Below are 57020 nucleotides of genomic sequence, written 5' to 3'. Positions count from 1 at the left end.
GTGACCGGCCGCGCCGGCACGCGGGCCGGGCCTGCCGGCGATCTGGCGCGTAATTCGCTGTAAAGAATATGTAGGCTGCTGTAACCCGCCGGACATCGCTTTTCCCTATCCTTTGCCGGATTGTCGAACCGCGCAATGCGAAGGGAACCTATGTTGAAATCGTATGGTGAAGCGCCGGGCGGACGCCTTTACAACCTGCGCGGCTGCCGCGTGTCGGAGCCGATTCGCCAGCCGTGGGGCGGCGGATGCCGGATCGTCGAATGGATCGACGACGAAGGGCGCCTCGCGCGCAAGGTCGTGTCCGAGGACGTGACGGAAGCGGAAGTCGCTGCCGCGATCCGGCGGCCGACCGAGGGGCGCCGGCACCTGATGGGCGACGACGAGCAGATGCCGCGCGATACGCTGCCGCGGCGCTGAGCCGGCGGCGCGGCGAATCGCCGGGCAGCGGCATTCCAGTCAACAGGCCGGGCCAGTGCGCCCGGCCTTGTCGTATCGGGGCAAGGACAAGGCCCGGCGGGGTGTCGATCACCCGCGGCGGCCGGCGCGCCATGCGCGCGTATCGGCCGCGGCGTTCAGCCTCAGCCGATCTGCTCGAGTTCTTCCTGCGCGGCGAGCCAGTCGGCCTCGACCGTCTCGAGGCGCGTGTTGACGTCGCCGAGCTTGCGGATCGCGTCGGTCAGCTCGGTCTTGCGCTCGGCTTCGTAGCTCGCCGGATCGGCGACGAACGCGTCGAGGCGCGCCTTCTCCGCGTGCAGCGTCTCCATTTCCTTTTCGAGCTTCGTGATCCGGTTCTGCAGCGGCTTCTTCAAGACCGACAGGCGTTGCCGTTCCTCGGCAGCCTGCCGCTTCTGGTCCTTGCGGTTGGCCGCGGCGCCGGCGCCCGACGACGCCGCGCTGTCGGCCTTCGCGGCCGCGCGTTGCTCGGCCGCGTGCTGCAGCAGCCAGTCGCGGTAGTCGTCGAGGTCGCCGTCGAACGGTTGCAGCCGGTGCTTCGCGACCAGCATGAACTGGTCGGTCGTCGCGCGCAGCAGGTGGCGGTCGTGCGACACGAGGATCAGCGTGCCTTCGAACTGCGCGAGCGCCATCGTCAGCGCGTGGCGCGTTTCGAGATCGAGGTGGTTCGTCGGTTCGTCGAGCAGCAGCAGGTTCGGCTTCTGCCAGATGATCAGCGCCAGCGCGAGGCGCGCCTTTTCGCCGCCCGAGAACGGGCCGACCGCGCTCGTCGCCATGTCGCCCGAGAAATTGAAGCCGCCGAGGAAGTCGCGCAGTTCCTGCTCGCGCGTGTCGGGTGCGAGCCGCGCCAGGTGCGCGAGCGGCGAATCGTCCTCGCGCAGCGTTTCGAGCTGGTGCTGCGCGAAATAGCCGATCGTCAGACCCTTGCCGTCGCGCACGTGGCCCGACAGCGGCGCGAGCGTGCCGGCCAGCGTCTTGATCAGCGTCGACTTGCCCTGGCCGTTCGCGCCGAGCAGGCCGATGCGCTGGCCGTTCTGGATCGACAGCGCGACGCGCTCGACGATCGGAATGTCCGTTCCGTCGTCGGCATGGTAGCCGCAGCGGACGTCTTCCATCACCATCATCGGATTCGGCGCGGCATCGGGCGTGCGGAATTCGAACGTGAACGGCGACGCGATGTGCGCGGGCGCGATCAGCTCCATCTTCTCGAGCGCCTTCATCCGGCTTTGCGCCTGCTTGGCCTTGGTCGCCTTGGCCTTGAAGCGGTCGACGAAGCTCTGCAGGTGCTCGATCGTCTTCTGCTGCTTTTCGTAGGCGCTTTGCTGCAGCGCGAGTTGTTGCGCGCGCAGCACTTCGAACTGCGAGTAGTTGCCGCCGTAGCGCTTCACCTGGCGGTTTTCCAGGTGCAACGTGACGTTGCAGATCGAGTCGAGGAATTCGCGGTCGTGCGAAATCACGACGAGCGTGCCGGGGTAGCGGTGCAGCCAGTCCTCGAGCCAGACGATCGCGTCGAGGTCGAGGTGGTTCGTCGGTTCGTCGAGCAGCAGCAGGTCGGAGCGGCACATCAGCGCCTGCGCGAGGTTCAGGCGCATGCGCCAGCCGCCGGAGAAGCTGGCCACGGATTCGCGCGTCTGCGCGAGCGTGAAGCCGAGGCCGAGCAGCAGCGCCTCGGCGCGGGCCGGTGCGGTGTAGCCGTCGGCGTCGGCGAACGCCGCGTGCGCGTCGGCCTCGGCGGCGCCGTCATGCGCGGCCGAAGCGGCGGCGATGCGCGCCTCGATCTCGCGCAGCGCGGCGTCGCCGTCGAGCGTGTAGTCGAGCGCCGAGCGCTCGACGGCGGGCGTTTCCTGCGACACATGGGCGATCCGCCACGACGGCGGCATCGAGAAATCGCCTCCGTCGGAATGCAGCTCGCCGCGCAGGACGGAAAACAGCGTCGACTTGCCGGCGCCGTTCGCGCCGATCAGGCCGGCCTTCTCGCCGGGATTGAGCACGAACGACGTCGACTCGAACAGCGGCTTGGTGCCGCGTGCAAGGCTGAACTGATTGAAACGGATCACGGCGGAAATGACTGGCCAAAACCGCTATTCTAGACTGCGCGCCGGTCGCGCCGGGCATTGGCCGCTCGGCGGATGCCGCAACGGCGCAATTTCGCCTAGACTCCACGTCGATCCGGTTTCATAAAAGGAGTGCCCGATGTCCACCCTGTATTCGTTCAGCGCAGAGACGCTCGCCGGTGCGCCGGTATCGCTCGACGCGTATCGCGGCAAGGTGCTGCTGATCGTCAATACCGCGAGCGAGTGTGGTTTCACGCCGCAGTACGCGGGCCTGCAGAAGCTGTACGACCAGTACGCGGCGCGCGGCTTCTTCGTGCTCGGTTTCCCGTGCAACCAGTTCGGCAAGCAGGAGCCGGGCGACGCCGCGCAGATCGGCGCGTTCTGCGAGCGCAACTATGGCGTCACGTTCCCGATGTTCGCGAAGATCGACGTGAAGGGCGATCATGCGCATCCGCTGTACCGCTACCTGACCGACGAGGCGCCCGGCATTCTCGGCCTCAAGGCGATCAAGTGGAATTTCACGAAATTCCTGGTCGATCGCGACGGGCGTATCGTCAAGCGCTACGCGCCGTCGACGAAGCCCGACGAAATCGCCGCGGATATCGACAAGCTGCTGTGAGGGCGGCGGGCGGCGCCAGCGCCGCCCCGGCCGTTACAGGATCGGCGCGAACAGCCGCGCGACGTGCATCGCGATGCGCCGCCACGCGGGCGACTGGCGATATTCGTTCGCATCGACCTCGTATGCCTGCGCGAAGTCGGCATCGAGCATCGTCTCGACTTCGCCGGCGAACGCGCGGTCGACGGTCAGCACCATCACCTCGAAATTGAGCCGGAACGAACGGTTGTCGAGGTTCGCGCTGCCGATCGCCGCCGCGATATCGTCGATCAGCACGACCTTCTGGTGCAGGAAGCCCGGCCGGTAGCGGAACACCTTCACGCCCGCATCGACGAGGTCGCGCGCGTACAGCTTCGACGCCTCGAACACCACGTAGTGATCGCGCCGGCTCGGGATCAGGATGCGCACGTCGACGCCGCGCATCACCGCGAGCTTCAGCGCGGAGATCACGGCTTCGTCGGGGACGAGATACGGCGTGGTGATCCAGACCCGCTCGCGCGCGGCATTGATCGATTCGACGAAGAACAGCGAGCCGGTTTCCTGCTTGTCGGCCGGCCCCATCGGCACCGCGAGGCAATGCATGCCGTCGCCGGGCTGCGCGGGCGGCGGCAGCGCGATCGGCGGCAGCTTCTGCGTGGCCCAGTGCCAGTCTTCGGCGAATACGTACTGGATGCTCGCGACCACCGGGCCGCGGATCTCGATGTGCGTGTCGCGCCAGGGTGACAGGCGCGGCTTCGCGCCGAGATACTCGACGCCGACGTTGTGACCGCCGACGAACGCGCGATTGCCGTCGACGACGACGATCTTGCGATGGTTGCGGAAGTTCAGCTGGAAGCGGTTGACGAACTTCCGGTTGGTCGCGAACGGATGGACTTCGACGCCGCCCCGGCGCAACGTGTCGACATAGCTGTGCGGCAGGTCGAAGCTGCCGATGCTGTCGTACAGCAGGCAGCAGCGCACGCCGGCCGCCGCGCGTGCGAGCAGCGAGTCGCGCAGCATCCGGCCGAGCGCGTCGTCGCGCACGATGAAGAACTGAACGAGCACGTAGTCGCGCGCCGCGTCGATCGACGACAGGATGGCGGAGAACGTCGCGTCGCCGTTCACGAGCGTGCGCACCGAGTTGCCGCCGAGGAACGGCATGCCGCCGAGTCGCGTGAGCGCGAGCACGGCAGCTTGGCCGAGCGCGTCGGCGGCCGGCCCGTCGGTCGCGTCGGTAGCGCGCCACGGCGAGCGTGGCGTGTGCGTGCGCAACATTTCCAGCTCGTGGCGCCGCGCGTCGACGTAGCCGGAGAACTTGCTGCGGCCGAGGAACAGGTACGGCACGAGCGTCAGGTACGGCATGGCCGCGAGCGAGACGGCCCACGCGATCGCGCCTTGCGACGTGCGCGTGTTCATGATCGCGTGGCATGCCGCGACGATCCCGAGCACGTGGATGGTCAGGATCAGGGTGCCGAGATGTAGCCAGTCGAGGGTCATGGGCGCGTGACGGACTCCTGAAGTCGGGCGGCCGGGCGGCCGCCTACGCGCATCTTACCCAACCGTGCGGCGCAATGGTGCGCCGCACGGCGGGCGGGCCGGAAGGGCTCAGGCCTTGCGCGGCAGGTCCGACGCCTGGATCAGGAACACGGCGTCGTCGCCCGCGCTGGTGGGCAGCCACGTGAGTTCGAGGCCGCCGAACGCGGCTTCGACGTTCTCGCGCTCGTTGCCGATCTCGACGACGAGCACGCCGTCGTCGTGCAGCCAGCGGTGCGCTTCGGCGACGATGCGTCGCACGATGTCCATGCCGTCGTCGCCGCCCGCGAGCGCCATCTCCGGCTCGTGCCGGTATTCGGGCGGCAGCGCGGCCATCGACGATGCGTTCACGTACGGCGGGTTCGTCAGGATCACGTCGTAGCGCGAGCCCGGGTCGGTGCGGAAGGCGGGCAGCGGGGCGTAGAGGTCGCCGCGGTGCAGCCCGATGCGGTCTTCGAGACCGTAGTCGCGCACGTTGATCTCGGCGACTTCGAGCGCCTTGTCCGACAGGTCGACCGCGTCGATCTCGGCGTTCGGGAACGCGCTTGCCGCCAGGATCGCGAGGCAGCCGGAACCGGTGCACAGTTCGAGCACCGCGCCGACCTGTTCGGGATCGGCGACATACGGCTGCAGCCCGTCGTCGAGCAGTTCGCCGATGAACGAGCGCGGCACGATCACGCGTTCGTCGACGTAGAAGCGGTGGCCGTGCATCCACGCTTCATGCGTGAGGTACGCGGCCGGCACGCGATCGGTCGCGCGCCGCTCGATCACCGCGAGCACGGCCGCGATCTCGTCGGGCAAGAGGCGCGCGTCGAGGAACGGCTCGAGCGTGTCGAGCGGGAGGTCGAGCGTGCGCAGCACGAGGAAGGCCGCTTCGTCGTACGCGTTGTCGGAGCCGTGGCCGAACGCGAGCTTCGCCTTCGAGAAGCGCGTGACCGCGTAGCGCAGCAGGTCGCGGACAGTGGCAAAAGGTGTCGTCATGCGGGGCTCCATCAGGCGATCAGTTGTTCGAGCACGCGGCGGTACACGTTCTTCAGCGGATCGACGAAGCGCACTTCGATGTGCTCGTCGATCTTGTGGATGCTGCCGTTCGGCGGGCCGAATTCGATCACCTGCGGGCAGATGCGCGCGATGAAGCGGCCGTCCGACGTACCGCCCGTCGTCGACAGCTCGGTCGTGATGCCGGTCTCAGTGCGGATCGCGTTTTCCAGCGCGCCCGACAGCTCGCCGCGCGGCGTGAGGAACGGCAGGCCGCTGACCGACCACTTCAGCGTGTATTCGAGGCCGTGCTTGTCGAGGATCGCGTGCACGCGTGCCTGCAGGCCCTCGACCGTGCTGGCGGTCGAGAAGCGGAAGTTGAACAGCAGGTCGGCGTGGCCGGGGATCACGTTGGTCGCACCGGTGCCTGCGTGCAGATTCGACACCTGCCAGGTGGTCGGCGGGAAGTATTCGTTGCCTTCGTCCCACTGCTCGGCGGCGAGCTCGGCGAGCGCCGGTGCGAGCAGGTGGATCGGGTTCTTCGCGAGGTGCGGATACGCGATGTGGCCCTGCACGCCCTTGACGACCAGTTCGCCCGACATCGACCCGCGGCGGCCGTTCTTGACGACGTCGCCGAGCTCGGCGGTCGACGTCGGCTCGCCGACGATGCAGTAGTCGAGGCGCTCGCCGCGTGCCTGCAGCAGTTCGACGACCTTCACGGTGCCGTCGGTGGCCGGGCCTTCCTCGTCGCTCGTGATCAGGAACGCGATCGCGCCGCGGTGGCCGGGGTGGGCCGCGACGAATTCCTCGGACGCGACGACGAACGCCGCGAGCGACGTCTTCATGTCGGCCGCGCCGCGTCCGTACAGCTTGCCGTCGCGATGGGCGGGAATGAACGGCGGCGAGGTCCACTGCTCGAGCGGGCCGGTCGGCACGACGTCGGTGTGGCCCGCGAACGCGAGCAGCTTGCCGTCGCGGCCGTCGGTGCCGCGCTTGACGGCCCACAGGTTGGTCACGCCGTGCGACGCGATGGTTTCGCATTCGAAGCCGAGCGCGGCGAGGCGCTCGGTCATGATCTGCTGGCAGTGCTGGTCGTCGGGCGTCACGGACGCGCGGGCAATCAGCTGTTCGGTAAGGGCTAGGGTGGCGGACATGGTTCGGACCACTTTCGATAAAAAATGCCGGCGCGGTGGCCGGCAGCGACAGGACGTCGGGCCAGGGCCTGTTCACGCTAATAACGGGCTTGCGAACGTGACTTTCCGCCCGCAGTGCAAGGAGTAAGGAGCGCCGTTTGGCCATGCCAAACAAGCGACGCACGACGCCGCAATGTGGGCGGAAAGACACGTTCCCCTGTTTGAAAAAATTCATTCGTGGGGCTGGCCCCCGGAAGGGCCGATCGCCGCGTCATGCTCCTCGCGAATACGTCGAGTATTCGCTTCGTCGCAATCCTTGCGCTCGGCCCTTCTGGGGGCCAGCGCAAGCCCGTTATTAGCGTGAACAGGCCCTACGCCCGCAGGCGCAGCGCGGGCGACCCTATGCGGCAAACAGCGCCGCGTATTGATCGGCCACGAAGCCGAGCGATTTCACGCGGCCGTTGACGACGAGCACGGGGCGCTTGATGACCGACGGCTTGTGGATCATCAGTGCGACCGCGCCGGTCTTCGTTTCGGCCGCGGCCTTCATCGCGTCGTCCAGGCCGCGCCACGTCGTGCCGCGCTTGTTGACGAGCGCGTCGAGCGACACGTCCTTCAGCCAGTCTTCGACCAGCGGCGCGCTGACGCCGAGCTTCTTGAAGTCGTGAAACTCGAACTCGACGCCGTGATCGTCGAGCCACACGCGGGCCTTCTTCACGGTGTCGCAGTTCGGAATGCCGTAGACGACCACGGTGCGCGGCTTGGCCATCAGTCGCCTCGCAGCAGCTCGTTCAGGCCGACCTTCGCACGCGTCTTCGCGTCGACCTTCTTGACGATCACCGCGCAGTACAGGCTGTGCGAACCGTCCTTCGACGGCAGGTTGCCGGCGACGACGACCGAGCCGGCCGGGATGCGGCCGTAGCTGACTTCGCCCGTCTCGCGGTCGTAGATCTTCGTGCTCTGGCCGAGGTACACGCCCATCGAGATCACCGAGTTTTCCTCGACGATCACGCCTTCGACGACTTCCGAGCGCGCGCCGATGAAGCAGTTGTCTTCGATGATGACCGGGTTCGCCTGCAGCGGCTCGAGCACGCCGCCGATGCCGACGCCACCCGACAGGTGCACGTTCTTGCCGATCTGCGCGCACGAGCCGACCGTCGCCCACGTGTCGACCATCGTGCCTTCGTCGACGTACGCGCCGATGTTGGTGTACGACGGCATCAGCACGACGTTCTTCGCGATGAACGAGCCGCGGCGCGCGATGGCCGGCGGCACGACGCGGAAGCCGCCCGCGGCGAAATCTTCAGCCGTGTAGTTCGCGAACTTCGACGGCACCTTGTCGTAGAACTGCGAGTAGCCGCCGGCCGGCATCGGTGCGTTGTCTTCCAGGCGGAACGACAGCAGCACGGCCTTCTTCAGCCACTGGTGCACGGTCCAGTTGCCGTCGATCTTCTCGGCAACGCGCAGCGCACCTTTGTCGAGTTGCTCGATCGCGTGAGCGACGGCCTCGCGGACGTCGGCGGGCGCGGCCTTCGGCGACAGCTCGGCGCGGTTGTCCCAGGCGGTATCGATGATTTGCTGAAGTTGTTGCGACATGTTCGTTTTCGCAGGAGATGGATGGAATTGATCGGGATGGACGATTACCGCGCGAGAGCCCGGCAGAAATCGACGATGCGTTGCGCGCCCTCGACGCATTCGGGGGTGCCCGCGACGAGCGCGATCCGGATGAAATCGCGGCCCGGATTCGACCCGTGCGCATCGCGCGCCAGGTACGAGCCGGGCAGAACCGTCACATTATAGTCGGCGTACAGGCGGCGGGCGAACTCGGTGTCCGACAGCCCGGTGCGCGACACGTTGGCCCACAGGTAGAACGCGGCATCGGGCAGTTTCACGTCGATCACGTCGGCGAGCATCGGCGTGACCGTATTGAACTTCTGCAGGTACAGCGCGCGGTTCTCGCGCACGTGCGCCTCGTCGTTCCACGCGGCGATGCTCGCGTGCTGCCAGACCGGCGACAGCGCCGCGCCGTGGTACGTGCGGTACAGCAGGAATTGCTTCAGCAGCGCCGCGTCGCCTGCGACGAAGCCCGAGCGCATGCCCGGCACGTTCGAGCGCTTCGACAGGCTCGACAGCATCACGAGGCGCTCGAAGCCGCGGCCGAGGCGGTGCGCGGCCTCGAGGCCGCCGAGCGGCGGCGCCGCTTCGTCGAAATAGATTTCCGAATAGCACTCGTCGGACGCGATCACGAAACCGTGGCGGTCGGACAGCGCGAACAGTTCGCGCCAGTCGTCGAGCGTCAGCACGGCGCCCGTCGGGTTGCCCGGCGAGCACACGTACAGCAGCTGCGTGCGCGCCCAGACTTCATCGGGCACGGCCGCGTAGTCGCACGCGAAGTTGCGGGTCGGGTCGCTGTTCGCGAAATAGGGTTCGGCACCGGCCAGCAGCGCCGCGCCTTCGTAAATTTGATAGAAAGGATTCGGACAGAGTACGATCGCCTTCTCGCCCTGCGCGGCCGGGCGCGCGTCGATCACGGTCTGCGCGAGCGAGAACAGCGCCTCGCGCGACCCCGACACGGGCAGCACCTGCGTGGCCGGATCGATCGCCGGCAGCCCGTAGCGGCGCTCGAGCCAGTGTGCGATCGACGTGCGCAGCGCATCCGAGCCGGCCGTGGCCGGGTACGACGCGAGACCGTCGAGCGCGGCCACCACGGCGTCGCGGATCAGCGCCGGCGTCGGGTGTTTGGGCTCGCCGATGCCGAAGCTGATCGGTTTGAGGTCGCCGGAAGGCGTCACGTCCTTGAACAGGGCGCGCAGCTTTTCGAAGGGATAGGGCTGGAGCGAGTCGAGTCGAGGGTTCACGGGCGAAGCGGCCATCGCGGCCGGTTGGTGCGAAAGAAGCGGCGGGCGTGCCGCGCGGCTGCGAACGGGCGCCGGTGGCGCGCGGGTCGCAGCGGACGATTATAGCGTGACGGAAGGCGGTCACGGCCTGCCGGAACGGCGGCCGGGCCGACCGAATAAAGGGTATCGAACCAAATGAATAACGCAGTACGCGGCAGCCTGCCGACGCTGGCCATCCTGATCGGCGCGTCGGTATGGGGCCTGATCTGGTATCCGTTGCGGATCCTCGCTTCGCTCGGTGTGACGGGCACGCTCGCGAGCGCGCTGACGAGCCTCGTGGCGTTCCTGTTCGTGGTCGTCGCGCGGCATCGCACCATCGCGACGCTGCGCTGGCACTGGGTGCTGCCGGGCATCGCGGTGACGGCCGGCGTGACGAACCTCGGCTTCGTCTGGGGCACGATCCACGGCGAGGTCTTGCGCGTGATGCTGCTGTTCTACCTGACCCCGGCGTGGACCGCGATCTACGCGCACTTCCTGCTGCGCGAGCGGCTGACCTGGGCCGGCGCGGGGCTCGCGGCGCTGTCGATCGGCGGCGCGATGCTGATGCTGTGGTCGCCGCAGCTCGGCCTCCCGCTGCCGGCCAATCCGGCCGAATGGGCCGGCCTCGCGGCCGGGCTGAGTTTCGCGATGAGCAACGTGCTCGTGATCAAGGCGAGCCGCGAGCTGCCGGAGATGCGCGCGGAAATGCGCACCGCGACGCTGTTCGGTGGCGCGGCCGTGTTCGGCGCGATCGCGTCGCTGTTCGAGGGGCTGCCGGCCGCGCCGGCGGGCGGCCAGCTCGGGGTGGCCGTGCTGATCATCGCGGCGATCGGCGTGACGATGGCGTCGAACAACCTGCTCGTGCAATATGGCCTCGCGCGGGTGCCGGCGAACCGGGCGTCGATCATCATGCTGTTCGAGATCGTGATCACCGCGCTGTCGGCGTGGGTGTTCGCCAGCGAGCTGCCGACCGCGCGCGAATGGGCCGGCGGCGTGTGCATCGTGCTGGCGACGCTGCTGTCGAGCCGGGTCCATCGGGCCGCGCCCGCACCGGGCAAACCCGGCGACGGTCGGGACGGCGCACGCGCGATGGTATGATGGAAGCCGTTTGCGGGGCCCAACGCTGTATGCGCGCGGCCCCGTTTTTGAATTCCGGGGCGCGTCGCGCGCATGGGCCGTCCGGCCCCGCGCAGTGCGGCCCCGTCCGTTTCACACCTTCTTCACATCCGATACCGCCGTGCGTCTGAGCTCGATCAAACTCGCTGGCTTCAAATCCTTCGTCGATCCCACGCATTTCCAGGTTCCGGGCCAGCTTGTCGGCGTGGTAGGCCCGAACGGGTGCGGCAAGTCCAACATCATCGATGCCGTGCGCTGGGTGCTCGGCGAGTCGCGCGCCTCCGAGCTGCGCGGCGAGTCGATGCAGGACGTGATCTTCAACGGCTCGACCGCACGCAAGCCCGGCAGCCGGGCCAGCGTCGAGCTGATCTTCGACAACTCCGACGGCCGTGCGGCCGGGCAGTGGGGCCAGTACGGCGAGATCGCCGTGAAGCGCGTGCTGACGCGCGACGGCACCTCGAGCTACTACATCAACAACCTGCCGGCGCGCCGCCGCGACATCCAGGACATCTTCCTCGGCACGGGCCTCGGGCCGCGTGCGTACGCGATCATCGGGCAGGGCATGATCGCGCGGATCATCGAGGCGAAGCCGGAAGAGCTGCGCGTGTTCCTCGAGGAAGCCGCCGGCGTGTCCAAGTACAAGGAACGCCGCCGCGAAACCGAGAACCGCCTGCACGACACGCGCGAGAACCTGACGCGCGTCGAGGACATCGTCCGCGAACTCGGCGCGAACCTCGAGAAGCTCGAGGCGCAGGCCGTCGTCGCGACCAAGTACAAGGAACTCGTCGCCGACGGCGAGGAGAAGCAGCGCCTCTTGTGGCTGCTGCGCAAGAACGAGGCCGCCGGCGAGCAGCAGAAGCAGCAGCGCGCGATCGAACAGGCACAGATCGACCTCGAGGCGCAGACTGCGAAGCTGCGCGAGGTCGAGGCGCAACTCGAGACGCTGCGCGTCGCGCACTACGCGGCAAGCGACGCGATGCAGGGCGCGCAGGGTTCGCTGTACGAGGCGAATGCCGAAGTGAGCCGCCTCGAGGCCGAGATCAAGTTCATCGTCGAATCGCGCAATCGCGTGCAGGCGCAGATCGCCGCGCTGAACGCGCAGCGCGAGCAATGGCGCGCGCAGGCCGAGAAGTCGCAGGACGAGCTCGAGGAAGCCGAAGAGGCGCGCGCGATGGCCGACGAGAAGGCCGCGCTCGCCGAAGACAACGCAGCCGCGAAGCACGACGCGCTGCCGGCGCTCGAAGCGAAGTGGCGCGATGCGCAGGCGCAGCTCAACGACGAGCGTGCGCGGATCGCGCAGACCGAGCAGTCGCTGAAGCTCGAGGCCGCGCACCAGCGCAACGCCGACCAGCAGCTGCAGCAGCTTCAGCAGCGCCACGAGCGCCTGAAGAGCGAGGCGGGCGGGCTCGACGCGCCGGACGAGGCGCAGCTCGAGGAGTTGCGCATGCAGCTCGCCGAGCAGGAAGAGATCCTCGCCGAAGCGCAGGCGCGCCTCGCCGACGCGCAGGAAACGGTGCCGCGTCTCGACGGCGAACGCCGTGCCGCGCAGGAGCGCGTGCAGGCCGAAGCCGCGCAGATCCACCAGCTCGAAGCGCGCCTCGCCGCGCTGAAGCAGCTGCAGGAAAACGTGCAGACCGAAGGCAAGGTCCAGCCGTGGCTCGACAAGCACGAGCTCGGCGCGCTGCCGCGTCTGTGGAAGAAGCTGCACGTCGAGGCCGGCTGGGAAGCGGCGCTCGAGGCCGTGCTGCGCGAGCGCCTCGCGGCGCTCGAAGTGTCGAATCTCGACTGGGTGAAGGCGTTCGCGACCGACGCGCCGCCCGCGAAGCTCGCGTTCTACGCGCCGCCCGCGGCCGGCGAAGCGCCCGCCGCGGTAGCCGGGCTGCGCCCGGTGCTGTCGCTCGTGCGCATCGACGACGCGGGCATCCGCGCGGTGCTGAACGACTGGCTCGGCAACGTGTACGTCGCCGACGACGTCGCCCAGGCGCTTGCCGCGCGTGCGCAGCTGCCGGCTGGCGGCGCGTTCGTCGTCAAGGCCGGTCATGTCGTCACGCGCGTCGGCGTGCAGCTGTACGCAGCCGATTCGGAGCAGGCCGGGATGCTGGCCCGCCAGCAGGAAATCGAAAACCTGACGCGCCAGGTGCGTGCGCAGGCGCTGCTCGCCGACGAGGCGCGCACGGCCGCCGTGCGTGCGGAAGCCGCGCACACGCAGGCCACGCAGGCGCTCGGCGACGTGCGCGCGCAGGCCGAACGTGCGACGCAGCGCGTGCATGCGCTCCAGATGGACGTGCTGAAGCTCGCGCAGGCGCACGAACGCTACACGCAACGCAGCACGCAGATCCGCGAGGAACTCGAGGAAATTGGCGCGCAGATCGAGGAGCAGCGCGCGCTGCGCGCGGAGTCGGAAGCGAATTTCGAGCGTTTCGACGGCGAACTCGCCGAACTGCAGGCACGCTTCGAAGACAACCAGCTCGCGTTCGAATCGCTCGACGAATCGCTGACGCAGGCGCGCCAGGAAGCGCGCGACCTCGAGCGCGGCGCGAACGATGCACGCTTCGCCGCGCGCAACGCGGTGACGCGGATCGACGAGCTCAAGCGCAGCATCCAGGTCGCGCACGAGCAGAGCGAGCGCGTCGCCGGGTCGCTGGAAGACGCACGTGCCGAACTCGAGACGATCAACGAGCAGACCGCGCATACGGGCCTGCAAGACGCACTCGAGATTCGCGCGGTAAAGGAAGAAGCGCTGCAGGCTGCGCGGATCGAGCTCGACGACCTGACCGCGAAGCTGCGCGCGTCGGACGAGCAGCGCCTCGTGGCCGAGCGCTCGCTGCAGCCGCTGCGCGACCGCATCACCGAATTGCAGCTGAAGGAGCAGGCCGCGCGCCTGTCCGTCGAGCAGTTCGCCGAGCAGCTCGTGACGGCCGAGGTCGACGAGGCCGCGCTGTCCGCGAAGCTGACGCCGGACCTGAAGCCGTCGTACCTGCAGGGCGAAGTCACGCGCTTGAACAACGCGATCAACGCGCTCGGCCCGGTGAACATGGCCGCGCTCGACGAGCTGAAGGCCGCGAGCGAGCGCAAGGTGTTCCTCGACGCGCAGTCGGCCGACCTGATCGACGCGATCACGACGCTCGAGGACGCGATCCACAAGATCGACCAGGAAACCCGCACGCTGCTGCAGGGCACCTTCGACGAGGTCAACCGCCACTTCAGCGACCTGTTCCCGCGCCTGTTCGGCGGCGGCCAGGCGAAGCTGATCATGACGGGCGACGAGATTCTCGATGCCGGCGTGCAGGTGATGGCGCAGCCGCCGGGCAAGAAGAACGCGACGATCCACCTGCTGTCGGGCGGCGAGAAGGCGCTGACCGCGACTGCGCTGGTGTTCGCGATGTTCCAGCTGAACCCGGCGCCGTTCTGTCTGCTCGACGAGGTCGACGCGCCGCTCGACGACGCGAACACCGAGCGTTTCGCGAATCTCGTGCGCGCGATGTCCGACAAGACGCAGTTCCTGTTCATCTCGCACAACAAGATCGCGATGGAAATGGCACAGCAGCTGATCGGCGTGACGATGCAGGAGCAGGGCGTGTCGCGGATCGTTGCGGTGGACATGGAAACGGCCGCAGGTTTTGCCCAGAATTGACGTTTGACGAAACCGGATCGCGTTCGCGCGGCGCATGACGCGCCCGTTCGCGGTCCCGACGAAAAAGAATTGCTGATGGAGCGTGCATGGACGAGTTGACACTCGGTTTGATCGGCGCGGGTGCTGTCGTGGTGGGCGGCGTCGTGGTCTACAACGCGTGGCAGGGCGCGAAAGTGCGGCGCAGGATGCCGCGCCCGATGCCGGAGGAAGCGGCCGAGGCGATGAACCGCCCCGAGCGCGACGAAGAGTTGCCGTTCATCGAGCCGGTACGTCAGCCGGTGCGCCGCGAGCCCGCGGCCCCGGCCGCGACGGCGGCCGCTGCGCCGGCTGAAGTCGCGCGCGTCGAGCCGACGTTCGGCGGGGCGGCGCCGGCCGACACGCCGGCCGATCTGCAGGCCGAGGCGACCGGCGTCGACACGCCGGCCGAAGTGACCGGGCCGGCTGCCGGCGAGGAAGTCGTGCCTGCGGCCGCGCACGAGGCGTCGGCCGAGGCGGCCGAGCCGTCCGAACCCGTGCTGCCGGCCGCGACGACGATCTCGTCGGCGCCGCCGGCGATCGTCGATCGCCGGATCGACTGCATCGTGCCGATCCGTCTCGCCGGGCCGCTGCCGGGCGACAAGATCCTGCCGGCCGCGCAGCGGCTGCGCCGCGCGGGCAGCAAGCCCGTGCACATCGAAGGCAAGCCGGAAGGCGGCCAGTGGGAGCTGCTGCAGAACGGCGTGCGCTATGAAGAACTCCGCGCGGCCGCGCAGCTCGCGAACCGCAGTGGCGCACTGAACGAGCTTGAATTCTCCGAATTCGTGACGGGCGTCCAGCAGTTCGCCGACACGATCGACGGCGCGCCGGAATTCCCGGACATGATGGAAACGGTCGCGATGGCGCGCGAGCTCGATGCGTTCGCCGCGCAGTGCGACGCGCAGCTGTCGATCAACGTGATGTCGGATGGCGCGCCGTGGTCGGCGAACTACGTGCAGGCGGTCGCGTCGCAGGACGGGCTGCTGCTGTCGCGCGACGGCACGCGGTTCGTGAAGCTCGACGCGAAGCAGAACCCGGTGTTCATGCTGCAGTTCGGCGATACGAACTTCCTGCGTGACGACCTCACGTACAAGGGCGGCAACATGATCACGCTGGTGCTCGACGTGCCGGTCGCCGAAGAGGACATCCTGCCGTTCCGGCTGATGTGCGATTACGCGAAGTCGCTGTCCGAACGCATTGGCGCACGCGTCGTCGACGATTCGCGCCGGCCGCTGCCGGAATCGCAGCTGCTCGCGATCGAGCAGCAGCTGATGAAGCTGTACGCGAAGCTCGAGGAAGCGGGCATCCCGGCCGGTTCGTCGGTCACGCGCCGACTCTTCAGCCAGTAACGCGAGGGTGCGGACGGCGGGCTTCGGCGCCGCCGTTCGCCGTTGCAGCGCACACTCTCCGGTGTGCACTGCAACACGCTCATCGGGCCCGCATTGCACGCCCCGCCGCGGCGTCAAACTGAGATAATCGGAAATCCGATTTTTTCAGAACGAATCAGCCGCCAGCATGGCCCGAACCCAAGCCGAACCGCCAGCCAGCCAGCCCGACGCGCGCGCCGCGTGGCTGCGCGACCAACTCGAGCGGGCGAACTACGCCTATTACGTGCTCGATCAGCCGGATCTGCCCGACGCCGAATACGACCGGCTGTTCCGTGAGCTGCAGCAGCTCGAAACCGACCATCCCGAACTCGTGACGCCCGATTCGCCGACGCAACGCGTGGGCGGCGAAGCGGCCGGCGGCTTCACGCCGGTCGTCCACGACGCGCCGATGCTGTCGCTGAACAACGGTTTCGCCGACGAGGACATCGTCGCGTTCGACAAGCGCATCGCCGATGCGCTCGACAAGACGACCGATCTCGCCGGCTCGGTGACGGAGCCCGTCGAATATGCGTGCGAACTGAAGTTCGACGGTCTCGCGATCTCGCTGCGCTACGAGCAGGGCGTGTTCGTGCAGGCGTCGACGCGCGGCGACGGGACGACGGGCGAGGACGTGACCGAGAACGTGCGCACGATCCGCTCGATCCCGCTGAAGCTGAAGGGCAAGAATGTGCCGGCCGTGCTCGACGTGCGCGGCGAGGTGCTGATGTTCAAGCGTGATTTTGCACGCCTGAACGAACGCCAGCGCGCGGCCGAGCAGCGCGAATTCGCGAACCCGCGCAACGCGGCGGCCGGCAGCCTGCGCCAGCTCGACTCGAAGATCACCGCACAGCGCCCGCTGTCGTTCTTCGCGTACGGGATCGGCGTGCTCGACGGGATGCCGATGCCCGACACGCACAGCGCGCTGCTCGACTGGTACGAGTCGCTCGGCCTGCCCGTGAACCGCGAACGCGCGGTCGTGCAGGGCGCCGAAGGCCTGCTCGACTTCTTCCGCAAGGTCGGCGAGAAGCGCGACTCGCTGCCGTACGACATCGACGGCGTCGTCTACAAGGTCAACCGGCGTGACGAGCAGGAGCGGCTCGGCTTCGTGTCGCGTGCGCCGCGCTTCGCGCTCGCACACAAGTTTCCTGCGCAGGAAGCGCTGACGAAGCTCGTCGCGATCGACGTGCAGGTCGGCCGCACCGGCGCGATCACGCCGGTCGCACGCCTCGAGCCCGTATTCGTCGGCGGCGCGACCGTCACCAATGCGACGCTGCACAACGAGGACGAGGTGCGCCGCAAGGACATCCGGATCGGCGACACCGTGATCGTGCGCCGCGCGGGCGACGTGATCCCGGAGGTGGTCGGCGCGCTGCTCGACCGGCGTCCGGCCGACGCGGCCGAATTCGTGATGCCGACCGAATGCCCGGTGTGCGGCTCGAAGGTCGAGCGCCTGCCGGACGAGGCGATCGCCCGCTGCACGGGCGGCCTGTTCTGCCCGGCGCAGCGCAAGCAGGCGCTGTGGCATTTCGCGCAGCGCCGCGCGCTCGACATCGACGGGCTCGGCGAAAAGATCATCGACCAGCTCGTCGAGCTGAATCTCGTGCGCACGCCGGCGGACCTGTTCAATCTCGGCTTCGCGACGCTGGCCGAGCTCGACCGGTTTGCCGAGAAGTCCGCGCAGAATCTGCTCGATTCGCTCGAGAAGGCGAAGCACACGACGCTCGCGCGCTTCATCTACGGGCTCGGCATCCGCCATGTCGGCGAATCGACCGCGAAGGATCTCGCGAAGCATTTCGGCTCGCTGACGCCGATCATGGATGCTTCGATCGAAGAGCTGCTCGAAGTCAACGACGTCGGGCCGATCGTCGCCGAGTCGCTTCACCAGTTCTTCGCGGAAGAGCACAACCGGACCGTGATCGAGCAGCTGCGCGCGCCGGGCAAGGTCACGTGGCCGGAAGGGCCGCCCGCGCCGAAGGCGCCGCAGGGCGTGCTGGCCGGCAAGACGGTCGTGCTGACGGGCACGCTGCCGACGCTCACGCGCGATGCGGCGAAGGAGATGCTCGAGGCGGCGGGCGCGAAGGTCGCGGGCTCGGTATCGAAGAAGACGGATTACGTGGTTGCGGGCGCCGAAGCCGGCAGCAAGCTCGCGAAGGCCGAGGAACTCGGCATCCCCGTGCTGGACGAAGACGGTCTGCACCAACTCCTGGAGGGCAATACGCCATGATTCGCGAGATCCTGAAGATGGGCGATCCGCGCCTGCTCGAAATCGCCAAGCCGGTCGAGCGGTTCGATACCCCCGAACTGCACGAGATCGTCGCGGACATGTTCGAGACGATGCACCACGCGAACGGCGCCGGGCTGGCCGCGCCGCAGATTGGCATCGGGCTGCAGATCATCATCTTCGGCTTCGGCAACAACAACCGTTACCCGGATGCGCCGCCGGTGCCCGAGACCGTGCTGATCAACCCGAAGATCGAGTACATGCCGCCGGACATGGAAGAGGGCTGGGAAGGCTGCCTGTCGGTGCCGGGCATGCGCGGCGTCGTCAGCCGCTACGCGAAGGTGCGCTACAGCGGCTTCGACCAGTTCGGCGAGAAGATCGACCGCGTCGCCGACGGGTTCCACGCACGCGTGGTCCAGCACGAATACGATCACCTGATCGGCAAGCTGTATCCGATGCGGATCACCGACTTCACGCGCTTCGGCTTCACCGAGGTACTGTTTCCGGGGCTCGATCCGACCAGCGACGACTGATCGCCCGGTCTCCGGCAAACAAGAAAAAAGCCCGCGTTCGCGGGCTTTTTCATTGCATGGCGCACATGGCGTGCCTTCGATCAGAACGTCTCGTCGGCCGACAGATAGCGCCATTGGCCCTGCGGCAGCGCGCCGAGCATCACGCGGCCCATGCGCACGCGCTTCAGGCCGATCACGTCGAGGCCGACCAGTTCGCACATGCGGCGGATCTGGCGCTTCTTGCCTTCGCGCAGCACGAAACGCAGCTGCTCGCCGTTCTGCCAGCTCACCATCGCGGGCTTCAGCGCGACGCCGTCGAGTTCGAGGCCGTGGCGCAGCTTCGCGAGCGATTCCGCCGGGAAGTGCTGGTCGATGTCGATGAGTCGTTCGCCGAAGCGCACGCGCACCAGGTACTCCTTGTCGATGTCCGACTGCTCGCCGATCAGTTGCTTCGCGATCACGCCGTTCTGCGTCAGCACGAGCAGGCCGGTGGAGTCGATGTCGAGCCGGCCTGCCGGGGCGAGTGCATGGAGGTGCTGCGGCGAGAAGCGCACCGGCGAATGGTCGCCGCTCCAGCGATTGGCGCGCGTGATCAACACGGCCGCCGGCTCGTAGCCGTCTTCCGCCTGGCCCGACACATAGCCGACCGGTTTGTGCAGCAGGATCGTCACCTGCGCGGCTTGCGCGGCGCTCGCGCGCTCGTCGATCTCGATCTTCTGGTCGGCGCGGACCTTGGTGCCGAGCGTGTCGATGCGTTCGCCGTCGACGAGCACCCAGCCCTTTTCGATCCATTCGTCGGCTTCGCGGCGCGAGCACATGCCGAGCTCGGACATCCGCTTCGACAGGCGCATCAGGCCCGTTTCATCGCCGTAGTCGACGTCGGCCGCGGCGGCGCGCTTGACCGGCTGCGCGGTCTTGACCGCGCCGAACGAGCGGCGCTCGCCGTCGCGTGCGGGGCGGGCCGGGCGGTCGCCGAAGCTGCGCTTCGCGCCTTCGCCGGCCGTCTTGTCGCGATACGACGGGCGCTTGCCTTCGTCGCTACCTGCTGCGCGGCGCGGACGTGCATCGTCATCACGGCGCGGCGGACGATCGGACGACGTACGGCGGTCGCCGAAGCTGCGTTTTGCGCCTTCGCCGGCTGCGTTGTCGCGATAGGACGGGCGCTTGCCTTCATCGGTGCCTGCGCGGCGCGGACGTGCGTCGTCGTCGCGGCGCGGCGGACGATCGGACGACGTACGGCGGTCGCCGAAGCTGCGTTTTGCGCCTTCGCCAGATGCGTTGTCGCGATAGGACGGGCGCTTGCCTTCATCGGTGCCTGCGCGGCGCGGACGTGCGTCGTCGTCGCGGCGCGGCGGACGATCGGACGACGTACGGCGGTCGCCGAAGCTGCGTTTTGCGCCTTCGCCGGCTGCGTTGTCGCGATAGGACGGGCGCTTGCCTTCATCGGTGCCTGCGCGGCGCGGACGTGCATCGTCGTCACGGCGCGGCGGACGATCCGACGACGTGCGACGGTCGCCGAAACTGCGCTTAGCGCCTTCGCCGCCTGCGTTGTTGCGATAAGGAGCACGCGTGCCGCGTTCGGCACCGCCGTCACGCGGCGCACGCTTGGCCGGTGCGCGATCCGCGCCCGGGCGCTCGGCGCCTGCGGCCCCGCGCGGCTTGAACGAGCGCTCGCCGGCCGCTGCCGGGGCAGCCTTGTTCGGGCGGGCCGGCTTGTCCCCTGCGGGCGGCGGCGCAGGACGTACCGCCTTGCGGGCGACGAGGCTGCCGGAGCGGACAGGGGCGCGGGTCGGCGACGCCGGCTTCGGATTCTTGACGGTTAGTTTGGTGCGCATAAACGCTGGGATTCATTCAGACTGCGATCGCACGCAGCAATTCGGTTTCGAGCTGGATCTGCAGGCGGTTGTCGGACAGGCCGGCACCCGCGAGCAGGAAGATGTCCTCGACGCGTTCGCCGAGCGTGTTGATCCGCGCCGCATGGACGCCGATCCGATGCTCGGCGAGTACGCGCGCGATCGAATAGAGAAGGCCCGGCCGGTCGTTGGCCGACACGGACAGGATGTAGTACTGGCCGCGCTCGTCGGCCCGCAGGTCGACGCGCGGCGTGATGGGAAACGTCCGGGACAGCCTCGACAGGCGGCCCTTGGACGGCTCCGGCAGCGGGGCGGTTTCGGCGAGCCGCGTCGCGAGCTGCTGCTCGACGAGATTCGCGATGTCGCGATACCGCACGTCGCGCTCGGTTTGCGTGACGATGAAGTTGTCGAGCGCATAGCCGTGCCGCGTCGTGCTGACGCGCGCGTCGAGCACCGACAGCCCGTTGCGGTCGAAATACGCGCAGATGCCCGCGAACAGGTCGGGGCGGTCCTTCACGTACACGAGCACCTGCAGCGCGTCGCCGATCGGCGACGGCCGCGCGCGGACGATCGCGGTTTCGGCGTTCACGTGCCGGTACAGCACGCGCGTCTGCCACGCGATGTCGGCCGCGTCGTGACGCAGGAAAAAGCCGACGTCGAGCTGATCCCACAGTGCGCGGTGGGCGTCGTCGGGCACGGTCTCGAGGCGCAGCAGCGCGAGCGCCTGCTCCTGCCGCGACTTCAGCTCCGAATGCGCGTCGGGGTTCGCGCCGCCGAGCACCGCGAGCGTGATGCGGTACAGGTCCTCGAGCAGCTTGCCCTTCCACGTGTTCCACACCTTCGGGCTCGTGCCGCGGATATCGGCGACGGTCAGCAGGTACAGCGCGGTGAGGTAGCGCTCGTTGCCGACGACTTCGGCGAAGCGCTTGATGACTTCGGGGTCGCTCGTGTCCTGCTTCTGCGCGACCTGGCTCATCGTCAGGTGATGCTGGACGAGCCATACGATCAGCGACGCGTCGTCGCCGACGATGCCGTGCTCGCGGCAGAAGCGCCGCGCATCGGCCATCCCGAGCGTCGAGTGGTCGCCGCCGCGGCCCTTCGCGATGTCGTGGAACAGCGCCGCGACATACAGCACCCACGGACGCTCGAAGTTGCCGATCAGCTGGCTGCAGAACGGATATTCGTGCGCATGCTCGGCCACCGCGAAGCGGCGGATGTTGCGCAGCACCATCAGGATGTGCTGGTCGACCGTATACACGTGGTACAGGTCGTGCTGCATCTGGCCGACGATGCGGCGGAAGTTCAGCAGATAGCGGCCGAGCACGCTCGTCTGGTTCATCAGCCGGAACGCGTGCGTGATGCCTTCGGGCTGCTGCAGGATTCGCATGAACATGGCGCGGTTCTGCGGATCGCGGCGCCACGCGTTGTTCATGATGTCGCGCGAGTTGTACAGCGCGCGCAGCGTGCGGGCGGACAGGCCCTTCACGCCGCGGGTCGTCTCGTACAGCAGGAACGCTTCGAGGATCGCGTCGGGATGGCGTTCGAACACGCCGTCGTCGACGATCTCCAGCATCCCCTGCTTCTCGACGAAGCGGTCGGGCGACAGCACGCGCGTGATGCCGCTCGTCGCGGGGAAGAGCTGCGCCTCGATGTTCTGGATCAGGATCGTCGCGAGCTGCGTGACGGCTTTCGCGGACCAGTAGTAGCGGCGCATCAGCTGCTCGCTCGCGCGCTTGGTCTGCGTCGGCTGGTAGCCGAAGCTCTCGGCGGCCTGCGTCTGCAGGTCGAACACGAGCATGTCCTGGCGGCGGCCGGCGATCACGTGCAGCCGCGCGCGCAGCGTCTTCAGGAATCCTTCGTTGCGGCGCAACTCGCGCGCTTCGCGATCGGTGATGAGCCCGCGCGTGTCGAGTTCGCGCCAGCTGCTGCCGAAGCCCGCCGCGCGTGCGATCCACAGGATCGTCTGCAGGTCGCGCAGCCCGCCGGGGCTTTCCTTCACGTTCGGTTCGAGGCTGTACGGCGTGTCCTGGAACTTCGCGTGGCGCTGGCGCATCTCGAGCACCTTCGCGGTGAAGAATGCGCGGGCGTCGAGCGCCTCGTGGTAGCGCACCGTGAAGCGCTCGAACAGCGCGGTGCTGCCGACGATGCGGCGCGCTTCCAGCAGCGAGGTCTGCACCGTGACGTCCTGCGACGCCTCCTCGATGCACTGCCCGACCGTGCGCACGCTGCTGCCGATCTCGAGGCCGAGATCCCAGGCCATCCCGATGAAGCGTTCGATGCGCGCGTCGAGCGCCGGGTCGTGCGCATCGGGCAGCAGCACGAGGATGTCGACGTCGGAATAGGGCGCGAGCTCGCCGCGCCCGTAGCCGCCGACGGCGACGAGCGCGAGCGTCGCGGGCAGCCCGCAGTCGTCCCACACGCGCCTGAGCGCGTCGTCGGTGAGTTTCGACAGCGCGTGCATCAGTGCCGCGACGTTCGACGCGCGGCGAAAGCGCTCGAGCATCTCCGTCTTGGCGGCCTTGAATTCGGCGCGCCGCGACAGCGCGTCGGGCGAGGGGGCAGCGTGAGCGCTCATGGGCAGCCGTTCAGGTGCAGGTGGGGCAGGCTGGCGCGACGGCGCTCAGACGGCGGCGGCCGGTTGTGCGAACACGGGGCGCGCGGGCGTGCCGGCCGACACGGTCAGCACGTCGTAGCCGGTTTCGGTGACGAGCACCGTGTGCTCCCACTGCGCGGACAGGCTGCGGTCGCGCGTCTTGACCGTCCACTGGTCGGGCATCGTGCGGATGTCGCGCTTGCCGGCGTTGATCATCGGCTCGATCGTGAAGATCATCCCGGCCTTCAGTTCGATCCCGGTGCCCGGCCGGCCGTAGTGGACGACCTGCGGATCTTCGTGGAACACCGTGCCGATGCCGTGGCCGCAGTATTCGCGCACGACGCTGTAGCCCTGCGCTTCCGCGTGCTTCTGGATCGCGTAGCCGATGTCGCCGAGGTGCGCGCCGGGCTTGACCTGGTCGATGCCGAGCCACATGCATTCGTAGGTGGTCTGCACGAGGCGCTTCGCGAGGATCGAACCTTCTCCGACGATGAACATCCGGCTGGTGTCGCCGAAGTAGCCGTTCTTGATCACGGTGATGTCGATGTTCAGCGCATCGCCGTTCTTGATCACCTTCTCGCCGGGAATGCCGTGGCAGATCACGTCGTTGACCGAAATGCAGGTGGCCTTCGGGTACGGCGGATAGCCGGGCGGCTGGTAGTTCAGCGGCGCGGGGATCGTGCCCTGTACGTCGAGCATGAACTCGTGGCAGAGGCGATCGAGTTCGGCGGTCGTGACGCCCGCGACGACGTGCGGCGTGATGAAGTCGAGCACTTCGCTGGCGAGACGGCAGGCGACGCGCATCTCCGCGATATCGTGTTCGTTTTTGAGCGTAATAGCCATCGAGGTATGCCTGGAATGCGGTGAATTGACGGATTATCGCACCTTATGGCGGGCCTCGCAGCCCCTGCCGGCCGCGCGGATGCGGGTTTTCGCGGATTGTCCGGCCAGCTGGCGCGCGGCAGCGAAAGTGCCGGGCGACTTGAGAGCGGACAAATCGGCGTGCTATACTCTTTGGCTAAGTCGATATCCAAATGCCGAACTTTCCCCGTTTTGGGGCGGCGTGGCGGTGAAAGGCTTGCGGCACGGGCGTTTTGCACGTGCCGAATCGCAAGCCGGCGCAACCAGGGTGCCGATCGCGCGGAATTCGTGCCCTTCGGGGCAGGTTCGCGCGGCGGTACGGCGGCCGGCTTAAGACCCAACCCTCGTGGAGAATTTACATGGCAGTTACGATGCGCCAAATGCTGGAAGCGGGTGTCCACTTCGGTCACCAGACGCGCTTCTGGAACCCGAAGATGGCTCCGTTCATTTTCGGTCACCGCAACAAGATTCACATCATCAACCTCGAAAAGACGCTGCCGATGTTCACGGACGCACAGAAGTACGTGCGCCAGCTGGCAGCGAACCGCGGCACGATCCTGTTCGTCGGCACGAAGCGTCAATCGCGTGACACGATCGCCCAGGAAGCGCAGCGCGCAGGCATGCCGTTCGTCAACGCACGCTGGCTCGGCGGCATGATGACCAACTTCAAGACGCTGAAGGTATCGATCAAGCGCCTGAAGGACATGGAAGCGGCAGTCGAGGCAGGCGAGCTCGAGAAGATGAGCAAGAAGGAAGCGCTGCTGTTCGAACGCGAAATCGCCAAGCTGCAGAAGTCGATCGGCGGCGTGAAGGACATGGGCGGCATTCCGGACGCAATCTTCGTCGTCGACGTCGGTTACCACAAGATTGCCGTCACGGAAGCGAACAAGCTGGGCGTGCCGGTCATCGCCGTGGTCGATACGAACCACTCGCCGGAAGGTGTGGATTACGTGATCCCGGGTAACGACGACTCGAGCAAGGCAGTCGCGCTGTACGCCGAAGGCGTGGCCGACGCGATCCTCGAAGGCCGTGCGAACGCGGTCAACGAAGTGGTCCAGGCTGCACGCGGCGACGACGAGTACGTCGAGGAAAACGCGTAACTGGCCCCGAGCCGGCGCAAAAAGGGGGCTCTCAACAGGCCCCCTTTTTTTAAGCTTGTGCGCCGGACCTGATCGCGCCGAATCGGCGCGGGTCCGGAAACGAATCTCGGCCGTTCGCGTCCAAGCGGGCGGCGTTGTGAATACAGACTCAAGGAGCGAATGATGGCGGCAATTACCGCAAGCATGGTGGCAGAACTGCGCGCAAAGACCGACGCACCGATGATGGAGTGCAAGAAGGCGCTGACGGAAGCCGACGGCGATCTGGCCAAGGCTGAAGAGCTGCTGCGCGTCAAGCTCGGCAACAAGGCGAGCAAGGCCGCATCGCGCGTGACGGCTGAAGGCGTCGTCGCATCGTTCGTCGGCGGCAACGCAGGCGCGCTGGTCGAACTGAACTGCGAAACCGACTTCGTCGCGAAGAACGACGACTTCCTCGCATTCTCGAAGACGGTTGCGGAACTCGTCGCGACGCAAAACCCGGCCGACGTGGCTGCGCTGTCGGCGCTGCCGCTCGAAGGCTCGACGGTCGACGCAGTGCGCCTGGCACTGATCGGCAAGATCGGCGAGAACGTGTCGATCCGCCGTTTCGTCCGTTTCGAAACCGCGAACAAGATCGCAACGTACCTGCACGGCGCGCGTATCGGCGTGATCGTCGAGTACACGGGCGCGGATGAGCAGGTCGGCAAGGACGTCGCGATGCACATCGCGGCCATGAAGCCGGTCGCGCTGTCGTCGGCCGACGTGCCGGCGGAACTGATCGAGACGGAACGCCGCGTGGCCGAGCAGAAGGCTGCGGAATCGGGCAAGCCGGCTGAAATCGTCGCGAAGATGGTCGACGGCAGCGTCCAGAAGTACCTGAAGGAAGTGTCGCTGCTGAACCAGACGTTCGTGAAGAACGACAAGCAGACGATCGAGCAGATGCTGAAGGCAGCGAATGCCGCAGTGCAGAAGTTCGCGCTGTTCGTCGTCGGCGAAGGCATCGAGAAGCGCCAGGACGACTTCGCCGCCGAAGTGGCCGCGCAAGTCGCAGCAGCAAAGCAGCAGTAAGCAGTCAGGCAGTATCCGCGGCGGGCGTCCGCTCCGCCGCGGCCGGCGGCGCCGCCGGCCGGCCGGGAACCCCGGTCCGGTCGTCGGCGCTTGCCCGAATCAGTATTTCGCCCCTACAGTTCGTGGTTGTCATCCTCTCGTCGCTCGGAAGCCCCTATGTCCAATGCCTATAAACGCGTCCTTCTCAAACTCTCCGGCGAAGCGCTGATGGGCGACGATGCCTTCGGCATCAATCGCGCGACGATCGAACGGATGGTGGCCGATATCGCCGAAGTCGTGCGTCTCGGTACGCAGCTCGCGGTCGTGATCGGTGGCGGTAATATTTTCCGCGGTGTCGCGGGTGGCGCGGCCGGCATGGACCGTGCGACGGCCGACTACATGGGGATGCTCGCGACGATGATGAACGCGCTGGCGCTGCAGGACGCGATGCGCCACGCCGGCATCGAGGCGCGCGTGCAGTCCGCGCTGCGCATGGACCAGGTCGTCGAGCCGTACATCCGGCCCCGTGCGATCCGCCAGCTCGAGGAAGGCCGCGTCGTGATTTTCGCGGCCGGTACGGGCAACCCGTTCTTCACGACGGATACGGCCGCCGCGCTGCGCGGTTCGGAAGTGGGCGCCGAGGTCGTGCTGAAGGCGACCAAGGTCGATGGCGTATATTCTGCCGATCCGAAGAAGGATCCGTCGGCCACGCGCTACACGACGATCACTTTCGACGAGGCGATCAGCCGCAACCTGCAGGTGATGGACGCGACGGCCTTCGCGCTGTGCCGCGACCAGAAGCTGCCGATTCGCGTGTTTTCGATCAACAAGCCGGGCGCGCTCAAGCGCATCGTGCTGGGCGAGGACGAAGGTACGCTCGTCCACGTGTAAACTCCCGCGGATGCGGGTCGTCGGCCGCGGCGTCTATCCTGCGCCGGGCGGGGCCCGCGTTCTTTGAAGGTTTGAAGGTTCGGAGGTTGAAATGAGTGTCGCTGATACCAAGAAGGGCGTCGAGCAAAAGATGCAGCGCTCGATCGAAGCGTTCAAGAACGATCTGGCAAAGATCCGTACGGGCCGTGCACACACCGGCCTGCTCGATCACGTTCAGGTCGACTACTACGGCTCGATGGTGCCGATCTCGCAGGTCGCGAACCTGACGCTCGTCGACGCGCGCACGATCGGCGTGCAGCCGTGGGAAAAGAACATGGTCGCGAAGGTCGAGAAGGCCATCCGCGAAGCCGATCTGGGCCTGAATCCGGCAACGGCCGGCGACCTGATCCGCGTGCCGATGCCCGCGCTGACGGAAGAGCGCCGCCGCGAGCTGACCAAGGTCGTGAAGAGCGAAGGCGAGACGGCCAAGGTCGCGATCCGCAACCTGCGCCGCGACGCGAACGAAGCGCTCAAGAAGCTCGTGAAGGACAAGGAAATCTCGGAAGACGACGAGCGCCGTGCGAGCGACGACGTGCAGAAGCTGACCGACAAGCACGTCGCCGAGATCGACAAGCTCGTGCAGAGCAAGGAAGCCGAGATCATGACGGTCTGACGACCGTCCTCGCGCGCCACCTTCTTCCCGCATTACTGTCTCAACGGCCATGACCTATACCAGCTCTACCGTTCGCGTGCCTGACGTCGGCGCCGTGCCGCGTCACATCGCGATCATCATGGACGGCAACGGCCGTTGGGCGACCGAACGCCGCTTGCCGCGCGTCGCGGGGCACACCCGCGGCGTCGATGCCGTACGGGCGGTGGTCGAAGGTTGCGCGCGCGCCGGCGTCGAATACCTGACGCTGTTCGCGTTCAGTTCCGAAAACTGGCGCCGGCCGAACGACGAAGTGTCGTTCCTGATGCGGCTGTTCATCACCGCGCTCGAGCGCGAGGTCGGCAAGCTGCATGCAAACGGGATCCGCCTGCGTGTCGTCGGCGATCTCGACCGTTTCGAGCCGCGCATCCGCGAACTGATTCGCCGCGCCGAAACCAAGACGGCGCGCAATACGCGCCTGACGCTCACCATCGCGGCCAACTACGGCGGCCGGTGGGACATCCTGCAGGCGACGAAGAAGCTCGTCGAGCAGGCCGTGCGCGAGGGTCGCGAGGTCGAAGTGACCGAGGACGCATTCGCGCCGCACCTGGCGATGGCCTATGCGCCGGAGCCCGATCTCTTCATCCGTACGGGCGGCGAGCAGCGCGTCAGCAACTTCCTGCTGTGGCAGCTCGCGTACGCCGAATTCTATTTCACCGACAAATACTGGCCGGATTTCGACGGCGCGGCGCTGGCCGACGCGATGGCGTCGTATACCGAGCGCGAGCGCCGTTTCGGGCGCACGAGTGCGCAGCTCGAACCGCAATCGCAGAACGCCGACTCCCTTTCATGCTGAAAACCCGTGTGATCACGGCGATCGTGATGCTGGCAGTGCTGCTGCCGGTGACGCTGTTCGCGCCGCTCACCGCGTTCGGCGCGCTGATCGGCGTCGTGCTCGTGTTCGCCGCGTGGGAGTGGGCGCGCCTGCTGAAGCTCGGTGGCGCCGCTCCGATCGTCTATGCGGTCGTCGCGGCGCTCGCGCTCGCGGCCACCGCGCCGCTCGGCGTCGATGCGGCTTCGTCTCGTCCCCTTTTCATGGCGGCCGGCGTGTTCTGGCTGCTGGTCGGCCCGTTCGCGCTGCGGCGCAAGCCCGAACTCGCGGGCGGCGTCTGGCGGCCGTTCCTGCTGGCCGCCGGCCTCGTCGTGTTCGCCGCCTGCTGGCACGCGCTCGTTGCAGCCCGCGCGCAGGGCGTGCCGTTCGTGCTGTCGCTGCTTCTGGTCGTCTGGCTGGCCGATATCGGCGCATACTTCGCCGGCAAGGCCTTCGGAAAGCGTAAACTGGCCATCACGATCAGCCCCGGCAAGAGCTGGGAAGGCGCGATCGGCGGCTGGTTCGCGGTGATGGTCGTCGCCGGTGTCGCGATGGCTGCGCATGCATTCGAACCGACCCTGTTTTCTGCATTCGCCGCGCGCTACGGGATGGCCGGCGCGTGGGCCGCGCTGACGCTGCTGGTCGCGTACAGCGTGATCGGCGACCTGTTCGAGTCGCTGCTGAAGCGGCAGGCGGGCGTGAAGGATTCGAGCGGACTGCTGCCGGGCCACGGCGGCGTGCTCGATCGTGTCGACGCGCTGCTGCCGGTGCTGCCGCTCGCGATGCTGCTGCTTGGTTAAACCATTAATTCTGTTATGCAAAAACGTCTGACATTGCTCGGTTCCACGGGCTCGATCGGAGACAGCACGCTCGATGTGGTCGCGCGCCATCCCGAGCGCTTCTCGGTCTACGCGCTGACCGCGCACCGCAACGGCGACAAGCTCGTCGAGCAGTGTCTGCGCTTCGCGCCCGAAGTGGCGGTGGTCGGCGATGCCGCGACGGCCGCGCACGTCGACGCGAAACTGCGCGCGGCGGGCAGCAAGACGGTCGTGCTGCACGGGCCGCAAGCGCTCGTCGACGTGTCGAAGAGCGACGGCTGCGACACGGTGGTCGCGGCGATCGTCGGCGCGGCCGGCCTCGCGCCGAGCCTGGCGGCTGCGCGTGCCGGCAAGCGGATCCTGCTCGCGAACAAGGAAGCGCTCGTGATGTCGGGCGCGATCTTCATGGACGCCGTGCGCGACCATGGCGCGATCCTGCTGCCGGTCGACAGCGAACACAACGCGATCTTCCAGTGCATGCCGCGCGACGCGGCCGAGCACGGCGGGATCTCGAAGATCATCCTGACCGCGTCGGGCGGCCCGTTCCGCACGCGCGAACCGGCCACGCTCGTCGACGTGACGCCGGACGAGGCGTGCAAGCACCCGAACTGGGTGATGGGCCGCAAGATCTCGGTCGATTCCGCGACGATGATGAACAAGGGCCTCGAGGTGATCGAGGCGCACTGGATCTTCGGGCTGCCGGGCGACCGCATCGACGTGCTGATCCATCCGCAGAGCGTGATCCATTCGCTCGTGTCGTACCGTGACGGCTCGGTGCTCGCGCAGCTCGGCAATCCCGACATGCGCACGCCGATCGCGCATGCGCTCGCGTTTCCCGAGCGTGTCGACGCCGGCGTCGATCAGCTCGACCTCGCGCAGATCGCCCAGCTGTCGTTCGAGAAGCCCGATTACGCGCGCTTCCCGTGCCTCGCGCTCGCGCTGAAGGCGCTCGAGGAAGGCGGTATCGCGAGCGCCGCATTGAACGCGGCGAACGAAGTGGCGGTCGAAGCCTTTCTCGAGCGCCGGATCGGCTTCATGGCGATCGCGGCGACGGTCGACGCGGTGCTCAACACGCTGCCGAACCGCGCGCCCGACGGGCTCGACGACGTCCTGGCGGCGGATGCCGAGGCACGCCGCCTTGCCGCCGAGATCATTGCGAAAGCGCCTGCGCCACGCGTGGAGCGTACTGTCTGAATGGGGTGCTCATGAACGTGCTGGTCGAACTGGTCGCGTTTGCAGTGGCGATCGGGGTACTGGTCGTCGTGCATGAGTACGGGCACTATCGCGTCGCGCGCTGGTGCGGCGTGAAGGTGTTGCGTTTCTCGATCGGCTTCGGCCACCCCGTCGCGCGTTGGGTCAGCCGCCGGACGGGCACCGAGTGGACGCTCTCCGCGCTGCCGCTCGGCGGCTACGTGAAAATGCTCGACGAGCGCGATCCGGGCCCCGGCATCCAGCCCGAGGAGCTCGGGCAGGCGTTCAACCGGCAGTCCGTCTACAAACGGATCGCGATCGTCGCGGCCGGGCCGATTGCGAACTTCCTGTTGGCAATCGCACTGTTCTCGATCGTGTTTGCCACCGGCGTGACCGAGCCGACCGCGATCGTCGCGCCGCCGGCTGCTGGGACGGTCGCGGCCCGCGCGGGCTTCGACGGCAACGAGACGATCGTGTCGATCCGTAACGCGCAGGGCGGCGAGTCCGAGCCTGTGCGGTCGTGGTCGGACCTGCGCTGGAAGCTGCTGTCGGCCGCGTTCGATCACCGCGAGATCGTGCTCGGCGCCCGCGACGGAAACGCGACGTTCGACTTCCGCGTCGACCTCCGCAATGTTCCCGAAAGTCAGCTCGACGACGATTTCATGGCCCATCTGGGCTTCGAGACCGGCGGCGGCACGCTGTCGGTCGCATCCGTGCAGCCGGGCAGCGCGGCCGAGCAGGCGGGCCTGAAGGCCGGCGACAAGCTGCTGGCGCTCGACGGCAAGCCGATCGGCGGCGCGACGCGCTTCATCGATTCGGTGAAGCACCATGCGGGACAGGCGCTCGACCTGCAGATCGAGCGCGACGGCGCCGCGCGGACGGTATCGATCGTGCCGCAGATGCAGCGCGACGACGAATCGGGGCAGCAGGTCGGCCGGATCGGCGCGGCGCTGGCGATGCACGCGCCGTCCGTGGACGTGCGCTACGGGCCGATCGAGAGCCTGCGGCTCGGCGCGCACCGCACGTGGGACATCTCCGTGTATTCGCTGAAGATGTTCGGGCGGATGATCACGGGCAACGCGTCGCTGAAGAACCTGTCCGGCCCGGTGACGATCGCCGACTACGCAGGCAAGAGCGCGCGGCTCGGTCCGTCGGCGTTCCTGTCGTTCCTCGCCCTTGTCAGCATTAGCCTTGGCGTCCTGAACTTGTTGCCGATTCCCGTTTTGGACGGGGGGCATCTGTTATATTATGCGGTTGAAGCCGCGACCGGGAAAGCCGTCTCGGAGCGCTGGCAGCTGATTCTGCAAAGAGCCGGGTTGATCTGCATCGTCGCATTGTCGGCGATCGCGCTGTTCAACGATTTGGCTCGGTTAATCCATTTCTGAAGCGTCAGGCGGCCGCCGCTCGGCAGTCGCCCGATTTGATGCAGCTAAATATTGGGGATGCATGTTGTTCAAACCTCATCGCTTTGTACCTAAGACAGTTGCAGCGGCCGCGCTCGCCGCGCACGGCCTCGCGGCGCATGCAGCGGCACCGTTCGTGGTGCAAGACATCAAGATCGAGGGGCTGCAGCGCGTCGAAGCGGGTTCGGTGTTCGCCTATCTGCCGATCAAGCAGGGCGATACCTTCACGGACGACAAGGCATCCGAAGCAATCCGCGCGCTGTACGCGACGGGCTTCTTCAACGACGTGCGCATTGCCACGCAAGGCAACGTCGTCATCGTGCAGGTGCAGGAGCGTCCGGCCATCGCGTCGATCGACTTCACCGGCACGAAGGAATTCGACAAGGACAACCTGACGAAGGCGCTGCGCGCCGTCGGCCTCGCCGATGGCCGCTATTACGACAAGGCGCTCGTCGACAAGGCGGAGCAGGAGCTCAAGCGCCAGTACCTGACGCGCGGCTTCTATGCGGCGGAAGTCAAGACGACGATCACGCCGGTCGACGCGAACCGCGTGTCGATCCTGTTCGCGGTCGCCGAAGGCCCGAGCGCGAAGATCCGCCAGATCAACTTCATCGGCAACAAGGCGTTCAGCACCAGCACGCTGCGCGACGAGATGCAGCTGTCGACGCCGAACTGGTTCTCCTGGTACACGAAGAACGACCTGTACTCGAAGGAAAAGCTCACGGGCGACCTCGAGGCCGTGCGCTCGTACTACCTGAACCGCGGCTACCTCGAATTCAACATCGAGTCGACCCAGGTGTCGATCTCGCCCGACAAGAAGGACATGTACCTGACGGTCACGCTGCACGAAGGCGAGCCGTACACGGTGTCGGGCATCAAGCTGTCGGGCAACCTGCTCGATCGCGAAGCCGAACTCAACAAGCTGATCAAGATCAAGCCGGGCGATCGTTTCTCGGCCGAAAAGCTGCAGCAGACCACCAAGTCGATCGTCGACAAGCTCGGTGAATACGGTTACGCGTTCGCGACCGTCAACGCGCAGCCGGACATCGACCAGGCGAACCACAAGGTGAACCTGAACCTCGTCGTCGATCCGAGCCGCCGTGTGTATGTGCGCCGCATCAACGTCGTCGGCAACACGCGCACGCGCGACGAAGTGGTGCGCCGCGAAATGCGCCAGCTCGAGAGCTCGTGGTTCGATTCGAACCGCCTCGCGCTGTCGAAGGATCGCGTGAACCGTCTCGGCTACTTCACCAACGTCGACGTGACGACGATACCGGTGGAAGGCACGAACGACCAGGTCGACGTGAACGTGAAGGTCGACGAAAAACCGACCGGTGCGATCACGCTGGGCGCGGGCTTCTCGTCGACGGACAAGGTCGTGCTGTCGGCCGGCGTGTCGCAGGACAACGTGTTCGGTTCGGGTACCAGCCTGTCGGTGAACGTCAACACCGCGAAGAGCTACCGTACGCTGACCGTCACGCAGGTCGACCCGTATTTCACGGTCGACGGCATCAAGCGGATCACGGACGTCTTCTACCGCACGTACCAGCCGCTCTACTATTCGACGAGCTCGAGCTTCCGGATCATCAGCGCGGGCGGCAACCTGAAGTTCGGCATTCCGTTCTCGGAAGTCGATACCGTCTACTTCGGCGCCGGCTTCGAGCAGAACCGCCTCGACGTCGATTCGAACACGCCGCAGAGCTACCAGGATTACGTGAACCAGTTCGGCCGCGTGTCGAACACGGTGCCGCTGACCGTCGCATGGTCGCGCGACGCGCGTGACAGTGCGCTGATCCCGAGCCGCGGCTACTTCACGCAGGCGAACATGGAGTACGGCGTGCCGGTCGGCAAGATCCAGTACTACAAGGCCGACCTGCAGGCGCAGTACTACTATTCGTTCTCGCGCGGCTTCATCCTGGGTCTGAACCTGCAAGGCGGCTACGGTAACGGCATCGGCAACCCGTACCCGATCTTCAAGAACTACTACGCGGGCGGTATCGGCTCCGTGCGTGGCTACGAGCCGAGCTCGCTGGGCCCGCGCGACACGAAGACGAACGATCCGATCGGCGGTTCGAAGATGCTGGTCGGCAACATCGAGCTGACGTTCCCGCTGCCGGGCACGGGCTACGACCGCACGCTGCGCGTGTTCACGTTCCTCGACGGCGGTAACGTGTGGGGCAACGCGCCGGGCGGCACGAGTACGGGCGCGAACGGCCTGCGTTACGGCTACGGTGTGGGTCTCGCGTGGATTTCGCCGATCGGCCCGCTGAAGTTGAGCCTCGGCTTCCCGCTGCAGAAGCACGAAGGCGACCAGTACCAGAAATTCCAGTTCCAGATCGGGACGGCGTTCTGACCGAACGCATGACAACAGCAACGAGAGGGTAATTTTGCTAACCGGTAAGTTTTCGAAACGAGTGATGTGCGCGCTGACCGTTGCGCTGGCGCTGGGCGCGGCGACGGCACACGCACAGGACGTCGCCCGCATCGCGGCGGTCAATTCGGATCGGATCCTGCGTGAGTCGGCGCCCGCGAAGGCGGCGCAGACGAAGCTCGAAGCCGAGTTCGCGAAGCGTGACAAGGATCTGCAGGACCTGGCCGCGCGCCTGAAGTCGATGTCCGATTCGCTGGACAAGAACGGCACGTCGCTGTCCGCAGCCGATCGTGCGCAGAAGCAGCGCGATCTCGCCCAGCTCGATACCGACTTCCAGCGCAAGCAGCGCGAGTTCCGCGAAGACCTGAACCAGCGTCGCAACGAGGAACTGGCGGCCGTGCTGGAGCGGGCGAACAAGGTCATCAAGCAGATCGCCGAGCAGCAGAATTACGACCTGATCGTGCAGGAAGCCGTGTACGTCAGCCCGCGCATCGACATCACCGACAAGGTGCTCAAGGCGCTCGCGTCCGGCTCGACGAACTGAACGGAGCAGACGACGAATGGCATTGACGCTTGAGGAACTCGTAAAGCGGTTTGGCGGCGAGATCGCCGGCGACGCACAGTGCAAGGTGGGCGGGCTCGCACCGCTCGACCAGGCAGGCCCTCAGCAACTCGCGTTCCTCGCGAATCCGAAGTACCTGTCGCAGGTCGAATCGACCCGCGCCGGCGCGGTGCTGATCGCGCCGAAGGATCTCGAAAAGCTGGGCGCGGCCGCTAGCGGCCCCCGCAATTTCATTGTCACGCCGAACCCGTACGCGTACTTCGCGCGCGTCGCGCAGATGTTCATCGACCTGGCCACGCCGCAGCGCGCCGCCGGCGTGCATCCGAGCGCGACGATCGATCCGGCCGCGAAGGTCGCCGCGAGCGCGGTGATCGGCCCGCACGTGACGGTCGAGGCCGGCGCGGTGATCGAGGACGGCGTGCAGCTCGACGCGAACGTGTTCGTCGGCCGCGGCACGACGATCGGCGCCGGCTCGCACTTCTATCCGAACGCATCGGTGTACCACGGCTGCAAGGTCGGCCCGCGCGCGATCGTCCACGCGGGCGCCGTGATCGGCTCCGACGGCTTCGGCTTTGCGCCGGATTTCGTCGGGGACGGCGATGCGCGTACCGGCAGCTGGGTCAAGATCCCGCAAGTCGGCGGCGTGACGATCGGCCCGGACGTCGAGATCGGCGCGAACACGACGATCGATCGCGGCGCGATGGCGGATACCGTCATCGAGGAATGCGTGAAGATCGACAACCAGGTCCAGATCGGCCACAACTGCCGGATCGGCGCCTATACGGTGATCGCCGGCAGCGCGGGCATCGCGGGCAGCACGACGATCGGCCGCCACTGCATGATCGGCGGCGCGGCCGGGATCGCCGGCCACGTGACGCTCGGCGACTATGTCATCATCACCGCGAAGTCGGGCGTATCGAAGTCGCTGCCGAAGGCCGGCATCTATACCAGCGCGTTCCCGGCCGTCGACCACGGCGAATGGAACAAGAGCGCTGCGCTCGTGCGCAACCTCGACAAGCTGCGCGAGCGCATCAAGGCGCTCGAAGCCGCGCTCGCCGCCCAGGGCGGCACGGACGCCTGAGCGCATCATGCGAGACCACGAACCGGGCACGGCCAGCGCAACCGGCCCGGTTTGCCAGACAGGGCCGCGCGGCGGCCCGCTTCAGCCTTTGCATCACCACCGCGCAGCATCTGCGTGAGACGAACCATCATGAGCACTGAAAAAATCAATCTCGACATCCACAAGATCCTCACGCTGCTGCCGCATCGCTACCCGATTCTGCTCGTCGACCGCGTGCTCGAACTCGAACCGCACAAAGGCATCAAAGCGCTGAAGAACGTGTCGATCAACGAGCCGTTCTTCCAGGGGCATTTCCCGAAGCGGCCGGTGATGCCGGGCGTGCTGATCCTCGAGGCGCTCGCGCAGGCTGCCGCACTGCTGACCTTCGCGGAAGAGCAGCCGAAGGATCCGGAGAACACGCTGTACTACTTCGTCGGCATCGACGGCGCGCGCTTCAAGCGCGTGGTCGAGCCGGGCGATCAACTGATTCTGAACGTGACGTTCGAACGCTACATCCGCGGCATCTGGAAGTTCAAGGCGGTGGCGGAAGTGGACGGCAAGGTGGCGGCGGAAGCCGAACTGATGTGCACGGTCAAGACGGCCGACGCGGCGCCCTGAGCGACGCGGCACGCATGGGCAACGCAACGCGACACATCACATCGAGAGGCAACGGCGCATGACCAGGATTCATCCCACCGCGATTGTCGAGCCGGGCGCGCAGATCGACGAGTCGGTCGAGATCGGCCCGTACGCGATCGTCGGCCCGCACGTCACGATCGGCGCGCGCACGACGATCGGCTCGCACAGCGTGATCGAAGGCCATACGACGCTCGGCGAAGACAACCGCATCGGCCATTACGCGTCGGTCGGCGGCCGTCCGCAGGACATGAAGTACAAGGACGAGCCGACGAAGCTCGTGATCGGCAACCGCAACACGATCCGCGAATTCACGACGATCCACACGGGCACCGTGCAGGACATCGGCGTGACGACGCTCGGCGACGACAACTGGATCATGGCCTACGTGCACATCGGCCATGACTGCCGCGTCGGCAACCACGTGATCCTGTCGAGCAACGCGCAGATGGCCGGCCACGTCGAAATCGGCGACTGGGCGATCGTCGGCGGCATGTCGGGCGTCCACCAGTTCGTGCGCATCGGCGCGCACTCGATGCTGGGCGGCGCGTCGGCGCTCGTGCAGGACATCCCGCCGTTCGTGATCGCGGCCGGCAACAAGGCCGAACCGCACGGGATCAACGTCGAAGGGCTGCGCCGGCGCGGCTTCTCGGCCGATGCGATCTCGGCGCTGCGCAGCGCGTACCGCGTGCTCTACAAGAACGGCCTGTCGTTCGAGGAAGCGAAGGTGCAGCTGCGCGAGCTGGCGGAGGCGGGCGGCGACGGCGATGCGCCGGTGAAGGCGCTCGTCGATTTCATCGACGCGTCGCAACGCGGCATCATCCGCTAAGCGATGCCGCTTCCGACCAATCAGCTCCGGCTCGCGATGGTGGCCGGCGAGCCGTCGGGCGACCTGCTCGGGGCGTCGCTGCTCGGCGGCCTGCGCGAGCGGCTGCCCGAATCGGCCCAGTATTACGGGATCGGCGGGCAGCGGATGATCGCGCAGGGCTTCGACTCGCACTGGCAGATGGACAAGCTGACCGTGCGCGGCTACGTCGAGGCGCTCGGCCAGATTCCCGAGATCCTGCGGATTCGCGGCGAACTGAAGCGCCAGCTGCTCGCCGAGCGGCCGGATGCGTTCATCGGCGTCGACGCGCCCGACTTCAACTTCAACGTGGAACAGGCTGCGCGCGATGCGGGCATCCCGTCGATCCACTTCGTGTGCCCGTCGATCTGGGCGTGGCGCGGCGGCCGGATCAAGAAGATCGCGAAGTCCGTCGATCACATGCTGTGCCTGTTCCCGTTCGAACCGGCGATTCTCGACAAGGCAGGCGTTGCGTCGACGTATGTCGGCCATCCGCTGGCCGACGAGATTCCGCTCGAACCCGACACGCACGGCGCGCGCATCGCGCTGGGCCTGCCCGCCGACGGCCCCGTGATCGCGGTGCTGCCGGGCAGCCGGCGCTCGGAGATCGCGCTGATCGGCCCGACGTTCTTCGCGGCGATGGCGCTGATGCAGCAGCGCGAGCCCGGCGTGCGGTTCGTGATGCCGGCGGCGACGCCCGCACTGCGCGAACTGCTGCAGCCGCTCGTCGATGCGCATCCGCAGCTCGCGCTGACGATCACCGACGGCCGGTCGCAGGTGGCGATGACGGCTGCCGACGCGATCCTCGTGAAGAGCGGCACCGTCACGCTGGAAGCCGCGCTGCTGAAGAAGCCGATGGTGATCTCGTACAAGGTGCCTTGGCTGACCGGGCAGATCATGCGCCGGCAGGGCTACCTGCCGTACGTCGGCTTGCCGAACATCCTGGCGGGGCGCTTCGTCGTGCCCGAGCTGCTGCAGCATTTCGCGACGCCCGAGGCGCTCGCCGATGCGACGCTCACGCAGCTGCGCGACGACGCGAACCGCCGCACGCTGACCGAAGTGTTTACCGAAATGCATCTTTCGTTGCGGCAGAATACGGCCGCGAAGGCGGCCGAAGCCGTCGTGCGCGTGCTCGAACATCGCAAGGGGCGCGCATGACCGCTGTACGTGCATCACGCCGCCGCGCGTCGGGCGACGAGCAGGGCGGTTTCGACTTCAGCCGTCCCGACGAGATCGTCTGCGGCGTCGACGAAGCCGGACGCGGCCCGCTCGCGGGGCCGGTGGTGGCCGCCGCGGTGATTCTCGATCCGGCGCAGCCGATCGACGGGCTCGACGATTCGAAGGCGCTGTCCGCGAAGAAGCGCGACGCGCTGTACGACCTGATCGTCGCGCGGTCGGTTGCGTATTGCGTTGCGTCGGCAAGCGTCGACGAGATCGACACGCTGAACATCCTCCACGCGACGATGCTCGCGATGAAGCGGGCCGTCGAGGGCCTGTCGGTCCTGCCGACGCTCGCGCAGATCGACGGCAACCGCTGCCCGACGCTGACCGTGCGTGCCGAGGCGATCGTCAGCGGCGACGCGCTGGTGCCGAGCATCTCGGCCGCGTCGATCCTCGCGAAGGTCACGCGCGACCGCATGCTCGTCGACCTGCACGCACGCTTTCCGGTGTATGGCTTCAACGTGCATGCGGGCTACGGCACCGCGAAACACCTTGCCGCACTGCGTGAGCACGGCCCCTGTGAAGCGCATCGGCGCTCGTTCGCACCGGTGCGTGCGGCACTCGACCTGATTCGATGAAAAGCATTACTTCCCGCGACAACCCGCTGTACAAGCGCCTGAAGGCGCTCGCGGGCTCGACGCCCCAGCAGCGCCGCAGCGGGCAGGCGCTGCTCGAAGGATTCCATCTCGCGAGCGCGTATCTCGATACGGGCGCGACGCCCGAGCTGTGCGTCGCAACCGAAGGCGCGCTCGGCCACGCCGAAGCGCAGGCGATCGTCGCGCGCGTCGATGCGCAGCGGATCGTCACGCTGCCAGACGCGCTGTTCGGGCAGTTGTCGAATGTCGTCAACGGCGTCGGCTTCCTGCTGCTCGTCGACCGGCCTGAGCAACCGCTGCCGACTCGCGTGACGCACACGTCGGTCGTGCTCGACGGCGTGCAGGATGCCGGCAACGTCGGCTCGATCCTGCGCAGCGCGGCGGCGGCCGGCGTGCGGCATGTGTTCTGTGCGCCGGGAACGGCGTATGCGTGGTCGTCGAAGGTGCTGCGCTCGGGCATGGGTGCGCATTTCCTGCTGTCGATCCACGAAGATGTCGACGCCGCCGCGCTCGCGGAGCGGCTCGACGTACCGGTCGCGCTGACCGACTCGCACGGCGTGCAGGCGGTCTACGACTGCGACCTGTCGGGGCCGGTGGCCTGGGTGTTCGGCAACGAGGGCGCCGGCGTGTCGGCGTTCTGGCGCGACGCGGCCACGCATCGCGTGACGATTCCGCAGCCGGGCGGGATGGAGTCGCTGAACGTCGCGGCTGCCGCCGCGGTCTGCCTGTTCGAGCAGGTGCGCCAGCAGCGGCCTGCCTGACACGTCAGGCGTCACGCGCGCATACCCCGCGCGATGAAAAAAGGCCGCGTCCATCGACGCGGCCTTTTCGTTTCCGGCGACGGCCAGGCGGCCGCCCGTGTGCCGATGCCTAGTACGACTGCCGGTCGAGACGGACTTCCTGCAGGATCGTCGTCGCGATTTCCTCGATCGACTTGTGCGTCGACGACAGCCACTTGATCCCTTCGCGGCGCATCATCGCCTCGGCCTCGTTGATCTCGTAGCGGCAGTTCTCGGGCGCTGCGTACTTGCTGCCCGGCCTGCGCTCGTTGCGGATCTCCGACAGGCGCTGCGGGTCGATCGACAGCCCGAACAGCTTCTCGCGGTGCGCGGACAGTGCCGACGGCAGCTTGCCGCGCTCGAAGTCTTCCGGAATCAGCGGATAGTTCGCCGCCTTCACGCCGTACTGCATCGCGAGGTACAGGCTCGTCGGCGTCTTGCCGCTGCGCGACACGCCGACGAGGATCACGTCGGCTTCCGACAGGTTGCGGTTCGACTGGCCGTCGTCGTGCGCGAGCGAGAAGTTGATCGCCTCGATCCGCGTCTTGTATTCCTCGGTGTCGGCGTTCTGGTGGCCGCGGCCCATCGCATGGCTCGACTTCAGCTCCAGCTCCTGCTCGAGCGGTTCGACGAAGCGCTGGAACATGTCGAGCACGAGCGCATTCGAGCGCTTGACGATGTCGTTCGATTCGCTGTCGACGAGCGTCGTGAACACGATCGCGCGGCGGCCGTCGTGCACGGCGGCCTCGTTGATCTTCTCAACGGTCGCATAGGCCTTGTCGAGCGAGTCGACGAACGGCACGCGCACGAGACGGAATTTCTGGTCGAACTGGGAGAGGATCGAATGCGCGAAGGTTTCGGCAGTGATCCCGGTGCCGTCGGAGACGATGAATACGGTAGGCAGCATGAATCTGGGCGTCGAGCGTGAAGGGCGGTTGCGCGGGCGGCTGGAGGTTCGCCTCCAGGCGCAGTGACAAGGTCGCGCCACATCCGGCAGCCGGCACGGTAGAATAGCGGCAACCTGTTGGATAAGCAATTGCGGGGGCAGGGCGCGAACGGCGCCCCGTGGCTTGCCGCGCGATTCCAGAATTCCCGGCAAGTTTGGCGATTCGTCTGCAAATATCGCCCTTCTGCCGGGATTTTTGCAAATCGGGTCGGAATATTTTTCGCCGCTGCGAGTGTTTATCTAACAGGTTGCGCAAGACGCGCCGCGCTTTTTTGCAAGCGCCCGCGTCCGAGCCCACTTGCGCAATCGAGCATTTTTTTCACACTTAGGGGCTTGTATGACTAACGCAGCAAACGTCGCAAAGGACCAGGCGTATGTAATTCCGTTCGAGCAGTTGCGGATGACCGATGTGGAGATCGTGGGCGGCAAGAATGCGTCGCTCGGCGAGATGATCAGCCAGCTTTCCGAAGCAGGCGTTCGCGTACCCACCGGTTTCGCCACGACCGCGCTCGCGTTCCGTGATTTCCTCAAGCACAACGACCTGACCGACCGTATCGCCAAGCGTCTCGAGTCCCTCGACATCGACGACGTGAAGGCGCTCGCCGAAGCCGGTGCCGAAATCCGCAAGTGGATCGTCGACGCGCCGCTGCAGGCACGCCTCGAGCAGGAAATCCGCGAGCAGTTCGAAGTGCTGAAGAACGGCTCGCCGGCCGAACTGTCGTTCGCCGTGCGTTCGTCCGCGACCGCGGAAGACCTGCCCGACGCATCGTTCGCCGGCCAGCAGGAGTCGTACCTCAACGTCGTCGGCATCGATGACGTGCTCGACCGCATGAAGCACGTGTTCGCGTCGCTGTACAACGACCGCGCGATCTCGTACCGCGTGCACAAGGGCTTCACGCACGCCGAAGTCGCGCTGTCGGCCGGCGTGCAGCGCATGGTCCGCTCGGACGTCGGCGCCGCCGGCGTGATGTTCACGATCGACACCGAATCGGGCTTCAAGGACGCCGTGTTCATCACGTCGAGCTACGGCCTGGGCGAAACCGTCGTGCAGGGCGCCGTGAACCCGGACGAGTTCTACGTGTTCAAGACGACGCTCGCACAGGACAAGTACCCGATCATCCGCCGCTCGATCGGCTCGAAGCTGATCAAGATGGAATTCACGCAGCCGGGCGAGCCGGGCCGCGTGAAGACGGTCGACGTGCCGCACGAGCAGCGCAACCGCTACTCGATCACGGATGAAGACGTGATCGAGCTGGCGAAGTACGCGGTCATCATCGAGAAGCACTACCAGCGTCCGATGGACATCGAGTGGGGCAAGGACGGCCGCGACGGCAAGATCTTCATCCTGCAGGCGCGTCCGGAAACGGTGAAGAGCCAGGCAACCGGCAAGGCCGAGCAGCGCTTCAAGCTGAAGGGCCAGTCGCAGGTGCTGGCGACGGGCCGTGCGATCGGCCAGAAGATCGGCGCGGGCCCCGTGCGCGTGATCCAGGATCCGTCGGAAATGGAACGCGTGCAGCCGGGCGACGTGCTGGTGGCCGACATGACCGACCCGAACTGGGAGCCGGTGATGAAGCGTGCGGCCGCGATCGTCACGAACCGTGGCGGCCGGACCTGCCACGCGGCGATCATCGCGCGTGAGCTCGGCGTGCCGGCAGTCGTCGGCTGCGGCGATGCGACCGACATCCTGAAGGACGGCGCGCTCGTCACGGTATCGTGCGCGGAAGGCGACGAAGGCAAGATCTACGACGGCCTGCTCGAGACGGAAGTCACGGAAGTGCAGCGCGGCGAGCTGCCGGAAATCCCCGTCAAGATCATGATGAACGTCGGTAACCCGCAGCTCGCGTTCGACTTCTCGCAACTGCCGAACGGCGGTGTGGGTCTCGCGCGTCTCGAGTTCATCATCAACAACAACATCGGCGTTCACCCGAAGGCGATCCTCGAGTACCCGAACATCGACCAGGACCTGAAGAAGGCGGTCGAGAGCGTGGCGCGCGGCCACGCGTCGCCGCGCCAGTTCTACGTCGACAAGCTGACGGAAGGCGTCGCGACGATCGCGGCCGCGTTCTATCCGAAGCCCGTGATCGTGCGTCTGTCCGACTTCAAGTCGAACGAGTACAAGAAGCTGATCGGCGGTTCGCGTTACGAGCCGGACGAGGAAAACCCGATGCTGGGCTTCCGCGGCGCGTCGCGCTACATCGCTGAAGACTTCGCGCAGGCGTTCGAGATGGAATGCCGTGCCCTGAAGCGCGTGCGTGACGAGATGGGCCTGACCAACGTCGAGATCATGGTGCCGTTCGTGCGGACCGTGAAGCAGGCGGAGCGTGTCGTCGGCCTGCTCGAGAAGTTCGGCCTGAAGCGCGGCGAAAACGGCCTGCGCCTCGTGATGATGTGCGAAGTCCCGACCAACGCGATCCTCGCCGAAGAGTTCCTGGAACACTTCGACGGGTTCTCGATCGGCTCGAACGACCTCACGCAGCTCACGCTCGGCCTCGACCGCGACTCGGGCATGGAGCTGCTGGCCGTCGACTTCGACGAGCGCGATCCGGCCGTCAAGTTCCTGCTGAAGCGCGCGATCGATACCTGCCGCAAGATGGGCAAGTACGTCGGTATCTGCGGCCAGGGCCCGTCCGATCACCCGGACTTCGCGCAATGGCTGACCGACGAAGGCATCGTGTCGATTTCGCTGAACCCGGACACGATCATCGATACGTGGCAGGCGCTTGCCGCCAACCGGAAGTAACGGTCGGTCAGGCATTTTCGGCGAAGGAGCGGCGCCGTCGCTCCTTCAATGAAGGCAAAATGCAAGGTTCATGCTATAAACACCCCGGTAAGCACCGGGGTGTTTTTTTTCGCCGGTACTCGCCGGGTCGTCCCGGGTGCGCCGACCGCTTCGCACGGCGGCGAGCGCAACGAATATAGTGAGCATCGGGGACGTTTTTCTGGAGACCACAATGATGTCGGGGCATCTGTTCTGGTGGGTCGCGGTGGGCGTGCTGGTCGTCGCCGAGTTGCTGACGGGCACGTTCTATCTGTTGATGATCGCGCTCGGCTTTCTCGCGGGCGGGTTGCTGCAACTGGCCGGTTTCGCGCCGCACGTGCAGTTCGGTGCGGCGGCGGCGGTCGCGATCGTCGCGATGATCGTGCTGCGCCGGTCAGGGCTCGGCCGCAAGCAGAAGCGCGACACGTCGATGAATCCCGACGTCAATCTCGATATCGGCTCGACCGTCACGGTCGACGCGTGGCACGACGGCCGTGCACGCGTGCAGTATCGCGGTGCCGACTGGGACGTCGAGCTCGCGAACGGCGAGCGCGACGATGCGCGCGTCTATCAGGTGAGCGCCGTGCGCGGCAATTGTCTCGTGGTCGTGGCGAAACCCGCGGGCTGATCGTCCGCTGATACAACAAGGAGGGAATATTTCATGGATTCGCTGATCGTCTGGGTTGTCCTGCTCGTCATCGCGATCGTGATCGTGTCGAAGACGGTGAAGATCGTGCCGCAGCAGCATGCATGGGTGCTCGAGCGTTTCGGGCGCTACCACGCGACACTGTCGCCCGGCCTGAATATCGTGCTGCCGTTCGTCGATCGCATCGCGTACCGGCACATCCTGAAGGAAATCCCGCTCGACGTGCCGAGCCAGGTCTGTATCACGCGCGACAACACGCAGTTGCAGGTCGACGGCGTGCTGTACTTCCAGGTGACCGATCCGATGAAGGCGTCGTACGGGTCGAGCAACTTCGTGCTCGCGATCACGCAGCTGGCACAAACCACGCTGCGCTCGGTGGTCGGCAAGCTCGAACTCGACAAGACGTTCGAGGAGCGCGATTTCATCAACCACAACATCGTGTCGGCGCTCGACCAGGCCGCGGCGAACTGGGGCGTGAAGGTGCTGCGCTACGAGATCAAGGACCTGACGCCGCCGAAGGAAATCCTGCACGCGATGCAGGCGCAGATCACCGCGGAGCGCGAGAAGCGCGCGCTGATCGCCGCATCGGAAGGCCGCAAGCAGGAGCAGATCAACCTTGCGTCGGGCGCGCGCGAAGCGGCGATCCAGAAGTCCGAGGGCGAGCGGCAGGCTGCAATCAACCAGGCGCAGGGCGAGGCCGCGGCGATCCTGGCGGTGGCCGAGGCGAACGCGCAGGCGATCCAGAAGATCGCTCAGGCGATCCAGTCGCAGGGCGGGATGGATGCGGTGAATCTGAAGGTCGCCGAGCAGTACGTGGGAGCGTTCTCGAATCTCGCGAAGCAGGGCAACACGCTGATCGTGCCGTCGAACCTGTCGGATCTCGGCACCGCGATCTCGTCGGCGCTGACGATCGTCAAGAACGCATCGACGCCCGCGAAGGGCTGAACCGTGCGGACCCGGTGCGTCGATCGCCGCCGCGCGAGCGGCATGCGGCGAATCGTCGCGCAGCCGGGCAGCCGGCAGATACCGATCACGTAGCCCACAGCAACACGGCCCGCTTCGAGCGGGCCGTGTCGTTTGCGATGGGCATGCTGTGCGTCAGGTGCCGGCGCGCATAATGCGTGCCTTTTCGCGTTCCCAGTCGCGCTTTTTCTCGGTTTCGCGCTTGTCGTGCAGCTTCTTGCCCTTCGCGAGCGCGATGTCGCACTTCACGCGACCGCCCTTGTAGTGGAAGTTCAGCGGCACGAGCGTGTAGCCACGCTGCTCGACCTTGCCGATCAGTTTCTTGATTTCCTCACGGTGCAGCAGCAGCTTGCGCGTGCGAACCGGGTCGGGCGTGATGTGCGTCGAGGCTTCGGGCAGCGGGCTGATATGGGTACCGATCAGGAAGATCTCGGCGTTCTTCACCACGACGTAGCCTTCCTTGATCTGGCCGCGCCCGGCGCGCAGCGCCTTGACTTCCCAGCCCTCGAGCACGAGCCCCGCCTCGTAGCGTTCCTCGATGTGATAATCGAAGTGCGCTTTCCTGTTGTCGATGATGCTCATGAAAGGATCGGGCCAACTCGTTTAAAATCACGATTTTAGCAAAGCGGGGCGAGAATCGCCCGGCTTGGCGTTTCCACCTTCAGCGATGCCGCGCGATTTATGGCAGATGTCCAGAAAACCGTATTGATCCGCCATTCGGCGGAACAGATGTTCGACCTCGTCACCGACGTGGCCGACTACCCCAATTTCCTGCCCTGGTGCGGCGGCGTCGAGATTCGCCGTCAGGACGAGCGCGGGATGGAAGCGCGCATCGATATCAACTTCAAGGGCATCAAGCAGCATTTCGCGACGCGCAACACGCAGGAACGCCCGACGCGGATCGACATGGAGTTCACGGACGGCCCGTTCAAGAAGTTCACGGGCGCGTGGCGCTTCACCGCGCTGCGTGCCGATGCGTGCAAGATCGAATTCGCGCTGCACTACGAGTTTTCGAGCATCCTGCTCGAGAAGATCATCGGGCCCGTGTTCAGCCACATCGCGAACACGTTCGTCGATTCGTTCGTGAAGCGCGCGGACCAGCGCTACGGGAAGGGGTGACGCGATGCTGTCGATCGAAGTCTGCTACGCGCTGCCGGACCGCCAGACGCTGATCCCGCTGTTGCTGCCCGAAGGCGCGACCGTTCGCTCGGCGATCGACGCGAGCGGCGTGCTCGCGCTGCATCCGGAGATCGATCTCGCGCATGCGAAGACGGGCGTGTACGGCAAGCTCGCGCCGCTCGACGCGCCGCTCGCCGACCACGACCGTGTCGAGATCTACCGCCCGTTGATCGTCGATCCGAAGCTGGCGCGCCAGCGGCGCGTCGACAAGTCCCGCCGTGCCGGCTCGATCGAGGGCCGCAAGTGGATGCACAAGGACGCGCGCTGACGCGTGTTTCGTCCCGATTCGCCTGATCAAACGCCGCGGCGCGCTCAGCGGGCCGCGGCGTTTGCGTTGGGCGACGCGCTGCCCGGCGTGTCGCCGTGCTGTCGCACCGAGCCGTACACGCCGGCGAGCAGCAGCACGAGCGCGGCGACCTCGAGCGTGTGCGGCATCCGCTGGTCGTACACGAACGCGTACAGCATCGCGAACACGGTTTCGAACACGATCAGTTGTCCCGACAGCGTGAGCGGCAAGCGCTTCGACGCGGCATTCCACAGCCCGTTGCCGAGCCACGACGCGCCGATCGCGAGCACCAGGTTCAGCAGCCAGAACAACTGCCAGCGCGACGCCGGGACGGCCGCCTGTACCATGCCCGCCGGCAGCGCGAGGATCGCAATCCAGCAGAGCCCGCCGATCAGACCCGTCACGACACCCCACAGCACCGACCACTCGTTGCCGCCGAAACGATGATGGCGCTGCAGGTAGCGCGCGTTCGCCACCGCGTACCAGGTCCAGCTCGCGAGCGCGCCGGCCGCGCAGGCGATGCCCGCGAGTTTCTGGCCGAGCGTCGTCGCATGGGCGGCCTCGGACGTGAACAGGTCGACGTTGATGCAGGCGATGCCTGCGATCACCAGCGCGAGCGGCGCCGCGAGCCGCCGCAGCGGCACGGCGCCGTGATCGCCGAGGCCCGCGAGCGTGACGGTCACGGGTAGCACGCCGACGATCAGCGAGCTGGGTGCGATGCCGATCAGGTGGACGGCGCCGGACAGCAGCATGTAGTACGCGACGTTGCCGACGACGGCGAGCCGAACCAGCGCGACGAGATCTTCGCGGGTCAACCGCGCGAGCAGCGAGCGGGCGGCCGGTAGCGCGGCCGCGAGCGACACGAGGCCGTACATCGCGTAGCGGCCGGCGCTCAGCAGCAGCGGCGAGAAGTCGGTCAGCAGCCGCGGAACGAGAAACACCATGCCCCACAGGGCGCCTGCCAGGACTCCATAAATCACGCCGCGCTGCATCGACCGCTCCGAACCAATGACTGATGTGCGCGCATCTTAGCGACGCCGTCGCGGCGGCGTCTTGTTCATTCCTGCACTCGGCGTATCGCAGCGCTTCGCCGCGTTGCGTGGTGGAGCGATGTGGACCGGCGACGAATCAACCTTCTGCCGGATCGAGCGTGGCGCCGGTGTCGTCGCCCGCCGCACGCGTGCGCGACGGGCGCCGCACGGCGCGCAGCTTGCCGCTGTTGCCGCCGCCGCAGTAGAAGCGGTCGTGGCCGTCCGATTCGAGCCCCGATACGCCGACGCCGGCCGGCATGTCGACCTGCTCGAGCACCTGGCCCGTATGCGGGTCGATGTGCCGCAGGTTGCTCTGGTCGGCTTCCCACGTGCCGTGCCACAGCTCGCCGTCGACCCACGTCACGCCGGTGACGAAGCGGTTCGACTCGATCGTGCGCAGCACGGCGCCCGACTCCGGATCGATCTGATGAATCTTGCGTTCGCGGTACTGGCCGACCCACAGCGTGCCTTCGGCCCACGCGAGCCCCGAGTCGGCACCGCCGCCGGGGGCCGGGATCGTCGCGAGCACGCGGCCCGATTCGGGATCGAGCTTCTCGATGCGGTCCTCGACGATCTGGAACAGGTGGCGGCCGTCGAACGCGGTGCCCGCATGCGCGGCGACGTCGAGCGAACGGACGGTCGTGCCGCGCTCGGGATCGAGCGCATTCAGCTTGTCGCCTGACGCGTACCACACGTGCTGTCCGTCGAACGTGACGCCGTGCACGCCGTCGACGCCCGGAAACGGGCCGTATTCGCGGATGATCTCTGCATTGGAGCGTTTCATGTTCGTCACCTCGTCGTTCGGTGAGGTCATCCTAATCTCCCGGCAGCGGAGCCGGGAGTAACAAGGTCGTCGCGAATCCGGGCAGCGGCGGCGTCATCCAGCGGCGCGCGCGGCCGCGGCCGAGCGCCTGCACCTTGTCGGCCTCGGCGAGCGCGTCGAGCGCGCGCTGCACGGTGCGCTGGCTCGCGCCGAGCGCGAGCGCCAGCGCGGAGCTCGACCACGCTTCGCCGTCGGCGAGGAGGGCAAGCACGGCCGCGTGGCGATCGTCGACCGGGCGTGCGAGAACGACAGTCTCGCGCACGCCGAGCGGTTCGAGCGCGAAGCCGCGCGGCGTCGCGACGACGTTCGCGAGCGGGCGCAGCACCGCGCGCAGCCGGCCGATCTCGACGCGCAGCCGCGCGCGATGCGATTCGTCCGCGTGTTTCGCGCGGAACGCGGCGGCCACGAGTGCGTTGCGCGACACGTCGGCCGGCCAGGCCTCGCCGAGTGCGCGGGCCAGCACGAACAGCACGGGACGCCGCGCGAGCGACACGGTCGTGAGCGCATCGCGCACCGCGTGGCGGCACGCATCGACGACGAGCGCGTTCGACGCGAACAGCGTCTCGACTTCGTCGAGCTGCACGAGCCGCGACGTGCCGCGCGCGAGGAGCCGCGCGGCCGGTGCGTCGAGCACGCGCGCCGCGGTGTCGACCTCGGCCGTCAGCGCGGCGATGCCGGCGTCGCGGGCGGCCGCGCGTGCACGGGCGAGCGCCGCGCGGGCCGCGTGCGTGCGGATGCGGCGCATCGCGATGCCGGCCGCGATCAACTCATGGGCGGCGCGCGACGCGGCCGGCAGCGGCGCGGGATCGAGATGCGCGAGCAGCCGTTCGGCATCGTCGAGATGGCCGATCAGCAGCAGCCGGCGCACGCCGAGATAGCGTGCATGCGCGGCATTCGCGCGGTCGCCGTGCGCGTCGAGCGTCGCGCAGGCCGCATCGAGCGCGCGTGTCGGCCAGCGCAGGTCGCGCGATGCCAGTGCGATCTCGGCTTCCGCGACGACGCAGCGCGCCCGTGCAACGGCTTCCTTCGCGCCGAATGCGCGGGCGGCACCACGCACGAGGGCACGCGCACGCTCGAAATCGCCGAGTTGCGCCATCGCGATGCCGCGCAGCGCGAGCGCCGGCGCATCGTCGCGCAGCGCGACGCGGTTCAGCGCGCCGAGCGCGTCACCGGCCGCGAGCGCGCGCGCGGCCGCGGTGATCAGCGAATCCATCCGAATCCCGACACACTTGTCACTCCCTCCGGTCCGATGCCCGCCACTAATCTAGCACCACGCACACGGCACCGTCCGCCGTGCCGGATACCCACCGAAGGAGGAACCCGCAATGACGACCCATCTCACCGGAACGCGCGACGAATGGCTGGCCGGGCGCCGCGCACTGCTCGATGCCGAAAAGGCGCTGACGCGGCAAAGCGACGAACTCGCGCGGCAGCGCCAGGCGCTGCCATGGGTGCGCGTCGACAAGACCTACCGGTTCGACACCGAAAACGGGGAGGCGACGCTCGACGACCTGTTTCTCGGCCGCTCGCAACTGCTCGTCTATCACTTCATGTTCGGTCCCGACTACAAGGCCGGCTGCCCGTCGTGCTCGGCGCTCGCCGACGGGTTCGACGGCTTCGCCGTGCACCTGGCGCACCACTACGTGACGCTCTCGGCCGTGTCGCGCGCACCGCTCGCGAAGCTGCTCGCGTATCGCGAGCGGATGGGGTGGACTTTCCCGTGGGCGTCGTCGGTCGGCAGCGATTTCAACTTCGACTTCAATGTGTCGTTCACCGAAACGCAGCAGCGCGCGGGCGACGTCGAATACAACTACGCGCGGGCCGGCCACGCGATGGACATGGACCCGCCGCCGGCGCCCGTCGTGCAGTTCGCGGCGACCTGCGGCACCGACGCGGCCACGTATGCCCTCGACCGGCCGGGGATGAGCGCGTTCGTGCGCGAGGACGGCGCCGTCTATCACACGTACTCGACCTACGCGCGCGGGCTCGACGGGCTGTGGGGGATGTACCAGTGGCTCGATCGCGCGCCGCGCGGGCGCAACGAGGCCGGCCCGTGGTGGCGCCGCCACGACGAGTACGCGCGTGGCTGAGCGCAACGCGGCGACGGACGGGAGCGTGCGATGACACCGCCGGCAACCGGCGGGGCGAGCCCAAGCCCTGATCCGCGGGCGTTCGGGGCCGTGCTCGCGGCCGTGTTCGCCGTCGCCGTGACGGCGACGCTGGCGCAGCATGCGTCGATGGCCGCGATGGGCGGCGAGCCGATGGCCGGCGGCTGGATCGCGTCGGCCGCATGGCTGCGGCCGTGCGGCCGGGACATCGGGCGCGCATTCGCGGCGTTCGCGGGAATGTGGGGCGCGATGACGCCGGCGATGATGCTGCCGGTGCTGGCGCCGACGCTCTGGCGGTACCGGCAGCGCATCGGCCCGATGGCCACGGCGCGTTCCGCCTGGCTCGTCGTCGTCGCGGGCGCCGGGTATTTTGCGGTGTGGATGGCGCTCGGGGCGCTCGTGTTTCCCGCCGGCGCCGCGCTGACGGCCGCTGCCGCCCGGCTGCCGGCGCTTGCCCGCGCGCTGCCGTTCGCGGCCGGCGCGATCGTGTCGGCCGCGGGCATGCTGCAATTCTCCGCGTGGAAGGCGCGGCGGCTGGCGTGCTGCAGGCATGCGGCAGGCGACGTACGCGGGGCACGGGCAGTCGCCGGCGCGGCGTGGCGGCACGGCGTGCGGGCCGCCGTGCATTGCAGCGCCTGTTGCGGGAACCTGATGGCGATTGCGCTGGCGGCCGGCATGATGGACCTGCGCGTGATGGCCGCGGTGATGGTCGCGATTGCCGCCGAGCGCGTCGCACCGTCCGATGGACGTGTTGCGCGGACCGCCGCCGGTTGCGTGGCGCTCGGCGGCGGCGTCGCGATGATCGTGCGTGCGGCAGGGCTGCTATAACACAAGGTAGGCAGGCCGGTTCGGCACGTTGCCGGACCGGTTTCACCATGGCCGCTGCCGTCGCGCGGCCCGTGTGCAACAGGCGAATGAGCCGTTTTGCCGCCGGTTGCGCGAATGGCTCGATGCGGCAGTGAAACGAAAAGCGATCGAAAACGAACCGAACGGCGATCCGAACGATTCGGCCCCCGAACGGCCGGAACCGGCTAAGCCGTTGTTCGTGTTGTGAAAATTCACGGCGCTTCGCGTATAATTCGCTTTTGCGCCCATAGGATTTGCCATGCGTCTGATCCAAAAAGCACTCACTTTCGATGACGTGCTCCTCGTTCCCGCCTTCTCCGACGTTCTCCCGCGCGACACCAGCCTCAAGACCAAGCTGACCCGCAACATCTCCCTGAACATGCCGCTCGTGTCCGCCGCGATGGACACGGTCACCGAAGGTCGCCTCGCAATCGCGATGGCCCAGCAGGGTGGCGTCGGTATCGTCCACAAGAACCTCACGCCGGCCGAGCAGGCCCGCGAAGTCGCCAAGGTCAAGCGTTTCGAGTCGGGCGTCGTCCGCGACCCGATCACGGTGCCGCCGCAGATGAAGGTGCGCGACGTGATCGCGCTGTCGCGCCAGCATGGCATCTCGGGTTTCCCGGTCGTCGAAGGCCCGCAGCTCGTCGGTATCGTCACGAACCGCGACCTGCGTTTCGAAACGCGCCTCGACGAGCCGGTCAAGTCGATCATGACGCCGCGCGAGCGCCTCGTCACGGTCAAGGAAGGCACGCCGCTCGCCGAAGCGAAGGCGCTGATGCACAGCCACCGCCTCGAGCGCGTGCTGGTCGTCAACGACGCGTTCGAGCTGCGCGGCCTGATGACCGTCAAGGACATCACGAAGCAGACCGAGCACCCGGACGCGTGCAAGGACGAGCACGGCAAGCTGCGCGCAGGCGCGGCGGTCGGCGTCGGCCCGGACAACGAAGAGCGCGTCGAGCTGCTGGTGCAGGCCGGCGTCGACGTGATCGTCGTCGATACCGCGCACGGTCACAGCAAGGGCGTGCTCGAGCGCGTCCGCTGGGTCAAGCAGAACTTCCCGCACGTCGAGGTGATCGGCGGCAACATCGCGACGGCTGCCGCCGCGAAGGCGCTGGTCGAATACGGTGCGGACGCGGTCAAGGTCGGTATCGGCCCGGGCTCGATCTGCACGACGCGGATCGTCGCCGGTGTCGGCGTGCCGCAGATCAGCGCGATCGCGAACGTCGCGGAAGCGCTGAAGGGCACCGGCGTGCCGTGCATCGCCGACGGCGGCGTGCGCTTCTCGGGCGACGTGTCGAAGGCCCTCGCGGCCGGCGCGAACGCGGTGATGATGGGCAGCATGTTCGCGGGCACCGAAGAGGCGCCGGGCGACGTGTTCCTGTACCAGGGCCGCCAGTACAAGTCGTACCGCGGCATGGGTTCGGTCGGCGCGATGAAGGACGGCGCGGCAGACCGCTACTTCCAGGACAACTCGGCGAACATCGACAAGCTCGTGCCGGAAGGCATCGAAGGCCGTGTCGCGTACAAGGGTTCGGTCAACGCGATCCTGTTCCAGCTGGTCGGCGGCGTGCGCGCGAGCATGGGCTACTGCGGCTGCAAGACGATCGACGAGCTGCACGACAAGGCCGAATTCGTCCAGATCACCGCGGCGGGCATGCGCGAGTCGCACGTGCACGACGTGCAGATCACGAAGGAAGCGCCGAACTACCACGTGGACTGATCGCCGATGAAACCGCTGCTGCGAGCCGTGCTGATCCTCGATGCCGTGCTGCTGCTGGCGTTCGGCGTGCTGTTCGTGCTGACGCCCTGGCAGTCGCTGTTCAACGCGCTGCAGTTGCAGAACATCCAGCCGGCGATGCTCGGCCAGGCGTTCGGCATCGCGTTGCTCGGTCTCGCGTGGCTCGCGTTTCATGCGGCGTTCAACGGTGACCTCACGGCGCCGGTGGCGCGGTCGGTCAGCCATGTGTACTGGCTGACCGGCGTGCTGACGATCGTCTGGTCGCTCGGCGCCGGCAGCGGTCCCGCGCTGGCGGCCGCCGGCCGGGTGCTGTCGGTCGTGGCCGGTGTCGCGCTGATCCTGCTGGGCCTCGGCGGCGTGCGAATCGCATCGGCCGTGCGCCGGCGCGAGAAGGCGCAGGCGCTCGAGGCGCGCGCACCGGCGCAGCGTCCGGCCGAGCCGGCGATGGCGCCGGCGTCGTCGCCCGCACCGCAGCGCGTCGAGCCCGTCGTCAGCCGTCCCGCGGCGCCTGCTGCATCGTCGCCGGCTTCATCCGGTTCCCGTCAGTCGTCAGGCGGCGTCGCACTCGACGAACGCCCGCCGATGCAGGATTGACCGGCGATGCGTCGCGCGAGCCGCCTGCCGCCCGACGCCGCTGTCCATGCTTTTGACGCAGCGCTTGATGCGCTGCTTTTCTTATTCTCTTCATCCCGTCCGCAGCCATGCACGACAAAATCCTGATTCTCGACTTCGGTTCGCAAGTCACCCAACTGATTGCGCGTCGTGTGCGTGAAGCGCACGTCTACTGCGAAATCCATCCGAACGATGTATCCGACGACTTCGTCCGCGAGTTCGCGCCGAAGGCGGTGATCCTCTCGGGCAGCCACGCGAGCACGTACGAGGACCATCAGCTGCGCGCGCCGCAGGCCGTGTGGGATCTCGGCGTGCCGGTGCTCGGCATCTGCTACGGCATGCAGACGATGGCCGTGCAGCTCGGCGGCAAGGTCGAGTGGAGCGACCATCGCGAATTCGGCTATGCGGAAATGCGCGCGCACGGCCATACGCGCCTGCTCGACGGCATCGAGGATTTCACGACGGCCGAAGGCCACGGCATGCTGAAGGTGTGGATGAGCCACGGCGACAAGGTTGCCGAGCTTCCGCCGGGCTTCGCGCTGATGGCGTCGACGCCGAGCTGCCCGATCGCCGGCATGGCCGACGAGGCGCGCGGCTACTACGCGGTGCAGTTCCACCCGGAAGTCACGCACACGGTGAAGGGCCGCCAGATCATCGAACGCTTCGTGCTGCAGATCGCCGGTGCGAAGCCCGACTGGATCATGAAGAACCATATCGAGGAAGCTGTCGCGAAGATCCGCGAGCAGGTCGGTGACGAGGAAGTGATTCTCGGCCTGTCGGGCGGCGTCGATTCGAGCGTCGCAGCCGCGCTGATCCATCGCGCGATCGGCGACCAGCTGACCTGCGTGTTCGTCGACCACGGCCTGCTGCGCCTGAACGAAGGCAAGATGGTGCTCGACATGTTCGAGGGCCGCCTGCATGCGAAGGTCGTGCACGTCGATGCCGCCGATCAGTTCCTCGGCCACCTGGCCGGCGTGACCGATCCGGAAGCAAAGCGCAAGATCATCGGCCGCGAGTTCGTCGAGGTGTTCCAGGCCGAAGCGAAGAAGCTGTCGAAGGCGAAGTGGCTCGCGCAGGGCACGATCTACCCGGACGTGGTCGAATCGGGCGGCACGAAGACGAAGAAGGCGACGACGATCAAGAGTCACCACAACGTCGGCGGCCTGCCGGAAACGCTCGGCCTGAAGCTGCTCGAGCCGCTGCGCGACCTGTTCAAGGACGAAGTGCGCGAGCTGGGCGTCGCGCTCGGCCTGCCGCCGGAGATGGTGTATCGCCATCCGTTCCCGGGCCCGGGCCTCGGCGTGCGGATTCTCGGCGAAGTGAAGCGCGAGTACGCGGACCTGCTGCGCCGCGCGGACGCGATCTTCATCGAGGAACTGCGCGGCACGATCGCGACCGCGCAGGATGCGGCAGCGGGCCTGTGCGGCGAAGCCGATGTCGGCAAGAGCTGGTACGACCTGACGAGCCAGGCATTCGCGGTGTTCCTGCCGGTCAAGTCGGTCGGCGTGATGGGCGATGGCCGGACCTACGACTACGTGACGTCGCTGCGCGCGGTGCAGACGACCGACTTCATGACCGCACACTGGGCGCACCTGCCGTACGCGCTGCTCGGCCGTGCGTCGAACCGGATCATCAACGAAGTGCGCGGCATCAACCGGGTCGTGTACGACATCTCGGGCAAGCCGCCGGCGACGATCGAGTGGGAGTGATTCAGCGACTTGGGGGCTATCGCCAGCCGCCGAAAAATCGTCGTGGCGTATTGATTTGAAAATACATCGCGGCACGTATCGGAGGTTATCGCCGGCCAGCAAAGCCGGCCGGCGATAAAACTGGCGGCAAGAATCGAGGGCGGATTGAGACGCTCTCAATCACCATTCGGACTTTTACCGTCCGTGACGGTAAAAGTCTTCTCGGGAAGGCGGGTGTTACGCCGCAGTCCCAGATTGACAAGCCTTCTGCCCGGCGCGGCGCGGCGCCGCGCGCAATCCCATATCGCTGTCGTTGACTTCAGCACATCGGCGACCACGCTTCAGGCAGGCAGATGGTCGAGGTCGCCTTTTCGATCTGCTGGGGGCCGCCTTTGGGCGGCCAGAGCCCAGCGGAATAATGCTGCGCCCGCAGGTTCATGCGTTCTTCCAGGCTCGAGAATCCCCAGATGTGGGCGATGCGAGGCGGGCCATCGAGCGCGTACATGTTTGCGACCAGATGCGACGTGTAAGCCTTGGCCGGTGCGACGGCCTGCTCCCAGGCGGCGATGGTCGGCGCGATTCCACCGGGTTTCAACCAGTAGCGGCGAAGTTCGTAAAACTTGCCGAATGTTGCGGGTTGAACCTCGGGCAAAAAAGGAAACAGCGCATAGCTTTCCATGTCCAGCCGGATGTGCGGGTTCGCTATATGAAACGGCTGTTCGGCCATATAAGCGCGTTCACGTTCGCGCTGGAGTTCGTGCATGGTCTCGAACTTGCGCAACACGATGATTTGCCCGAGCTCGCCGATTTCCGTTCGCCATGAACCCAGGAGCATGCCAGCCGCGTCAGCGTCCGACACCCAGCGGCGGGCGTCGTCGGATACGGTCGCCTGCTCCAGAAGCGAGCACGAAAGGGTCGTCAGTTCATACGGCATGCCAATGCTCCTTTGCCGGTTCCGAAACGCATCCGTTCGTTTCTTCGTCGAAAGGGTGAGCCGGGCAGGCGATCTTTTCAAGACCGGACGACAGGCCCCCCGACCTAACCGACGGTGTGATCCACCGCGTCCACGTCCTTGACGAAGGCAAGCAGGCGTTCGGCGAGGCGAACCGGCTGCTCCTGCTGGATCCAGTGACCTGCGCCGTCGATCAGCTCGATGCCCGCCATTCTCGTCGTCGCCTTCGTCCTCATGAGATCGAGCGAGCCAGGCGCCGAATACGTGCCCCAATCGCTTTTCCCGCCAATGAAAAGCGAAGGGACATCGATCGTCTTGCCCGAGAACAGGCGCAACCCGGCGTTCAGGGCAGGATCGGAAAAGACACGATAAGCCTGCAGCGCGCCTTGAAACCCCGTGCGGCCGTACTCCGCCGTGTACACCGCGAGTTCCGGCTCGGTGAGCCAGGTGCAGGCCATGACCTCGGCGGCGGAAGGGTGGAATGGCGCGACGGTCTCGGCCATCGTCTTGCCGAGATCCATGACGTAATAGGTGGGCATCCGTGCAAATTCCGCGGCGGTTGGCGCCTGCAACGGATGCGGCTTGTTTCCCGGCCAGTCGGCGCTCTTGACGTGGAAAAATGCACGAAGTAACGCGTGCAAGCCTTGAGGCGGGTG

51 protein-coding genes (2 of these 51 only partly in view) are annotated in these 57020 nt (G+C 67.0%); 34 read left to right on the top strand and 17 right to left on the bottom strand.

Features of this window, described 5'->3' with window-relative positions; genetic code table 11:
- A protein-coding gene (gene radA, locus DIE03_RS12485) for a DNA repair protein RadA (RefSeq protein WP_124450616.1) crosses the window boundary here: on the top strand, positions 1–4 show its 3' portion. The gene continues 1373 nt to the left of window position 1, outside the view; only the last 4 of its 1377 coding nucleotides appear in the window; its start codon lies off the left edge, out of view; it ends in the stop codon at positions 2–4.
- A gap of 146 nt (positions 5–150) precedes the next feature.
- Positions 151–417, top strand: coding sequence for a DUF2866 domain-containing protein (locus DIE03_RS12480; protein WP_059904429.1), 267 nt, complete (start codon positions 151–153; stop codon positions 415–417).
- Positions 418–578: 161 nt separating this feature from the next.
- Here DIE03_RS12480 and abc-f read toward each other — a convergent pair whose 3' ends face one another.
- Positions 579–2510: a ribosomal protection-like ABC-F family protein gene (abc-f, locus tag DIE03_RS12475; RefSeq protein ID WP_124450614.1), complete on the bottom strand. Its 1932-nt coding sequence runs from the start codon at positions 2508–2510 to the stop codon at positions 579–581.
- A gap of 136 nt (positions 2511–2646) precedes the next feature.
- Here abc-f and DIE03_RS12470 point away from each other — a divergent pair, with 136 nt between their 5' ends.
- Positions 2647–3126 carry a glutathione peroxidase gene (locus DIE03_RS12470; RefSeq protein WP_124450612.1) on the top strand — a complete coding sequence of 160 codons (480 nt, stop codon included), beginning with the start codon at positions 2647–2649 and terminating at the stop codon, positions 3124–3126.
- Positions 3127–3159: 33 nt separating this feature from the next.
- On the opposite strand, the gene cls is transcribed toward DIE03_RS12470, so the two are convergent.
- From cls to dapC, 6 genes are all read right to left on the bottom strand, one after another.
- Complete coding sequence (cls, locus tag DIE03_RS12465; RefSeq protein ID WP_124450610.1) at positions 3160–4599, bottom strand: cardiolipin synthase; 1440 nt, start codon at positions 4597–4599, stop codon at positions 3160–3162.
- Between the two features lie 108 nt (positions 4600–4707).
- Complete coding sequence (prmB, locus tag DIE03_RS12460; RefSeq protein WP_124450608.1) at positions 4708–5616, bottom strand: 50S ribosomal protein L3 N(5)-glutamine methyltransferase; 909 nt, start codon at positions 5614–5616, stop codon at positions 4708–4710.
- 11 nt (positions 5617–5627) lie between these two features.
- Entirely contained in the window at positions 5628–6767 is a 1140-nt protein-coding gene (gene dapE, locus DIE03_RS12455) for a succinyl-diaminopimelate desuccinylase (protein ID WP_124450606.1), read from the bottom strand.
- Positions 6768–7146: 379 nt separating this feature from the next.
- On the bottom strand, positions 7147–7515 hold the full coding sequence (locus DIE03_RS12445; RefSeq protein WP_124450602.1) for an ArsC family reductase: 369 nt from the start codon (positions 7513–7515) through the stop codon (positions 7147–7149).
- On the bottom strand, positions 7515–8342 hold the full coding sequence (gene dapD, locus DIE03_RS12440; protein ID WP_014896723.1) for a 2,3,4,5-tetrahydropyridine-2,6-dicarboxylate N-succinyltransferase: 828 nt from the start codon (positions 8340–8342) through the stop codon (positions 7515–7517). Before dapD ends, DIE03_RS12445 begins: the two co-directional genes overlap by 1 nt.
- Before the next feature lie 44 nt (positions 8343–8386).
- Positions 8387–9619: a succinyldiaminopimelate transaminase gene (gene dapC / locus DIE03_RS12435; protein WP_124450600.1), complete on the bottom strand. Its 1233-nt coding sequence runs from the start codon at positions 9617–9619 to the stop codon at positions 8387–8389.
- A gap of 159 nt (positions 9620–9778) precedes the next feature.
- Here dapC and DIE03_RS12430 point away from each other — a divergent pair, with 159 nt between their 5' ends.
- The 5 genes from DIE03_RS12430 (at position 9779) to def (ending at position 18508) form a co-directional block, all read left to right on the top strand.
- Positions 9779–10720 carry a DMT family transporter gene (locus DIE03_RS12430; protein WP_124450598.1) on the top strand — a complete coding sequence of 314 codons (942 nt, stop codon included), beginning with the start codon at positions 9779–9781 and terminating at the stop codon, positions 10718–10720.
- Positions 10721–10859: 139 nt separating this feature from the next.
- The gene (gene smc / locus DIE03_RS12425; RefSeq protein WP_124450596.1) at positions 10860–14372 is read left to right on the top strand and encodes a chromosome segregation protein SMC; all 3513 of its coding nucleotides are present in this window, start codon (positions 10860–10862) and stop codon (positions 14370–14372) included.
- An 86-nt stretch (positions 14373–14458) separates the two neighbouring features.
- Positions 14459–15736, top strand: coding sequence for a cell division protein ZipA C-terminal FtsZ-binding domain-containing protein (locus tag DIE03_RS12420; protein ID WP_124450594.1), 1278 nt, complete (start codon positions 14459–14461; stop codon positions 15734–15736).
- A 166-nt stretch (positions 15737–15902) separates the two neighbouring features.
- Positions 15903–17978, top strand: a complete 2076-nt coding sequence (gene ligA / locus DIE03_RS12415; protein WP_124450592.1) for an NAD-dependent DNA ligase LigA — start codon at positions 15903–15905, stop codon at positions 17976–17978.
- Positions 17975–18508, top strand: coding sequence for a peptide deformylase (gene def / locus DIE03_RS12410; RefSeq protein ID WP_124450590.1), 534 nt, complete (start codon positions 17975–17977; stop codon positions 18506–18508). Before ligA ends, def begins: the two co-directional genes overlap by 4 nt.
- A gap of 80 nt (positions 18509–18588) precedes the next feature.
- On the opposite strand, the gene DIE03_RS12405 is transcribed toward def, so the two are convergent.
- From DIE03_RS12405 to map, 3 genes are read right to left on the bottom strand one after another with little or no spacing between them, the layout of a single operon-like run.
- Complete coding sequence (locus tag DIE03_RS12405) at positions 18589–20322, bottom strand: pseudouridine synthase (RefSeq protein WP_124450588.1); 1734 nt, start codon at positions 20320–20322, stop codon at positions 18589–18591.
- Positions 20323–20338: 16 nt separating this feature from the next.
- The gene (locus tag DIE03_RS12400; RefSeq protein WP_124450586.1) at positions 20339–22915 is read right to left on the bottom strand and encodes a [protein-PII] uridylyltransferase; all 2577 of its coding nucleotides are present in this window, start codon (positions 22913–22915) and stop codon (positions 20339–20341) included.
- Positions 22916–22960: 45 nt separating this feature from the next.
- Positions 22961–23776 carry a type I methionyl aminopeptidase gene (gene map, locus DIE03_RS12395; RefSeq protein WP_124450584.1) on the bottom strand — a complete coding sequence of 272 codons (816 nt, stop codon included), beginning with the start codon at positions 23774–23776 and terminating at the stop codon, positions 22961–22963.
- 377 nt (positions 23777–24153) lie between these two features.
- Here map and rpsB point away from each other — a divergent pair, with 377 nt between their 5' ends.
- The 16 genes from rpsB to DIE03_RS12310 all read left to right on the top strand — a co-directional run bounded on the left by rpsB (position 24154) and on the right by DIE03_RS12310 (position 39770).
- Positions 24154–24894, top strand: a complete 741-nt coding sequence (gene rpsB, locus DIE03_RS12385) for a 30S ribosomal protein S2 (RefSeq protein WP_006752149.1) — start codon at positions 24154–24156, stop codon at positions 24892–24894.
- A 162-nt stretch (positions 24895–25056) separates the two neighbouring features.
- Positions 25057–25938 (top strand): translation elongation factor Ts, encoded by an 882-nt coding sequence (gene tsf, locus DIE03_RS12380; protein ID WP_059464426.1) that lies wholly within the window; start codon positions 25057–25059, stop codon positions 25936–25938.
- 156 nt (positions 25939–26094) lie between these two features.
- Positions 26095–26808, top strand: a complete 714-nt coding sequence (gene pyrH / locus DIE03_RS12375; protein WP_011352459.1) for a UMP kinase — start codon at positions 26095–26097, stop codon at positions 26806–26808.
- Positions 26809–26899: 91 nt separating this feature from the next.
- Positions 26900–27460 (top strand): ribosome recycling factor, encoded by a 561-nt coding sequence (gene frr, locus DIE03_RS12370; protein WP_039342717.1) that lies wholly within the window; start codon positions 26900–26902, stop codon positions 27458–27460.
- 49 nt (positions 27461–27509) lie between these two features.
- Positions 27510–28292 (top strand): polyprenyl diphosphate synthase, encoded by a 783-nt coding sequence (uppS, locus tag DIE03_RS12365; RefSeq protein WP_124450582.1) that lies wholly within the window; start codon positions 27510–27512, stop codon positions 28290–28292.
- Complete coding sequence (locus DIE03_RS12360; RefSeq protein ID WP_124450580.1) at positions 28286–29107, top strand: phosphatidate cytidylyltransferase; 822 nt, start codon at positions 28286–28288, stop codon at positions 29105–29107. Before uppS ends, DIE03_RS12360 begins: the two co-directional genes overlap by 7 nt.
- Positions 29108–29122: 15 nt before the next feature.
- Positions 29123–30319 (top strand): 1-deoxy-D-xylulose-5-phosphate reductoisomerase, encoded by a 1197-nt coding sequence (locus DIE03_RS12355; RefSeq protein WP_124450578.1) that lies wholly within the window; start codon positions 29123–29125, stop codon positions 30317–30319.
- Positions 30320–30330: 11 nt separating this feature from the next.
- Entirely contained in the window at positions 30331–31701 is a 1371-nt protein-coding gene (rseP, locus tag DIE03_RS12350; RefSeq protein ID WP_124450576.1) for an RIP metalloprotease RseP, read from the top strand.
- A gap of 61 nt (positions 31702–31762) precedes the next feature.
- On the top strand, positions 31763–34072 hold the full coding sequence (gene bamA, locus DIE03_RS12345; protein ID WP_124450574.1) for an outer membrane protein assembly factor BamA: 2310 nt from the start codon (positions 31763–31765) through the stop codon (positions 34070–34072).
- 64 nt (positions 34073–34136) lie between these two features.
- Positions 34137–34634: an OmpH family outer membrane protein gene (locus tag DIE03_RS12340; protein ID WP_185658144.1), complete on the top strand. Its 498-nt coding sequence runs from the start codon at positions 34137–34139 to the stop codon at positions 34632–34634.
- 16 nt (positions 34635–34650) lie between these two features.
- Complete coding sequence (gene lpxD / locus DIE03_RS12335; protein WP_124450570.1) at positions 34651–35733, top strand: UDP-3-O-(3-hydroxymyristoyl)glucosamine N-acyltransferase; 1083 nt, start codon at positions 34651–34653, stop codon at positions 35731–35733.
- Positions 35734–35862: 129 nt separating this feature from the next.
- On the top strand, positions 35863–36330 hold the full coding sequence (gene fabZ / locus DIE03_RS12330; protein WP_006495559.1) for a 3-hydroxyacyl-ACP dehydratase FabZ: 468 nt from the start codon (positions 35863–35865) through the stop codon (positions 36328–36330).
- Positions 36331–36388: 58 nt separating this feature from the next.
- Positions 36389–37177 carry an acyl-ACP--UDP-N-acetylglucosamine O-acyltransferase gene (gene lpxA, locus DIE03_RS12325; protein WP_124450568.1) on the top strand — a complete coding sequence of 263 codons (789 nt, stop codon included), beginning with the start codon at positions 36389–36391 and terminating at the stop codon, positions 37175–37177.
- A gap of 3 nt (positions 37178–37180) precedes the next feature.
- A complete protein-coding gene (gene lpxB / locus DIE03_RS12320) occupies positions 37181–38350 on the top strand; it encodes a lipid-A-disaccharide synthase (RefSeq protein WP_124450566.1) in 1170 nt (389 codons plus the stop codon).
- A complete protein-coding gene (rnhB, locus tag DIE03_RS12315; protein WP_124450564.1) occupies positions 38347–38991 on the top strand; it encodes a ribonuclease HII in 645 nt (214 codons plus the stop codon). Before lpxB ends, rnhB begins: the two co-directional genes overlap by 4 nt.
- Positions 38988–39770 carry an RNA methyltransferase gene (locus DIE03_RS12310; protein WP_124450562.1) on the top strand — a complete coding sequence of 261 codons (783 nt, stop codon included), beginning with the start codon at positions 38988–38990 and terminating at the stop codon, positions 39768–39770. Before rnhB ends, DIE03_RS12310 begins: the two co-directional genes overlap by 4 nt.
- 109 nt (positions 39771–39879) lie before the next feature.
- Here the strand turns inward: DIE03_RS12310 and DIE03_RS12305 are convergent, their stop codons facing one another.
- The gene (locus tag DIE03_RS12305; protein ID WP_124450560.1) at positions 39880–40695 is read right to left on the bottom strand and encodes a pyruvate, water dikinase regulatory protein; all 816 of its coding nucleotides are present in this window, start codon (positions 40693–40695) and stop codon (positions 39880–39882) included.
- Between the two features lie 376 nt (positions 40696–41071).
- Here DIE03_RS12305 and ppsA point away from each other — a divergent pair, with 376 nt between their 5' ends.
- The 3 genes from ppsA to DIE03_RS12285 all read left to right on the top strand — a co-directional run bounded on the left by ppsA (position 41072) and on the right by DIE03_RS12285 (position 45083).
- Positions 41072–43474 carry a phosphoenolpyruvate synthase gene (gene ppsA / locus DIE03_RS12295; protein WP_124450558.1) on the top strand — a complete coding sequence of 801 codons (2403 nt, stop codon included), beginning with the start codon at positions 41072–41074 and terminating at the stop codon, positions 43472–43474.
- 211 nt (positions 43475–43685) lie between these two features.
- Positions 43686–44120, top strand: a complete 435-nt coding sequence (locus DIE03_RS12290) for an NfeD family protein (protein WP_124450556.1) — start codon at positions 43686–43688, stop codon at positions 44118–44120.
- Positions 44121–44153: 33 nt separating this feature from the next.
- A complete protein-coding gene (locus tag DIE03_RS12285) occupies positions 44154–45083 on the top strand; it encodes an SPFH domain-containing protein (RefSeq protein WP_124450555.1) in 930 nt (309 codons plus the stop codon).
- Positions 45084–45236: 153 nt separating this feature from the next.
- Here the strand turns inward: DIE03_RS12285 and smpB are convergent, their stop codons facing one another.
- Complete coding sequence (gene smpB, locus DIE03_RS12280) at positions 45237–45683, bottom strand: SsrA-binding protein SmpB (protein WP_006758548.1); 447 nt, start codon at positions 45681–45683, stop codon at positions 45237–45239.
- Between the two features lie 99 nt (positions 45684–45782).
- Here smpB and DIE03_RS12275 point away from each other — a divergent pair, with 99 nt between their 5' ends.
- Entirely contained in the window at positions 45783–46220 is a 438-nt protein-coding gene (locus tag DIE03_RS12275) for a type II toxin-antitoxin system RatA family toxin (protein WP_124450554.1), read from the top strand.
- A 4-nt stretch (positions 46221–46224) separates the two neighbouring features.
- Entirely contained in the window at positions 46225–46548 is a 324-nt protein-coding gene (locus DIE03_RS12270; RefSeq protein WP_124450553.1) for an RnfH family protein, read from the top strand.
- 44 nt (positions 46549–46592) lie between these two features.
- Here DIE03_RS12270 and DIE03_RS12265 read toward each other — a convergent pair whose 3' ends face one another.
- From DIE03_RS12265 to DIE03_RS12255, 3 genes are all read right to left on the bottom strand, one after another.
- Positions 46593–47558 (bottom strand): DMT family transporter, encoded by a 966-nt coding sequence (locus DIE03_RS12265; protein ID WP_124450552.1) that lies wholly within the window; start codon positions 47556–47558, stop codon positions 46593–46595.
- A 136-nt stretch (positions 47559–47694) separates the two neighbouring features.
- Positions 47695–48381: a DUF5074 domain-containing protein gene (locus DIE03_RS12260; RefSeq protein ID WP_124450551.1), complete on the bottom strand. Its 687-nt coding sequence runs from the start codon at positions 48379–48381 to the stop codon at positions 47695–47697.
- 31 nt (positions 48382–48412) lie between these two features.
- Positions 48413–49633, bottom strand: coding sequence for a helix-turn-helix domain-containing protein (locus tag DIE03_RS12255; protein WP_124450550.1), 1221 nt, complete (start codon positions 49631–49633; stop codon positions 48413–48415).
- A gap of 112 nt (positions 49634–49745) precedes the next feature.
- Between DIE03_RS12255 and DIE03_RS12250 the strand changes: the two genes are divergently transcribed.
- The 5 genes from DIE03_RS12250 (at position 49746) to guaA (ending at position 55433) form a co-directional block, all read left to right on the top strand.
- Entirely contained in the window at positions 49746–50510 is a 765-nt protein-coding gene (locus DIE03_RS12250; RefSeq protein ID WP_124450549.1) for a DUF899 domain-containing protein, read from the top strand.
- 30 nt (positions 50511–50540) lie between these two features.
- Positions 50541–51356: a DUF2182 domain-containing protein gene (locus DIE03_RS12245; protein ID WP_124450548.1), complete on the top strand. Its 816-nt coding sequence runs from the start codon at positions 50541–50543 to the stop codon at positions 51354–51356.
- A 277-nt stretch (positions 51357–51633) separates the two neighbouring features.
- Positions 51634–53094 (top strand): IMP dehydrogenase, encoded by a 1461-nt coding sequence (gene guaB, locus DIE03_RS12235; RefSeq protein WP_011352433.1) that lies wholly within the window; start codon positions 51634–51636, stop codon positions 53092–53094.
- 6 nt (positions 53095–53100) lie between these two features.
- Positions 53101–53706, top strand: a complete 606-nt coding sequence (locus tag DIE03_RS12230) for a hypothetical protein (protein WP_124450545.1) — start codon at positions 53101–53103, stop codon at positions 53704–53706.
- A gap of 107 nt (positions 53707–53813) precedes the next feature.
- Entirely contained in the window at positions 53814–55433 is a 1620-nt protein-coding gene (guaA, locus tag DIE03_RS12225; protein ID WP_124450543.1) for a glutamine-hydrolyzing GMP synthase, read from the top strand.
- Positions 55434–55731: 298 nt separating this feature from the next.
- Here guaA and DIE03_RS12220 read toward each other — a convergent pair whose 3' ends face one another.
- Together DIE03_RS12220 and DIE03_RS12215 are read right to left on the bottom strand one after the other, a co-directional pair.
- Complete coding sequence (locus DIE03_RS12220; RefSeq protein WP_124450541.1) at positions 55732–56346, bottom strand: NIPSNAP family protein; 615 nt, start codon at positions 56344–56346, stop codon at positions 55732–55734.
- A gap of 104 nt (positions 56347–56450) precedes the next feature.
- Positions 56451–57020, bottom strand: the 3' portion of a protein-coding gene (locus DIE03_RS12215) for an alpha/beta fold hydrolase (protein WP_124450657.1). Its footprint extends 561 nt past the window's final position; only the last 570 of its 1131 coding nucleotides appear in the window; its start codon lies off the right edge, out of view — the gene reads right to left on this strand; it ends in the stop codon at positions 56451–56453.

The sequence above is a fragment of the Burkholderia sp. Bp8992 genome (genome assembly GCF_003853705.1).
Lineage (GTDB): Bacteria > Pseudomonadota > Gammaproteobacteria > Burkholderiales > Burkholderiaceae > Burkholderia.
The sequence above is the reverse complement of the archived record's forward strand: the minus strand, read 5'-3'. Positions and strand labels throughout refer to the sequence as shown.

Excerpts from the sequence above, each read along its gene's own strand:
- DIE03_RS12420 (WP_124450594.1), top strand. The coding sequence starts at position 14,459 with ATGGACGAGTTGACACTCGGTTTGATCGGCGCGGGTGCTGTCGTGGTG.
- DIE03_RS12470 (WP_124450612.1), top strand. The coding sequence starts at position 2,647 with ATGTCCACCCTGTATTCGTTCAGCGCAGAGACGCTCGCCGGTGCGCCG.
- uppS (WP_124450582.1), top strand. The coding sequence starts at position 27,510 with ATGACCTATACCAGCTCTACCGTTCGCGTGCCTGACGTCGGCGCCGTG.
- ppsA (WP_124450558.1), top strand. The coding sequence starts at position 41,072 with ATGACTAACGCAGCAAACGTCGCAAAGGACCAGGCGTATGTAATTCCG.
- smpB (WP_006758548.1), bottom strand. The coding sequence starts at position 45,683 with ATGAGCATCATCGACAACAGGAAAGCGCACTTCGATTATCACATCGAG.
- DIE03_RS12245 (WP_124450548.1), top strand. The coding sequence starts at position 50,541 with ATGACACCGCCGGCAACCGGCGGGGCGAGCCCAAGCCCTGATCCGCGG.
- guaA (WP_124450543.1), top strand. The coding sequence starts at position 53,814 with ATGCACGACAAAATCCTGATTCTCGACTTCGGTTCGCAAGTCACCCAA.
- lpxD (WP_124450570.1), top strand. The coding sequence starts at position 34,651 with ATGGCATTGACGCTTGAGGAACTCGTAAAGCGGTTTGGCGGCGAGATC.
- DIE03_RS12265 (WP_124450552.1), bottom strand. The coding sequence starts at position 47,558 with ATGCAGCGCGGCGTGATTTATGGAGTCCTGGCAGGCGCCCTGTGGGGC.
- lpxB (WP_124450566.1), top strand. The coding sequence starts at position 37,181 with ATGCCGCTTCCGACCAATCAGCTCCGGCTCGCGATGGTGGCCGGCGAG.
- bamA (WP_124450574.1), top strand. The coding sequence starts at position 31,763 with ATGTTGTTCAAACCTCATCGCTTTGTACCTAAGACAGTTGCAGCGGCC.
- dapD (WP_014896723.1), bottom strand. The coding sequence starts at position 8,342 with ATGTCGCAACAACTTCAGCAAATCATCGATACCGCCTGGGACAACCGC.
- DIE03_RS12480 (WP_059904429.1), top strand. The coding sequence starts at position 151 with ATGTTGAAATCGTATGGTGAAGCGCCGGGCGGACGCCTTTACAACCTG.
- DIE03_RS12250 (WP_124450549.1), top strand. The coding sequence starts at position 49,746 with ATGACGACCCATCTCACCGGAACGCGCGACGAATGGCTGGCCGGGCGC.
- DIE03_RS12255 (WP_124450550.1), bottom strand. The coding sequence starts at position 49,633 with ATGGATTCGCTGATCACCGCGGCCGCGCGCGCGCTCGCGGCCGGTGAC.
- DIE03_RS12405 (WP_124450588.1), bottom strand. The coding sequence starts at position 20,322 with ATGCGCACCAAACTAACCGTCAAGAATCCGAAGCCGGCGTCGCCGACC.
- DIE03_RS12355 (WP_124450578.1), top strand. The coding sequence starts at position 29,123 with ATGCAAAAACGTCTGACATTGCTCGGTTCCACGGGCTCGATCGGAGAC.
- DIE03_RS12360 (WP_124450580.1), top strand. The coding sequence starts at position 28,286 with ATGCTGAAAACCCGTGTGATCACGGCGATCGTGATGCTGGCAGTGCTG.
- map (WP_124450584.1), bottom strand. The coding sequence starts at position 23,776 with ATGGCTATTACGCTCAAAAACGAACACGATATCGCGGAGATGCGCGTC.
- DIE03_RS12305 (WP_124450560.1), bottom strand. The coding sequence starts at position 40,695 with ATGCTGCCTACCGTATTCATCGTCTCCGACGGCACCGGGATCACTGCC.
- rseP (WP_124450576.1), top strand. The coding sequence starts at position 30,331 with ATGAACGTGCTGGTCGAACTGGTCGCGTTTGCAGTGGCGATCGGGGTA.
- guaB (WP_011352433.1), top strand. The coding sequence starts at position 51,634 with ATGCGTCTGATCCAAAAAGCACTCACTTTCGATGACGTGCTCCTCGTT.
- DIE03_RS12285 (WP_124450555.1), top strand. The coding sequence starts at position 44,154 with ATGGATTCGCTGATCGTCTGGGTTGTCCTGCTCGTCATCGCGATCGTG.
- pyrH (WP_011352459.1), top strand. The coding sequence starts at position 26,095 with ATGTCCAATGCCTATAAACGCGTCCTTCTCAAACTCTCCGGCGAAGCG.
- cls (WP_124450610.1), bottom strand. The coding sequence starts at position 4,599 with ATGACCCTCGACTGGCTACATCTCGGCACCCTGATCCTGACCATCCAC.
- frr (WP_039342717.1), top strand. The coding sequence starts at position 26,900 with ATGAGTGTCGCTGATACCAAGAAGGGCGTCGAGCAAAAGATGCAGCGC.
- prmB (WP_124450608.1), bottom strand. The coding sequence starts at position 5,616 with ATGACGACACCTTTTGCCACTGTCCGCGACCTGCTGCGCTACGCGGTC.
- DIE03_RS12310 (WP_124450562.1), top strand. The coding sequence starts at position 38,988 with ATGAAAAGCATTACTTCCCGCGACAACCCGCTGTACAAGCGCCTGAAG.
- DIE03_RS12400 (WP_124450586.1), bottom strand. The coding sequence starts at position 22,915 with ATGAGCGCTCACGCTGCCCCCTCGCCCGACGCGCTGTCGCGGCGCGCC.
- DIE03_RS12270 (WP_124450553.1), top strand. The coding sequence starts at position 46,225 with ATGCTGTCGATCGAAGTCTGCTACGCGCTGCCGGACCGCCAGACGCTG.
- DIE03_RS12430 (WP_124450598.1), top strand. The coding sequence starts at position 9,779 with ATGAATAACGCAGTACGCGGCAGCCTGCCGACGCTGGCCATCCTGATC.
- DIE03_RS12340 (WP_185658144.1), top strand. The coding sequence starts at position 34,137 with ATGTGCGCGCTGACCGTTGCGCTGGCGCTGGGCGCGGCGACGGCACAC.
- dapC (WP_124450600.1), bottom strand. The coding sequence starts at position 9,619 with ATGGCCGCTTCGCCCGTGAACCCTCGACTCGACTCGCTCCAGCCCTAT.
- lpxA (WP_124450568.1), top strand. The coding sequence starts at position 36,389 with ATGACCAGGATTCATCCCACCGCGATTGTCGAGCCGGGCGCGCAGATC.
- rnhB (WP_124450564.1), top strand. The coding sequence starts at position 38,347 with ATGACCGCTGTACGTGCATCACGCCGCCGCGCGTCGGGCGACGAGCAG.
- DIE03_RS12260 (WP_124450551.1), bottom strand. The coding sequence starts at position 48,381 with ATGAAACGCTCCAATGCAGAGATCATCCGCGAATACGGCCCGTTTCCG.
- DIE03_RS12220 (WP_124450541.1), bottom strand. The coding sequence starts at position 56,346 with ATGCCGTATGAACTGACGACCCTTTCGTGCTCGCTTCTGGAGCAGGCG.
- ligA (WP_124450592.1), top strand. The coding sequence starts at position 15,903 with ATGGCCCGAACCCAAGCCGAACCGCCAGCCAGCCAGCCCGACGCGCGC.
- rpsB (WP_006752149.1), top strand. The coding sequence starts at position 24,154 with ATGGCAGTTACGATGCGCCAAATGCTGGAAGCGGGTGTCCACTTCGGT.
- tsf (WP_059464426.1), top strand. The coding sequence starts at position 25,057 with ATGGCGGCAATTACCGCAAGCATGGTGGCAGAACTGCGCGCAAAGACC.
- dapE (WP_124450606.1), bottom strand. The coding sequence starts at position 6,767 with ATGTCCGCCACCCTAGCCCTTACCGAACAGCTGATTGCCCGCGCGTCC.
- DIE03_RS12230 (WP_124450545.1), top strand. The coding sequence starts at position 53,101 with ATGAAACCGCTGCTGCGAGCCGTGCTGATCCTCGATGCCGTGCTGCTG.
- DIE03_RS12290 (WP_124450556.1), top strand. The coding sequence starts at position 43,686 with ATGATGTCGGGGCATCTGTTCTGGTGGGTCGCGGTGGGCGTGCTGGTC.
- fabZ (WP_006495559.1), top strand. The coding sequence starts at position 35,863 with ATGAGCACTGAAAAAATCAATCTCGACATCCACAAGATCCTCACGCTG.
- DIE03_RS12275 (WP_124450554.1), top strand. The coding sequence starts at position 45,783 with ATGGCAGATGTCCAGAAAACCGTATTGATCCGCCATTCGGCGGAACAG.
- DIE03_RS12445 (WP_124450602.1), bottom strand. The coding sequence starts at position 7,515 with ATGGCCAAGCCGCGCACCGTGGTCGTCTACGGCATTCCGAACTGCGAC.
- def (WP_124450590.1), top strand. The coding sequence starts at position 17,975 with ATGATTCGCGAGATCCTGAAGATGGGCGATCCGCGCCTGCTCGAAATC.